Genomic DNA, 57,671 nt, shown 5'->3' with positions numbered 1-57,671 from the left:
CCGGCATTGGCAAAATATTCACCTAAATCATCTTCATTTTTCTTATCTCCACGGAACCAGCCGCCGCCGTGGGCATACACAATGGCCGCACCATTGGCATCCTCTGGCACATAAATATCAGCGGGTAAATTATGGGCCTCATCGTAAATCACATCTTTTTCTACTTGCATATTTGCCTGTTCCTCCTTATTCTTGTACATTAGTTATACTCTAACCATAGTCCCAAAAGCCGTTTGAATGCAAACTTTCCAAAAAATTCGTTCGGTTTTAAGGCGCAGAAATGCTGGTCATGACGAAGGGAAAACCATGCGATATACATTTGATTCAAAAGCGACAGCCACCACCACGGTTAAACGTCTGTTGGCCAAGCAAGGCGTCAGCCATCGCTTATTCAAAAAGATGCTGAGTGATCGGCTTCTGTGGGTGGATGGTCAGGCGGTCGGCAATATTGCGATTAACGCTGGGCAGGTCGTGCGCTTTGCGATTCCAACCACCAAAACGGTCACGCCGGAAAAGGTGCCGCTTCACGTGTTATACGAAGATGATAACTGGCTAATCGTTACCAAGCCAGCCAACGTGACTAGTGTTCCCGGCCCACATGCACCTAATCATAGCTTGTTAAATCGGATCGTGTGGTATTTGCAGCAACAGGGCATCACTGAACCGCAGCCAGCCATTATCACTCGGCTGGATCGCGATACTGTTGGACTTGTCCTGGCAGCCAAGCACCCTTACGCGCAAGGCCGTTTTGATCAGGCACAACACGCAACGTTGGAAAAACAGTATGTCGCCGTTGTTAGTGGTCAGCTCACGAAATCAGAAGGCGAGATTGATGCCCCTATCGGCTTGGGGGCGGATGGGATTCACCGAATCATTACCGATGCTGGGCAACCGGCTCAAACCAGGTATAAGGTGTTGAAAACGGCGACTAATACTCTCGTTGATGTGCAACTGCTAACCGGCCGCACTCATCAAATACGCGTTCATTTTGCCAGTCTCGGTCACCCGCTCATTGGCGATCGACTTTATGGTCAACCAAGCACTTTGATTGACCACCAGGCGTTACAGGCGACAAGTTTAAGCTTTGTCGATCCATTTTCCAAAAAGCAAATTCACGCAGCGCTGCCCATTCCGTCTTTGTTTGAGACACTATTGAACGAAAAATGATGCTAGGCGTCAAAAAAGTACCTCCTTGCCGACAATCTTGGTAAGAAGGTACTTTTTTGACGTTTGACGGCTTATAGCCTATTTCACTTCGGTAAAGACCACACGTTTGCGTAACTTTGGTGAATACTTCTTGAGTTGCAGACGATCAGGCGTGTTCCGCTTGTTCTTAGAAGTTAAATAGATACGTTCGCCGGTTTCATTGTTACCTAAGATGATGTTGTTCCGCATCTTTCAGCACCTCGCTTTTTCATGATTTAACCTGTCAAGCATACAGGATTGACAGGGCAAAATCAAGGCTGAACCGTAAAGGCGGCAAGCGGCGTCACGCCATGGGTTTTAGCAATTTCAGCCACACCATCGGGATCAGCAGCCGTTAACCCAGGTAAATCAATAGCGTCACTTTCACCGGTATCGGCTTGCACAACTTGGAAAAGCGGTTCGGCCGGATAAACCAGCAGCTGAGTGGCCGTTTTGACATCCTGTGTGTCTTGGTGCAATAACGGCACATTCTGCAATGAACTTAGCAATGCCTGGTTGGCTTCGAGAAAATCGGTGAGCGTGTCCCAGCTGTCAAGAATCGCAATTGGCGGTTCCAGCGGCGTTAAATAAGCAGCAAACCGGCGCAAATCATCTTCCCATTTGCGAACGGAACTTTCAGCAAACGTGGTCTGATCCAATTGCTGAACCAAGAGCTGCGGAACCGACTCGGTCTTGACCGAATCCGGCATCGCCGTAATCCGCGCGGTCAGATCGCTAATGCAGCGGTAAGCCTGTTTGACATCCGCCAAAAACTTTAAAATATCCGTCCCGCCGGCATCTTCATAAGCGGTTTGAAATTCATTACCAAGCATGCGGTTATTTGACATGGGAAAATCCTCCTTCAAACATGGTGAGCGTGAGGTGAGCGTGAGCCGGCGCGGTTAGAAGCTGGAGTGTAAGTGGCCTTGAAGCCTAAATGGCTGGGCTTTGGCCATTTAGGCTTCAAGGTCCTTACACTCCAGCTTCTGCGCCGGGGAGCGCGTTATGGTGAACGTAAACTGTCCTGCTTCTGCACCACCGAACGCGTTATGGTGAGCGCGAGCCAGCCCGGTTACCGAGCGCGCAAACAAAACCCGGACAGTTTTGCTAAATATATGGCAATGAAAAGTATTACCGATGCGTTCCTGACGTTACCATGTTTCAATAATGGGCAGTCAATACAACCGGTCTTAAGCAATCGCTAAAACCATGATGCCTTGAGGCCGGTGTCTGTGCGCTACCTTTATCATAAGCCAAAGAAGCGGTAACGGCACGCTTTTCTGCTGATTTTACTTGTGGCGAACAACAGTCCAGCGCCAAATACCCAGAATAATGATGAGCAAGCCCGTTGCGATACCGGCAATAATCCAAGGAAGGGCTAAACTATTTTGCGACGCAGCAGGGGTCTGCGGCCGGGAGACGATGGCATTGCTCGGCAGGTGGCCGTTGTACCGAAAGTTAACCTGCTTGGTCCAAGTATACGAACCGGATTTTGCCGTCCATTTTAGGGTATAAGATCCGGCCGGCAATTGCTTGCCATTTAGTGGCATGCTTTGCGTGAAGCGGGAATGCGGCGCAACCGCCAAGCCGGCAAAGTGTCCTGTCAGCACTGCCTTAGTCCCGCCTGTTGGGAGTAGCGCATAATCAGTGGCGATTTCGCCAAACTGATTGCTTGAAGGATTATAAATGTTGGCGTTCACCACTGGATAATGATTGGCAGTCCCAATACTGGCTTTTGTGAGTTCCAACAGTGGCGGATTAGGGGTTTTCAGATCCTGTCGTAAGATGATTGGGATGCCAATTGCAAACTGATCCGTGAATCGGACGCCGCTAGTTGATGACGTTGCCGCTGTGCCACCTTTTTGCAAAACATAAAAGCCACCAGAAATAATGCCAATAAAATGCGTAGTTGGGGACTGCAAATGGTAGGTGACCACCTGATTGCTTCCCGCGGCAATCGTAGCCGAGGTCGGTCCCTTAATCAACGTATTCAGGCGAATGGCATTTTGATCCAACGACGGCCGGCTCTGATCGAAGGCGATCATGCCACTATTGGTGGTGTAAGCAGGATTTGCGGCAAGCGTATACGTTTGGGTTTCATCAGTTTGATTGGTGATCCGCAATTGTAAGTCTTCTTGCTGACCGGGTTGAACCTCCAAGTCAAAATAGCCAGTAACTGTCTGACGTTGATTAGCCGGTAAGATCGGCGTGACGGTGAATTTTGGCGCAACAGCGGCGTTGATAGCTCGAAGCGGCCAGATAAAAGCCATGAATATAAAAAGTAACAAAATGTTACGTACAAGCTTTTTCATGTGTCCTCACCTTTTGTCTGTAATATGTAGGTGGCAACAGGTGCCACCGAGTGCGATCACATTTATCGCTGCCTGTCAGACGCGGGTGAGGTTTGCTAGTAAATCGAGCATCGTCTTGTCTGATTGTTATATTGAATTATTTTCAGATAACAACTTTATTTTACCGATAAGTAACATTCATCCAGCATAAAATGCTTGTGCATGGTTGCGCGATCGCATGAGCCACAATGAGCGGGGCTTGTCTTCGCGTCACGAATACTCGATAATATGAAAAGATAAATAGTTTGCCGCCGAAGAAAATGCGGGCTTTAATTCAAATGGGAAGGACGTTCATCTCAATAAACGGAAAAAATTTTCCACTAAATGAGACAAGCGTCAGGGGGAGGAACCATGTTACAAGGACCACGGGTGACAGTTCGCCCTTTTGCACTGGCAGATACGGATGATTATTTTGCTTATGCCAAACTGAAGCAGGTGACCATGGCCGCGGGTATGACACCTTTACTGACGCGGGAGGCGGCGGCCAATCATGTTCAACGCTTCGCCCGCGAGCAGCAGGATCTGGCGTTAGTTTACCAAATGCATGTGATTGGCAACATTGGGGTCTATCCCCGCGCCTTGTCGCCGGAAACAGGGGATGACATGACGCGTGAGATCGGGTATATCCTTAATCCGAATTTTTGGCATCAAGGACTTATGCGCGAGGGCCTGCAGCTTGTCATCGCTGATCAATTTGCTCATGGCATCAAGGCCATCTGGGCAGGCGTTTTTCCTGGCAATCAGGCGTCCATTCATTTATTAAAAAGATTAGGCTTTGTTTTCCAGTTTGAGGTGCCATTACCACGAGGGTTAACCGAGCACCAGCCGCGCGATGAACAATACTTTCGACTTTTGCCGAAACAGTTTGAAAAATGAGGATTTTCTTTAATCAGTTTTTGAAAGCCGGGTGAATTCAACGCGGTTTTTTTCTTTTGTGTAGGCATCGGATTGAAAAATGCTATAATGAAAAACGAGTAATAGTCTGGAGGTTTCAAAATGACTGTGCAAACAGAGTACCAGCAGGCCTATAAGAAGCGGCTTGCAGCAATCGAAGCCGATCCGCAGTTCACCGTGTTGTCAAGCATGAATCAGCCGCAGGATCCGGCGCAAAAGAAAGTGAGCCAATATATTGTGTTCACTGACTTTAAATCCGACGAACAAAAGCAAAAAACGAACTCGATTTACGTCTACACACCATTTGAAAATGTTGACAAGTATGGCCATTCGAAAGCGGATTATCAAGCACAGCTCCTGTTTGAAACCAATCGCTGGGATAATGTGATGCACATCACCGTCTTGGAGACACTGGGTTCTGAAAGTCGACTGGCTTTTTACGACTTTGAGAATCTGGGTTTGGCACAGCTGGCGTTAAAAGCATTTCTTAACCTGGCAATGAAAGCCGACATCGGTTTAGTCGACGGCACGATCAGTTCGTTTGACAAAGTTAACTTAGCCAAGTTACGTCACATTTTCACGAAATTCGGTTTTAATATGAAAATGACAGACCCCAAGACCGGCATCGGCAAAATCAGTCGTTCCATGCAGTCTTGAAAGCAGTCGTTATTTGGAAGTTGTATGATTGAGTTGGCATCGCCTATTGTGGCGGTGCTTTTTTGATGAGCGTGAACCGGCGCGGTAAGAAGTCGGAGCATAAGTGGCCTCGAGCCAAAATGGCTGGCCTTTGGCCATTTTGGCTCGAGGTCCTTATGTGCAGGCTTCTGCGCCGGTGAGCGCGTTATAGAAACCAGAGTTTGGCCGTTAATTGCCCTAAAATAGAACACCTGTAAGCAAACAAATAATCTGACCCGTCCCCGCGGCACTTTGTGAGCAGTTTTTAAGCAAAGTTTATGCCACTTCGTTTAAAATCAAGTTAATGCTAAAAACATCAGCTTATTGAATTCCAAACTGACTCGACCAATTTTATAATTGATACAGATTGATGAAAAATATGTAACAGAACATTTCTGTTTAGTCAGTGTTTTTCAAAAAAACTAGGCTTGAAACGGAACACAAAAAGCGTATTATGAAACACATCAATAATTTAGGAAGTGGCGAAATGGCAGAAGAGAAGCGCTATGGCGCAGATTTAATTGTCGAAAGTTTGGCAAATCACGGGATTGATTATGTTTTCGGTATCCCCGGCGCCAAAATCGATCGGGTTTTTGAAACCTTGGATCATCCCAAATCAGAAAAGAGTCCGCAATTAATCGTGGCACGGCATGAACAGAACGCTGCGTTCATGGCTGCCGGGATCGGGCGTTTGACTGGCAAACCCGGCGTTGTCCTGACAACTTCCGGACCAGGTGCTTCAAACCTAGCAACTGGCCTGGTGACCGCAACCGCTGAAGGTGATCCGGTTTTGGCTTTGTCTGGTCAGGTAAAGCGGGCGGATCTGTTGCGTAGTTCCCACCAAAGCATGCGTAATGCCGATCTTTTTGCGCCGATTACCAAATATGCCGCTGAAGTGCAGGATCCGGACAATGTTAGTGAAATCATTGCCAATGCTTATCAAGCCGCGGAATCCGGCAAGCAAGGGGCAAGCTTCGTGTCGATTCCTCAAGACGTCACTGATTCACCGGTGAACTCGGAACCGATTAAGCCGCTGGTGGCGCCAAAGTTAGGGCCGGCGAGTCCTAGTGATATGACTTACCTAGCGCATGCTATTAAAGAAGCTTCGTTGCCAGTTTTGTTGTTAGGTATGCGCGCGTCATCAAGCGACGTAACCGAAGAGATTCGCGAGTTGTTGTCAGTCACCGAGTTGCCGGTTGTTGAAACCTTCCAAGGTGCAGGTATTATCTCTCACCGCCAAATCGACAATTTCTTTGGCCGGGTGGGTTTGTTCCGCAACCAACCGGGGGATATGTTATTGCAACACAGCGATCTTGTCATTGCGATCGGCTATGATCCGGTTGAATATGAACCACGTAACTGGAATGCAGATGGCAAGTCGCGCATCATTGTCATTGACGATGTGCCAGCGGAAATCGATCACAACTTCCAGCCAGAAACAGAGCTGATTGGTGATATTTCCCAGACACTCGATATTTTAGTCCCGTTACTGCGTGGTTATCAGGTTGCGCCTGAAAGCAAGCAGTATCTCACAGAGTTACAGGCCAAATTACAGGAAAGTGATGTTCCGCCAGTCCTCTCAGATCAAAAAGTCTTACACCCGCTCAGTATTGTAGCCGCATTGCAAAAACGTGTGACAGACGACATGACAGTTGCTGTGGACGTCGGCAGCCACTATATCTGGATGGCCCGCCATTTTCGGAGTTACGAACCGCGCCACTTGCTGTTTTCCAATGGGATGCAGACGCTAGGGGTTGCTTTACCTTGGGCGATTGCGGCGACTTTGGTACGTCCGGGTAAAAAAGCAGTTTCAGTATCAGGTGATGGCGGCTTTCTTTTCTCTGGCCAAGAGCTAGAAACAGCCGTTCGTTTGAAGGCTGATTTGGTTCACATTATTTGGAACGATGGCCATTATGATATGGTAAAATTCCAAGAAGAGATGAAATATGGTCGGGCAGCAGGGGTCGACTTTGGTCCGGTTGATTTTGTGAAGTATGCAGAAGCTTTTGGTGCCAAGGGTCTGCGGGTCAATAAACCGAGTGAACTTGGCGAGGTGCTTGATGAAGCGTTTGCGACTAAAGGGCCAGTGCTGGTTGACATTCCGGTCGATTATTCCGACAATGCGGAACTCGGCGCGGCAATGCTGCCTGACCAGATTTATTAATCGTTGGCGGCAGGTTGATTCTGGGCGGCTGCAGGCCCAACCCTGCGCAAAAGGAGGGACTTCTTTTTGGAAACGGATCGATTGTATCAACATGGGACACTGGCAATGTTAGTGCCTGGTTTGTTTGCCGGAACGCAGACAATTGAAGCGTTGTTGCAACATGGTGACACTGGTATTGGCACGTTGACCGGCCTTGATGGCGAGTTGATTATTCAAGCCGGCAAAGTTTATCAGGTTAACGCACAAGGTACCGTTCGCGAAGTTGCAGCGGATGAGAAAGTGCCGTTTGCGAATGTTCATTATCAAGCCGATGTTTCGGCCGGGAAGCTTCAGGGGTTGGATCTGACCGGATTTCAGAAAGCGGTTCTTGATCGGTTACAAACGAGCAATCTTTTTGCGGCAGTTCGGGTCGAAGGTACCTTCACGCAAATGCACACGCGCGCTGTGTTGCCGCAACAGCCTCCTTATCCGACGTTGACAGAAACGGCTTCAGGCCAAAAAGAATTCCATGCCGATAACGTCAAAGGCACGCTGATCGGGTACTTTTCACCGGATCTTTATGCCGGTGCGGTATCGCCGGGTTTCCATTTGCACTTTTTGTCCGCCGATCATCACATGGGCGGGCACATTCTCGGATTTGAGCTCGACAGTGGCGAATTATTTTTACAAAAGTTCAGTGACTTTCAGTTACACCTGCCAACCGATGACGAACCGTTCTTAAAGCAGCACTTTGACACGGCTAGTTTAGTCGATGACATCCGCAAAGCTGAAAATTGAGTTAAAACCGGGTGAGAGCCGGTTGCCGTTAGAAACAAGACATGATAACGTGAACCATAATCAAGATTAGAGGTCGCACCGATCATCAGTCGCAACTGCAATGGCCTGAACGCCAGATGCGCAGTTGTTAAAGGGAAAGGTGCCGAAATGCCGGCTTAGTTCAGTGAGGCGGTGTTGGGCCAGTGGATAACATCTGCTGGACTGTCGCGACTATCGCGGGGCGCTAACAAATCGGATCACGTTTATTCATGACGAAAAGCAGAATAAGCCGATGGGTTAGTTACTGACACCCACCGGTTTTTTTAGTGCTTAAACGCCCTGTAACCGTAACAAACCCAACGTTTAACATCTCTCAACCCATTCAGCAAAGGAGTACTTTTGTGGCACAGTCAGCAACGAATCAGGTAAAACGAGAACTCAAAACCCGGCATCTTTCAATGATTGCCCTCGGCGGCAGTATTGGCACCGGACTTTTTGTCGCCAGCGGCAGCGCGATTGCAACTGCCGGTCCGGGCGGCGCTATCGCGGCATATATTGGTATCGGGTTAATGGTGTTCTTTCTGATGACCAGTTTAGGCGAAATGGCCACCTATGTGCCGGTATCCGGTTCCTTTTCAGAGTACGCCAGCCGGTTTGTTGATCCGGCGTTTGGCTTTGCCTTAGGTTGGAACTACTGGTTTAACTGGGCGATCACCGTTGCCGTCGATGTTTCGACAACGGCCATTGTGATGCACTTTTGGCTGCCGGATGTGCCAGGCTGGTTGTTTTCGCTGGGCTTTTTGGCGCTCATTTTTACGATTAACATTATTTCCGTTAAGTCGTTTGGCGAAACCGAATATTGGCTGTCATTAATCAAAGTGATCACCGTCATGGTCTTTCTGGTCGTAGGTTTGTTGACCATTCTTGGGATCATGGGCGGACACGGTCCCATCGGCTTTAAAAATTATACGACCGGGGCGGCGCCGTTTGTTGGTGGGTTGCCGGCAACATTAGCGGTTTTCGTGGTCGCAGGGTTTTCTTTTCAAGGCACCGAGCTAATCGGGATTACCGCGGGCGAAAGTGCTACCCCGGAAACCAGCATTCCCAAGGCGATTAAGCAGGTGTTTTGGCGGATCTTATTGTTCTATATCCTGTCTATCGCTGTCATTGCCGCCATCATTCCTTATACCAGTCCGAATCTGTTAGGCGCCAGTGTTGATCAAGTGGCGATTTCGCCGTTTACACTGGTTTTTGATCGAATTGGCCTCGCCGGAGCGGCCAGCGTGATGAACGCCGTGATTCTGACATCAGTTTTATCGTCTGCCAATTCCGGCATGTATGCTTCAACCCGAATGTTGTGGGCCATGGGCGGGTCCGGGTTTGCACCGCGCGTTTTTCGAAAAACGAATACGCGCGGTATTCCGATTGCAGCCTTACTACTGACGACGCTGGTCGGTGGTTTGACATTTTTAACCAGCATCATGGGACCCCATGTTTACCAACTGTTGGTCGCCGCATCCGGTCTGACCGGATTCCTGGCATGGCTTGGGATTGCGGTGTCACATTTTCGCTTCCGCCGTGCGTTTGTGAAGCAAGGGCATGATGTTCATGAGCTAAAATATCATGCAAAATGGTTCCCGGTTGGCCCGATTTTGGCGATTATCATGAGCTTAATTGTGATTGTGGGTCAGGATCTGCAAGCGGTGCAACATTTTGCCTGGGGGCGTCTGCTGATTTCCTACATGTCGATTCCGCTATTCATCGTTTTATTTGTCTGGTACAAGGTGAAGCATAAGACCAAACTGATTCCGCTAGAAAAAGTCGACCTTTCACCGCACCGCGAGCATCAGGCAAACAAGTGAGCGTGAGTAACGGGTTACCTGATTGGCTTTCTGACTGCAATGTTTCTCGCCATAGTTATGAATTCTCGCTAAACTAAAACAGCTCTAAAACGCAAATTGCTGCGTTTTAGAGCCGTTTTTTGATGGTTAACTGTCAAAATTTATTCGAACGACGGGAGCCTACGAAGGGGGATCGACATTTTGGGCTGATAACGAGGCGTCGGTTTTCTTTAGGTACAAGCGGCGAATCAACAAATACAGTTGGAAGATGGCGTCATCGCTGTCTTCCGCTGTCCAACTAATGATGTGCCCGTGAAAACCGGCAGGCGCAGCGGCTTTGATGGCCTGCTCATTATCGACGCTGGTAATGACGAGGTCTGCTGTTTTAAAAACGGCACGTTCTGGTAATAAGTGAACCATTGGAAGATCGGATAAGAAGTTGACGAGGCGGCGGTTAAGCAAGTTGTGGTCGAGATAGGCCAATCTGACCCGTACGGTAGGTGTTTCCGCAAAGTAGCGCAGATAAGGCGTCAGCAAATAGTAGAGCGTGCGCAAAAATAGATGCTGCTTACCAAGAAAGTGTCGATATGCCGGCGTATCAGGCAGCGTGGCAATGAATTCCTCAAGGCCTTGATAAAGATTGGTTTTGGTGTAATTCAACGCACGGGGATTGAAAAAGTCGACTAAATGCATGAAGTCGCCGCCCAAAATTTCGTTGTTCAAGGCGATTCGGGTTAAATTGAGGATTAAGCCTTGTTCGTGCTGAAGGTCAAAGACGGTGTGATGCCGAATATGATCACCTAAGAAGGCCAAAAGTCGTTTCACGAAATCCGCAGTAATCGTTTTTTGCTTAAGAACATAATGAATAAAGTCTTGATCGGCCGGTGTATCAGGCAAAAAGGTAATCGTGCGATGTTGCTGAAAATAGAAAAAGTCATTTTCACCCTTCATGAATTGCTGATTAAACGCCGGGAACATTTCTCGCGTATAAACGGCATGCTGGAAGGGCGGATAATCGTTGAAAATCCGGTCAAACGGCTCGTTGCCGGTAACAAAATGGTTGCCACTGATCCGCACCCGACAGATTGCCCAAAAGAGGATCTCTTCAAGAATATCGACCGGATTGGTTTTGGCATTGGGCAAGGCCATGTATTCTTTGACAATTTGCTGCTCATCCAAAACTTTAAATGGCCAGTCCACGCCATGATAGCCCAGCCAGTAAAAATCAAACAGAAACAGCCGGATTCGGCTTTCTTCGCCGATGAAGCATAAGTCACTAAAAGACAGCTTAATTTGGAATCGTTCGAGCAATGCGCGCAAGGCGACGGTTTTCCGCACCAACGTCGAGCGACTAATGAAATGGGCGCGACAAAATTGCTCGGTAGAAGGATGATTTGCCTGAACAATGTAGTCGACAAATTGAAACGCGATCGCATGTTTTAGCAAATAAAGGTGATAATCATCAACCGTCACGTCAATTTCCATGAGAAGGTTGATTTGTTTACGTTTAAGATTTTCCGGGTGGGCAGTTAATTCAGTTAGATCGCGGAAGAGTTCCTGCAAGATGTTGTAACCTTGCTGATAAGAAAGGTCTAGGTGCCGACTGAGGGTATTAATGGTGTAAGTTTGGACATTACTATCCTTGATAGCTGAAAACATTTGGTACTTTTGTAAATCAGCGCGGTCAAGAAAGGTTTGTTCGTAAAGCATCGTGATCCCCCAATCTGAAGACAGTTTAGTTCGCTTCAATATCAATTATAACAAAGAATGAAAAGTATGACGTTTTATTAGTGAACTATTGAACTTTAAACATGCGTAAAACCATCTGTTAAGATAGGAAACTGCTATAAAAATGGTATAGACAAGCTTTGTGCCGAGCTTGAAACCTGACGCTGTATGTTCGATGAAGTATAATCATGGGAAATGGGGTAAATTATCTGAAGTAGGGAGATTTTATGAAAGACAATCATGATATTTTTTTGTCAATGTCTGACGCTGAGAAACTGGGGTTGTTTCGTACCATTATCGAGGTACGGGAAGCGCAGACACCAGTTACGGCAAAATTAGCGGTTTATCGTGGTCATCGGCCCTTGGTAAGTGAGGTTAATCTCAAACAGATAGCAGCGCTTACGAACCGCAATTATGGCAGCGTCTATAATACTTATAACGGCCTGATCAGTTCACTACAGGCAATGCTCGGCCGTCACCACAGTTCGGTGAAAACTTTATTTGCGGTACCACCCGATGAATTTCGCTATCATCTCGTCGCACAATCACATCCATACAAATTTTTAGACGCTGTCTTATATCAACGTTATGAGAATCTTGACGATTTTTTGAAAGCATGCGATAGCTCTAAAGCTACGGTTTTGCGCCATCTAAAAGCGATTCGAGGCTATGCGCGGCAAAGCGGGGTGCAGTTCTCGTATGAAACACTATCATTTACCGGCCCGGAATTAAACATACGGCTGTTTATGACAATTGCTTATTGGCTGGCAACCAATGGCGTGGCGTGGCCTTTTGAAAATTTAACGCACCAGCAAGCTGGCCAGATTCTAGATGGCTTACTGGTCGTTTTCGATGGCGGCAAGGTCAATACCATCACGCGTGAGTTACTAATGTATTATGTGGCGATTTCCCATCAGCGCATTTTAAGCGGCCACATTTTGGTGCACGATGCGCAATCGGAGGTGCTGCATTACCCAGTTCCCAATTTGTTCAGCGACGCGGCCTCGCGACTACTGGATAAATCAAAACAATTTGAGCATTTGACCACACAGCAGCAGCAGAGCGAAAGTGACGCGCTTTATTTTCTATTTAATTTTGCACCGCTATATATTATCACGGATGAACAAGTTGAAAAGCGGATGATCGAGCGCTACAACAACTATAATCCCGAGATTTATCAATTGATCAGCGGATTTTTCGAGCATTTTCCATACAGCTTCAAGCGTGATATTCACCTACCCGATGATACTTACCGTTTGCTATTCGTCAATATGCTAAGTGTGACAGTGAGTGTGCTGGCGTTTAATAAGGATTTTACGACCAGTTTGTTAGCCGAATTCAGTTCAAACATTCAGCAAACCAAGGATGATCCGGCATTTTATCAACAGGTTAAGGTCACGCTTGACGAAGTGATTGGGCGCAAGAAGCTGTCATCGTTTCGAAATTGTCGAGAAGTTTTGACAGAGGCGTTTTATCGCAGTTTGCACCAACTTGTGGTTCAATTTCAGCCACGCAAAAAAGTGTTGGTTGCTCCGATTATCGAACAAACAATGACTGGCTATATCGATCTCTTGGCGTTTTTGCATGCAGTCCCGTTCGTTGAGTTAGCGTCGCCTGATGCTAATCTCAAGGATGTTGATCTGGTCATCACGACTTCGGTAGGGCTCATTCAAGACAATGTCGGTAAGACGCAGATTTTCCCGTGGCACATCAATGTCACCAATGACCACTACGGCCAGCTTTATAGTTTGCTACGTGAACTTTGGGATGAAAAGATGCTCAAAGAAGCCCGGTTTATCTACTAGAACGCGATGCAATCCGTTCAATTGACTGGAGTAGGGTACGTCTTCATCCTAAAAATCCGAAAATTTCTTGTATCCTATGTCGAGATGCGGTATTTTAGCAATGTATAGTTAACACGTCTGAAGCGCCTAAGTGGATGTTTTAGAGAGTCAGCGGTTGGTGCAAGCTGACAATCATCCTTATTCCAGCGCATGAGTGGGCAGTGATGAGCTGCACGGAAGCCGACCGTTATCGGCTAAGAGGGTGGCGTTCTACGCCAAACTTGGGTGGTACCGCGGAAAGAAGCCTTTCGTCCCATTGGAGATGAAGGGCTTTTTGTGTTGAGCGTGAGCCGGCGCGCTTAGGGGTCGGAGTGTAAGCGGCCTTGGTCGGGATGGCCCGGGCTTAGGCCATTGCGACCAAGGTCCTTACACGCAGACCCCTGCGCCGGCGAACGCGTTATGGTTGAGCGTGAACCAGCTCCTGCGCCGGCAAACGCGGCAAGGCAAACTTTGACGTGTCAGATACATCAAAATGATGAGGGAGGAAAAGTATGTTAGATCTGAAATTGATTCGGCAAAAGCCTGAATGGGCGAAGAAAAAATTAGCAGCCCGGGCGATTAAGGGTGAAGAAATCGACGAGCTACTGGCTCTAGATGAAAAACGCAGAAAAGTGACAGTGCAAACCGAGGAACTAAAAGCTCAGCGTAATGAAGTTTCCGGGAAGATTGCCGTCATGAAGCGCAACAAAGAAAATGCGGATGACCAAATTGCAGCGATGCGTGAAGTCGGCCAGAAGATCAGTGCTTTAGACAAAGAACTGGCGACACTTAATGAAAAAGTGACTTATATTCTTGTGCGTTTACCGAATTTTCCGGCAGATGACGTACCAATGTCACTTAATGAAGATGACTCCCGGGAAGAATACAAATGGGGTAAGATCCCAAGTTTTGACTTTAAGCCGAAGCATCACTGGGACATCGGGGAGAGTCTGGGTATTTTGGACTTTGAACGAGCCGCAAAAGTTTCAGGCAGCCGTTTTGTTTACTATAAAGGGGCAGGAGCCCGTTTAGAACGTGCCGTTTACAATTTCTTTTTAGATGAACATCAAAAGGAAGGCTACGAGGAAATCATTCCCCCTTACTTGGTTAACAACGATTCCATGTTTGGGACTGGCCAGTTCCCTAAGTTTACCGATGCTACTTACACCATTACAAATGACGGCGAGCCATTAACCATGATTCCGACAGCCGAAGTGCCATTGGTGAACTATTATCGTGGTGACATTATTGATGCTGATAAACTGCCAATTAATTTTACGGCTTTAACGCCAGCGTTTCGTTCCGAAGCCGGAAGTGCCGGTCGTGATACTCGTGGTTTGATCCGCATGCACCAATTTAATAAGGTTGAAATGGTGAAGTTCTGTAAACCAGAAGATTCATGGAAAGAATTAGCGAATCTGATTCATGACGCTGAGGATCTGTTGCGTAAGCTTGGATTGCCTTACCATGTCATCACGTTAGCCAGCAACGACGCCAGCTTTACCAGTGCAAAGACGAATGACCTTGAAGTCTGGTTGCCAGCGCAAGACCGATACCGAGAAATCTCGAGCTGCAGCAATTGCACAGACTTTCAAGCGCGCCGTGCGCAGATCCGTTATCGCGACGATGAAGGCAAGTTGCAGTTTGTCCACACACTCAACGGTTCAGGACTGGCAGTTGGCCGAACGGTAGCAGCCATTCTTGAAAATTACCAACAAGAAGACGGCACCGTTAAGATTCCGGATGTCTTAGTTCCTTACATGCATGGCAAAACTGTCATCAAACAAGAAGACTAATTGAAAAAGTGCATGTTTATGCAGCGAATTGTTAATAATTTGCTGCATTTTTGATTGAATGTTCGGCCTTCAATTTCTTAGTAAAACCTCATTTAAAAAGTGTTGACGGCGTTCAACAAAGTTGCTATCATATTCTTCGTTGTCAAATTGATAGCACATCAGGGCATTCAACAAATGCATGTTTATTCAAAAAGTTGTTGACATGATTTGCTCGTCATGATAATCTATCAAAGTTGTCTTTTGACAAGGTCGTCCTTTGAAAACTGAACAAAGTTTCGTTTAAATGTGCAGGGTCCTTGATACTTCGGTATCGAGGCAAAAAGTAACATTTGCGAAGTCAATTCGCTAGAACAACAAATCGAGCTATTCGAACAGCTCATATTTATATGAGAGTTTGATCCTGGCTCAGGATGAACGCTGGCGGCGTGCCTAATACATGCAAGTCGAACGAGTTTTGGTCGATGAACGGTGCTTGCACTGTGATTCGACTTAAAACGAGTGGCGGACGGGTGAGTAACACGTGGGTAACCTGCCCTTAAGTGGGGGATAACATTTGGAAACAGATGCTAATACCGCATAAATCCAAGAACCGCATGGTTCTTGGCTGAAAGATGGCGTAAGCTATCGCTTTTGGATGGACCCGCGGCGTATTAGCTAGTTGGTGAGGTAACGGCTCACCAAGGCGATGATACGTAGCCGAACTGAGAGGTTGATCGGCCACATTGGGACTGAGACACGGCCCAAACTCCTACGGGAGGCAGCAGTAGGGAATCTTCCACAATGGACGCAAGTCTGATGGAGCAACGCCGCGTGAGTGAAGAAGGCTTTCGGGTCGTAAAACTCTGTTGTTGGAGAAGAATGGTCGGCAGAGTAACTGTTGTCGGCGTGACGGTATCCAACCAGAAAGCCACGGCTAACTACGTGCCAGCAGCCGCGGTAATACGTAGGTGGCAAGCGTTATCCGGATTTATTGGGCGTAAAGCGAGCGCAGGCGGTTTTTTAAGTCTGATGTGAAAGCCCTCGGCTTAACCGAGGAAGCGCATCGGAAACTGGGAAACTTGAGTGCAGAAGAGGACAGTGGAACTCCATGTGTAGCGGTGAAATGCGTAGATATATGGAAGAACACCAGTGGCGAAGGCGGCTGTCTGGTCTGTAACTGACGCTGAGGCTCGAAAGCATGGGTAGCGAACAGGATTAGATACCCTGGTAGTCCATGCCGTAAACGATGAATGCTAGGTGTTGGAGGGTTTCCGCCCTTCAGTGCCGCAGCTAACGCATTAAGCATTCCGCCTGGGGAGTACGACCGCAAGGTTGAAACTCAAAGGAATTGACGGGGGCCCGCACAAGCGGTGGAGCATGTGGTTTAATTCGAAGCAACGCGAAGAACCTTACCAGGTCTTGACATCTTTTGATCACCTGAGAGATCAGGTTTCCCCTTCGGGGGCAAAATGACAGGTGGTGCATGGTTGTCGTCAGCTCGTGTCGTGAGATGTTGGGTTAAGTCCCGCAACGAGCGCAACCCTTATGACTAGTTGCCAGCATTGAGTTGGGCACTCTAGTAAGACTGCCGGTGACAAACCGGAGGAAGGTGGGGATGACGTCAAATCATCATGCCCCTTATGACCTGGGCTACACACGTGCTACAATGGATGGTACAACGAGTTGCGAGACCGCGAGGTCAAGCTAATCTCTTAAAGCCATTCTCAGTTCGGACTGTAGGCTGCAACTCGCCTACACGAAGTCGGAATCGCTAGTAATCGCGGATCAGCACGCCGCGGTGAATACGTTCCCGGGCCTTGTACACACCGCCCGTCACACCATGAGAGTTTGTAACACCCGAAGCCGGTGGCGTAACCCTTTTAGGGAGCGAGCCGTCTAAGGTGGGACAAATGATTAGGGTGAAGTCGTAACAAGGTAGCCGTAGGAGAACCTGCGGCTGGATCACCTCCTTTCTAAGGAAACAGACTTTAAGTCTGACGGAAACCTGCACACACGAAACTTTGTTTAGTTTTGAGGGGACGACCTCTCTTTTTACGCCTATCGGGCCTATAGCTCAGTTGGTTAGAGCGCACGCTTGATAAGCGTGAGGTCGATGGTTCAAGTCCATCTAGGCCCATCAAGCGTTCGCTTGTTAATTGAACAACCCTTATGGGGGATTAGCTCAGCTGGGAGAGCGCCTGCTTTGCAAGCAGGAGGTCATCGGTTCGATCCCGTTATCCTCCATTGGCCGTCAGGCCAATTCACCGACGCAAGTCGGCGACTTTGTTCTTTGAAAACTGGATATCATTGTTGTAAATGTTTTAAATTGCCGAGAACACAGCGTATTTGTATGAGTTTCTAATATAGAAATTCGCATCGCATAACCGCTGACGCAAGTCAGTACAGGTTAAGTTACAAAGGGCGCACGGTGGATGCCTTGGCACTAGGAGCCGATGAAGGACGGAACTAATACCGATATGCTTCGGGGAGCTATAAGTAAGCTTTGATCCGGAGATTTCCGAATGGGGGAACCCAGTACACATCAGTGTACTGCCTGCAAGTGAATTCATAGCTTGTTGGCGGCAGACGCGGGGAACTGAAACATCTCAGTACCCGCAGGAAGAGAAAGAAAACTCGATTCCCATAGTAGCGGCGAGCGAAGTGGGAAGAGCCCAAACCGAGAAGCTTGCTTCTCGGGGTTGTAGGACTGGACATTGGAGTTACCAAAGTTCGACGTAGTCGAAGTCAGCTGGAAAGCTGCGCCATAGAAGGTGAAAGCCCTGTAAGCGAAACGGCGGACCCTCCGTCCAGGATCCTGAGTACGGCGGAACACGTGAAATTCCGTCGGAATCCGGGAGGACCATCTCCCAAGGCTAAATACTCCCTAGTGACCGATAGTGAACCAGTACCGTGAGGGAAAGGTGAAAAGCACCCCGGAAGGGGAGTGAAACAGTTCCTGAAACCGTGTGCCTACAATTAGTCAAAGCCCGTTAAAGGGTAATGGCGTGCCTTTTGTAGAATGAACCGGCGAGTTACGTTTGCCTGCGAGGTTAAGATGAAAAGTCGGAGCCGGAGCGAAAGCGAGTCTGAACAGGGCGAATGAGTAGGCAGATGTAGACCCGAAACCAAGTGACCTACCCATGACCAGGTTGAAGGTGTGGTGAAACACACTGGAGGACCGAACCCATGTATGTTGAAAAATGCTGGGATGAGTTGTGGGTAGCGGTGAAATTCCAAACGAACTTGGAGATAGCTGGTTCTCTCCGAAATAGCTTTAGGGTTAGCCTCGGAGGATGGATCATGGAGGTAGAGCACTGTTTGAACTAGGGGCCCATCAAGGGTTACTGAATTCAGATAAACTCCGAATACCATCGATCTTACTCCGGGAGTCAGACAGTGAGCGATAAGGTCCATTGTCGAAAGGGGAACAGCCCAGATCACCAGTTAAGGTCCCTAAATTTATGCTAAGTGGAAAAGGATGTGGCGTTGCACAGACAACTAGGATGTTGGCTCAGAAGCAGCCACCATTTAAAGAGTGCGTAATAGCTCACTAGTCGAGTGGCACTGCGCCGAAAATATACCGGGGCTAAGCATAATACCGAAACTGTGGGTGCACCCGTCAGGGTGCGCGGTAGGAGAGCGTTCTAAGGGCGTTGAAGGTCGATCGTGAGGACGGCTGGAGCGCTTAGAAGTGAGAATGCCGGCATGAGTAGCGAAAGATCAGTGAGAATCTGATCCACCGTATGACTAAGGTTTCCTGGGGAAGGCTCGTCCTCCCAGGGTTAGTCGGGATCTAAGGCGAGGCCGCAAGGCGTAGTCGATGACAAGCAGGTTGAGATTCCTGCACTAGTTTATTTTGTTTAAGCGATGGAGGGACGCAGGAGGCTAAGGAAAGCGCACGGCTGGAAAAGTGCGTCCAAGCCGCAAGTCTGGTGGCGAGTGAAATGCTTGCGACCATAAGGACAAGCGGTGATGGGGAGCGAAATTAAAGTAGCGAAGTTCCTGATGTCACACTGCCAAGAAAAGCTTCTAGTGAGAAATAAACTACCCGTACCGCAAACCGACACAGGTAGTCGAGGAGAGTATCCTCAGGTGAGCGAGCGAACTCTCGTTAAGGAACTCGGCAAAATGACCCCGTAACTTCGGAAGAAGGGGTGCTGACCGCAAGGTCAGCCGCAGTGAATAGGCCCAAACAACTGTTTATCAAAAACACAGGTCTCTGCTAAATCGAAAGATGATGTATAGGGGCTGACGCCTGCCCGGTGCTGGAAGGTTAAGAGGATGAGTTAGCGCAAGCGAAGCCCAGAATTGAAGCCCCAGTAAACGGCGGCCGTAACTATAACGGTCCTAAGGTAGCGAAATTCCTTGTCGGGTAAGTTCCGACCCGCACGAAAGGCGTAATGATTTGGGCACTGTCTCAACGAGAGACTCGGTGAAATTATAGTACCCGTGAAGATGCGGGTTACCCGCGACAGGACGGAAAGACCCCATGGAGCTTTACTGTAGCTTGATATTGAGTGTTGGTACCGCTTGTACAGGATAGGTAGGAGCCGTAGAGATCGGAACGCTAGTTTCGATGGAGGCGTTGGTGGGATACTACCCTAGCTGTATGAACACTCTAACCCGCGCCACTAATCGTGGCGGGAGACAGTGTCAGGTAGGCAGTTTGACTGGGGCGGTCGCCTCCTAAAATGTAACGGAGGCGCCCAAAGGTTCCCTCAGAATGGTTGGAAATCATTCGCAGAGTGTAAAGGTAGAAGGGAGCTTGACTGCGAGACTGACAAGTCGAGCAGGGACGAAAGTCGGGCTTAGTGATCCGGTGGTTCCGTATGGAAGGGCCATCGCTCAACGGATAAAAGCTACCCTGGGGATAACAGGCTTATCTCCCCCAAGAGTCCACATCGACGGGGAGGTTTGGCACCTCGATGTCGGCTCATCGCATCCTGGGGCTGTAGTCGGTCCCAAGGGTTGGGCTGTTCGCCCATTAAAGCGGTACGCGAGCTGGGTTCAGAACGTCGTGAGACAGTTCGGTCCCTATCCGTCGCGGGCGCAGGAAATTTGAGAGGAGCTGTCCTTAGTACGAGAGGACCGGGATGGACGTTCCGCTGGTGTACCAGTTGTGCCGCCAGGCGCATCGCTGGGTAGCTATGAACGGAAGGGATAAACGCTGAAAGCATCTAAGTGTGAAGCCCCCCTCGAGATGAGATTTCCCATTCCTATATGGAAGTAAGACCCCTGAGAGATGATCAGGTAGATAGGCTGGAAGTGGAAGTGCAGCGATGCATGGAGCGGACCAGTACTAATCGGTCGAGGACTTAACCAAGTAAGAGCGTGAGCAGGAGCGCTTAGAAACCGGAGCATAAGCGGGTCTGAGTTCGTTGGCCGGGTTTTGGCCAATGGACTCAGGGTCCTTATGTGGAGGTTTCTGCGACTGCGAACGCGTTTCGATGAAATGCACTGGTTCCCGACAACACAAAAGCAACAATGATAGCCAGTTTTGAGAGCGCAAAGTTCTCATAAGTGTGGTGGCGATAGCAAGAAGGATACACCTGTTCCCATGCCGAACACAGAAGTTAAGCTTCTTCACGCCGAGAGTAGTTGGTGGGAAACTGCCTGCGAGGGTAGGAAGCTGCCACGCTGTTTATTCCGGTTTAGCTCAGTTGGTAGAGCACCTGACTGTTAATCAGGTTGTCGTCAGTTCGAGCCTGACAACCGGAGCTCATGAAACACTCGTCGTTGGCGGGTGTTTTTTTCTACAAAGATTTGATGCAACATAAAGTTAGCAATGAGACAAAACTGGCGGTGACACTGTGTCACCTCCCAATGAGAATGACGCGTAATTTAAATACGCCAGAAGATATGCTTAAGGGCATAGTAAGTTGGATTTAGCAAAATCATTGCCAAGGGCGACGTGTCGGTCAAACTTGACCAGGCTTGGCAATATCCGCATAATGTTGATACAGAGTTTTGTCAGTGAAAATGAAAGAGGTATCGTGATGAATAATCGGATTCAACTTCGCCAGCAGAAAAAGCCTCGTCATCGGGGACTTAAAATTTTTGCAATTGTTGCAGGCGTCTTGGTTTTGTTGATCGTCGCTTGCGTTTTCTTTTTTCCGCAAATCAATAATACGATTCGCAATGTGACGGGGAATGATACGCCAGCAGATGCCGCAGTTAAATCTCGCTTGGTGTCGGAAATTACTGCGCAGAAGACGGGCAATGCAACGACTGATGCGGCACTCCAACGCGCAGCTGATACATTGAAAGAGACTAAAATGAGTACGATCATGAAAGCCGCGCAAGATCAGGATCAGGCAGCGGTTCTACTGCAAAAGGCAACTGGTGCCAATCAGGCGCAAGCTAAGCTAGCTGCAGCATTGTTGTTCCAAGAGAAATCGATCACTCCGGTTCGCCAAGCAATCGCTTCAGGTGACTATTATCGAGCGTATCAGGATGTCAAATCGTTGCAACAACAAGGTAACACTAGTACGTTACAGAATTTATTGACCGGTCAGTAAAAACAAAACAGCTCCCGCATGGCAATGAAGCCATAACGGAAGCTGTTTTTGATTGAAACAACAATTTACTTAGGTTCATACATAAATGTCAGTTCATTATGTGGCTGGATAAGGCGACCAGAAACGGTTTTGTCGGACATGATCATGCCGCCGGGTAACATAGCGTGGTGATACCGAAAATTAGGGAAATCCGGTGCTGTTAGTTCATATTGGTGACCGGTTTTGGTATGCAGCACCTGGGCGTCACGCAATGGCCGTTTGTGATTATCAAAGTACTGAATAACCAATGTTGCCGGAACTGGGTGATGAACCAGTGATGACGCCGTTGTGTAAATAAAGGTTAGCTGCGGGTCATCACCCGTCATGGTACCGGTGACAGTTGGATCACCGACATGCTGGCCGTCGGGGAGAACGGCTTTTTGAAAGTCATAACCGATTAAGGTCGGAGCAGTGAGTCGAAAATGATGTTCTGGCGTATTCATTAAGTGATTGTCTGGGCCTAATGTCTTGCCGTTTTCATCGACATAATGAATGGTTAAAGTGACTTGTGCCAAATAATTTCACATCCTTTTCGATGATTTAAAAAAGAACTAGGCGTTACGGGCGGTGAAGCGGGCTTGCTTAATGGTTGGTTTTTCCAGCTCATCCAGCAAGGCAACCGCCAATGTGCCGCTGTTGAGCACGGATTTACCGTTGTCGTCTTTTAGCAGTGTGTTGTCGCCGCGAACGTATTCAGTTGCCGGGCCGTGTTCAAAGTTCATGCTTGGCGAAATACCGATCCAGTTGACATTGTCGGTCCACTGTAACAGTTGATACTCTCTGAGCTGGTTCTTAGGCGTATTGATAAATGCCGGTGCATGCGGGTCATTTTTAAGTAAATCATACAGGAGCTTGCCGTCAGTTTCCAGGCTGCCTGCGCCTAGAATAAAGACTAGCCGTGGGGAGGTGGTCTCCCGTAACTCGTGAATCAGGTGATCGGCTAAATCAATATGGAGATAGGCTTGTTCAACGGTTGTCGCGAAGGCATCAACAACCGCATCGTAGCCTAGCAGCTGATCGCGGGTGAGGGTGAAGGCGTCTTGCTGCACGAGTTCGGCATCAGGCGGAAGAACGCCGATACCTTTGTCTGGATGACGAACGTAACCGGTAACTTCGTGGCCTCGCTTAAGCGCCTCTTTGTAGATCGCCGAGCCTGCATTGCCAGTCGCACCAATAATTGCAATCTTCATCTATAACAACATCCTTTCATAACGAGTCGGTTCAAGGTTTATGATACACTTACTAAAAGTAGATAGACAATTAAATTGGCCCAAAATTAAATCTTCCGCTGTCTTTTCGACGTACTTTTCGGAATCCAAATTGTGTGAGAAAAAAGGCTTTACAGTGCTATATTGCTCCTGTATAATCTTACTTGTTGTTCAGCAATGGCCCGTTGGTCAAGTGGTTAAGACACCGCCCTTTCACGGCGGTAACATGGGTTCAAATCCCGTACGGGTCAGTATGCCGGCTTAGCTCAGTTGGTAGAGCATCGGTATCGTAAACCGAGGGTCACAGGTTCAAGTCCTGCAGCCGGCATTTCATAGGGTATTTAAGCTTTTCTTAGAAAGTGAAATGCCTATATATCAACGATTTAGCCCTCCTAGGTTGTTTTAGGAGGGCTTTGTTTTTGCTTTTGGGGGACAAAAAGGGGACGCAAATGATCTTTGGTGGCAGAAACCTGAGAACATCGATTTTAGCCATCCGTGTCATGTTGGCTCACGTTTGCCAAAATATGATGCTTTAGCTGCGCGTACTCCTCTTGGCTTAGACCTCCGGAGTCGAGCAGCTTTTTAAGTTTCACCAGATCGTCGATTTGTGTTGAAACAGTGTTGTTGCTGTCTGCTAAATAAGCAGTAATAGAGCTTGTGAGAGCGCCGATGAGGCCAATGCCATTGAACATGAGTAGAACTGCCGCAACTCTTCCTAAGAGGGTGTGCGGTGAAATGTCGCCGTAGCCAACGGTGGTGGCGGTGACGATTGCCCACCAGATTGAATCGCTGTATGAGGCACCCTCGGCTAACGAATAGATGGCGGCCGCAATGATGACTAGGATGACTGATAACCACAGATAATAAATGAGACCGCCTTTGTGGAGAAATTTCCTGGTTCGTCCTTGTAAAATGCTGATGATGCCGGCAAGTCGGGTGATACGAAATGCGCGGCTGAGTCGGACGATACGAAAGGCCCGGGCAAACCGGAAAAAGGAAAAAATGGCGTTAAAGGGAATGATCGCCAACAGATCTAGCAAGTGAGTTTTAAAGAATTTAAACTTGTTGTCTGCGGTTAAGAGGCGTGCGAAGTAATCGACGGTAAAGATAGCGAGTATCGCATTGTCCACCACATCGTAAGGAAAAGCTACCAGACTAATGACTGATGAATAGTCCAAAATGACCATGACAATAGAAATGACAGCCAGTAGCGCAATCACAACATTGTAGTAACGAATAAAGCGTGAATCTGATTTCAAGATGCCATCCCCAATTACATAATTGCCCCATACCCAACGCGAACGAAATAACGCAGCGTTTTTAACGATGATTTAATTCTATCTTTAGGATCGCAGGAGTTCAATCATTTATAGAGTGAGCTTATGGAAGCCCAAGAAAAGTGAAAAATTAGAATCTTCTCCGAAATCCCTGTCTCATGCAACTTATCGCCCTTTTTTAAGCGCTTGTATGCTATGATCGTACGGTAAGTGATTGGTTGAAGGGGTGCAGTATGCATAGACAGAGAACAAGTTCAAAAGCAGGATTGATTTGGACGATTGTAATTTTAGCAGTTATTTTAGTGGCGGGCGGCTTGTGGTTTGGCCTTAACCGACAGGCGCAGGCAAGAGCACAAGAAGACTCATCCGTGTCGCGTTCCAAAGCGCGTTCGGTTGCCCAGTCGCGTTTGGCTGTTAAAGCCAGTCAGGCCGTTGAAGCTTCCCAAAAGGCCGCGGATCCAGTCTATAAAGATTTTGCCGCTGACGGACTCAGCTATCATCAAGTTCAAGCCGCCAAGGAATTATCCGTGACGGCGGTCGGTGATTCCGTGATGCTTGGCAGTGAGTATTTGTATAAAGAGTTGTTTCCAAAGATCTATTTTGATGCGACGGTTAGCCGCCAAATCTATCAGGTTCCCGCTTTGTTTAAGTCGCTGGCCGCTTCCGGTAAATTGGCCAATACCGTGATCATTGGTTTGGGCACGAATGGCACGTTTACGAATGAGGCATTTCAGTCCATTATGACAAGTATTGGTGATCAGCGTCAGGTTTATTGGATTAATGTCCGTTCTGATGCGAAATGGACGGATGAGGTCAATCGCGATCTGGGCAAAATGGCCAAGCGTTACAAGAATTTGCATATTGTTGATTGGCATGGTGCTTCTGCCGGGCATGATGATTGGCTGACAGCCGACAAAACCCATCCGTCAACCGATGGCCAGACGCATTATGTTGCGACGGTTGCAAAAGCCGTTTTGGCAAAAGCACAATGACCTCTCTAGACGCTTGATTGGATACTGGGCGGTCGACGCGTCGTAACAAGTGGAAAAATGATCACAGATGTTCTCATGGCAACATTTTAAATGCCAACAATATCGAGACGGATTGAGATGATCCTCATTTGCTGGCGATCATCGTGGAGGTGAGCAGATGCAGGCATTGCTTGATACCAAACAACCGGGAGCTTATTTGTTAATGAGTGTCGGAGGCAGTTCTGCATTGCGCCGGCATTTGGCTGAGATGGGACTGGTCGCCGGCAAGAAGCTAACCGTGGTGCAACCTGCGAGCAAAGTGACCGGTTTGGTGATTTTCTTTCAGGGGCAGCGATTGGCGATCAGTGACGAGATTGCTGCTTTGCTGGTGGTGCGACCGTTTGCCGCAGATGCTGAGAAGCCGGCGATACCTTTAGCCCACTTGCCACTGAGGCAGACTGGGTTGGTGCAGAAGATTCAAGGAGATCCGCCGCTGCGACACCGCCTGATGGACATGGGCTTAACCAAGGGGACGTTGGTGAAAATTCACCAGATTGCCCCGCTTGGTGATCCCATCGAGCTAGAGGTACGTGGTTATAAGTTGAGTATTCGTAAGCAAGACGCGGCGCATGTGCTGGTAACGGAGGTGACCACTGATGACCATGGATGAGACCTTAGCGCTTGTCGGCAACCCTAATAGTGGCAAAACAACCCTGTTTAATGCGCTGACCGGTGCCAAACAACATATTGGCAATTGGCCGGGTGTTACAGTTGAACGAAAATCCAGTCGGCTTAAAGCCAATCCGGCGGTGATCATCGAAGACCTGCCCGGAACCTATTCACTGTCGCCTTATAGCAGTGAAGAAATTGTGACGCGGGATTTTTTGCTTGAAAAGCAACCGGATTTAGTCATCAATGTTGTCGACGCTACAAACCTCGAACGCAATCTATATTTAACATTACAAGTGATGGAAACCGGGCGGCCATTGATGGTGGCGCTCAACATGATGGATGTCCTTGAAAAAGCCCGCCGCCGCACGATCAATTTGAAAAAGTTGAGTTATGCCTTGCAGGTACCAGTCATCGGCACCACTGCCACCAAACCAGCAGCTTTAAAGGAACTTGTTCAGGCCATCCAAGCGCCGTTACCTAAACCATATGCTTTTCCGGAATACGATCCGCGGCTCGAATCGGCTTTAAGCATGCTTGAGGAAGTCATCGGCAAACGCTTACCTGCGGATCGTTTGCGATGGTATGCCATCAAACTTTTTGAAAAAGATCCGCAAATCGCGCAGCAGCTGGCTTTCACACCCGCTGAACAGCAACAGGTCACGGAAATTTTACATACGGCCGAGCATCTTTTTGACGATGCGAGCGATAGCATCATCGTGAATGCAAGGTATGATTTCATCGCCCGCGTCATGGCGATGTGTGTCGTCGATAAAGAGGATTTTGTCATGTCGGTCAGTGATCGGATTGACCGCATCGTGACGGATCGCTATTTGGCCTTGCCGATTTTTGTACTGGTGATGTGGGTGGTGTATTACCTTTCGATTCAGACAGTCGGAACCATTGGCAGTGACTATCTCAATGATACGGTCTTTGGCGGCTGGTTGCCGGCGGTGGTCGGCGGGGCGTTGAAGAGCTGGGCGGTTGCGCCGTGGTTGTCGGGCCTGATCGTGAACGGGTTGATCGGTGGGATTGGTTCCGTGTTGGGGTTCCTGCCGCAGATCATGATGTTGTTTCTATGTCTGGGTATCCTTGAAGATTGCGGGTATATGGCGCGAATCGCGTTTGTCATGGATCGGCTGTTTCACCGGTTCAATCTTAGCGGCAAAAGTTTTATCCCGATTTTGATTGCTACCGGCTGCGGGGTTCCTGGTATTATGGCCACACGAACCATCGAAAGCGAAAAAGATCGACGAATGAGCATTATGCTGACAACCTTTATGCCGTGTTCCGCTAAATTGACTGTTATTGCGCTGGTTAGCGGAACCTTCTTTCCGAATAACAGCTGGGTTGCGCCGTCAGCTTATTTCATGGGCATTATTGCCGTTGTCTGCTCCGGCATTTTTCTGAAAAAGACCGCTTTGTTTGCCGGACCACCAGCTCCATTTGTCATGGAGTTGCCAGCGTACCATTTGCCGCGCGTCACCAACCTTTATCGCAGTGTCATGTCGCGGGCACGAGCCTTTGTGCATAAGGCTGGAACGATTATTTTCTTGTCATGTGTTTTGTTATGGTTCCTTTCGAACTTTGACTTTACGTTACACATGGTCCAGCAAAATAAGAGTATGTTACGAGGAATTGGTGGGGTCATTGCCCCGATTTTTGCGCCGCTGGGGTTTGGCGATTGGCACACCACAGTGGCTACATTAGCCGGTTTGATCGCCAAGGAAAACTGTGTCAGCACGCTGCACATTAGCTTCGGTGGGACTGGCAGCTTTGGTCAGGCATTGCAGGCGACTTACCCGGCCATGGCAGGGTATGCGTTTTTGATGTTCAATCTTTTATGTGCCCCGTGCTTTGCGGCCATTGGCACCATGTACAAGGAGTTTGGCAATGCGCGCTGGACCTGGCGTGCCGTTGGCTATCAAACAGGCGTGGCGTATTTGCTGACGATGTTGATTTATCAAGGCAGTCTCAGTGTGAGTGGTCAGGCCAATGTGCTTAGTTTCGGACTGGTCGCACTGGCAGTGACACTCATTATTTACGGCCTGTGGCTCAAACGCCCGCATCCCGTGGTTGCGTCGGGTTATAGCACGGATATTTAAAGAAGGAGATCTTTTATCATGGCAACGTGGCTAATTGGCAGTGTCGTCGTTTTGACGATCGTTTTCGTCTTATATCGCACCTTTTTTCGAAAAAACAAAGCAGGCGGTTGCAGCCAATGTGAAGATGTTGGCTGTCCGCTGATTGATCAGGCCAAAATGGTTCAGGCCAACAAACGGCGTAAAGCATAACGAGATTCAATACCGCTTGATTGGTAAGTGAATGTGGTTTGTGATTGAAATAGCCTTTGTGATCCGGTGAATTTTTAAAACTCGCGTTGCTAAAGTGAACTATGTATAATTGAGTTGTGAAAGCCTTTACAAAAAACGACTGAACGTACATTGTTTGCGCTCCGGCGACCGTTGCACAAAACGGAGGAGATAGTGGCGCAGGGGTAAGTACCATTGCGGTGTACCGGATGTACAAGGGGGATGCAACCATGACAACAAAACAACAATTTCCGATCCGTGATGTGACCACAGCGAGTGGCTATTTTTCACCACTCAAAGCGACCGTCGAGACGGCATTTTATGGCACGAATGTCCGGCCGGTGACCACATTGACAGAAGCATACGAATTGGCCAAAGCCGCGCCAGGTGTCATTATCACGGATTTGCCGATTCAGCATGCCAGTGATCTCGGGCTGCCAGAAGACGCCCGCATCTTGGTTGCAAATGACGGTCGGGTTGTCGGCCGAACCGCTGCTGCTCGCCGGATTATCGGACATCCCGGCGTTGAGGCAGACACAATGGTAAAGGTTGCGCGTGAAGCGGTCTTTCAAGGCGGTCGCAAGCGGTTTTTGAGTGGCCGGGTTGTGGTTGGTCTGTCGCCCGATTTTTCTGTTGAAGCGCATATGATGTTGCCTGAAGCATACGCGAATAACCTTTACAGCTATTTATTGAATTTTCAAATCATGACGGCTGAAGCCGAAAAACACTACGCTCAGTCGCGCCCGCTTCCGGAAGATGACCTTTATCTTTATGCCGATCCTGATTGGCACGATCCGGCGTATCCGGATGGCCTGGCGATTTTTGATCCGCTACACAATGCGGCGATCATCTTAGGCTTACGCTATTTTGGCGAATTGAAAAAGGGCACCTTGACGTTGGCGTGGGCGACGGCACATCGAAATGGCTTTGTTGCCTGTCATGGCGGGATGAAACAGTATCAGCGGCAAGACGGCACGTTTACCATGGCAGCGTTTGGCTTGTCTGGCTCGGGTAAATCAACGATCACACTGACGAGTCACGGCGATCGCTACCCAGTGAAAGTGCTGCACGATGACGCATTCGTGATTGATCGGCAAACCGGTGCCACGACTGCGCTGGAACCGGCGTATTTTGACAAGACTCAGGATTATCCGTTAAGCGATCCAGGAATTCGGTATTTTCTGACAGTGCAAAATGTGGGCGTTACTTTGGATGATCATGGCCGGAAAACGCTGGTCACCGAAGACATTCGTAATGGGAACGGGCGAACGGTTAAGTCGCGGTTCGTGACGCCTAATCGTGTCGATCATTTGACCCAGAGTATTGATGCCGTTTTTTGGATCATGAAAGACGACACGTTGCCACCGGTGGTTCGGATCGAGAATCCTGATTTGGCGGCGGCATTTGGGGCAACGTTAGCAACTAAGCGATCAACTGCCGAAAACGTCGGGGCTCATGTGGATCGCGATCAGTTGGTCATTGAACCGTTTGCCAATCCGTTTCGTTGTTATCCGCTAGCCGAAGACTACCAGGATTTTTATGAACTCTTTCAGGAACGTGGCACGACTTGCTACATTCTTAATACCGGTTTTTACCGCGGCCAAAAAGTGAAACCGGCTGACACGTTGGATGCGATTGCGGCGATTGTAGATGGCACCGCACAATTTCAACCATTTGGGCCGTTACCAGATATGAGTTATCTGGTATTACCAACTTTTAAAGTAGACTTTACGACACCTGATTATCGGGCTTTGTTGCGTAAGCGTTTGGAAGCTCGCTTGGCATTTTTGACCACCAAAGAGACAGCCGATGGTGGCTATGATAAGTTGCCGGAAGCTGCCACTCACGCACTGGAAAAGGTTCTTACCGCGCTTTCGGAGTCGAACTGAATTCTTGGCGTTCGGGTGCGACATCACAAAAGGTCAACTCAATTTCCATCATTGCACGCTCGCTTAAAATAGGGGATAGTATAAACGACAGGACATACGCCTCGTATCAAATGCATGACAGCGGCACTAGGCCATTTATGGAGGATATGCGTATGGCAATTCATTTTGTAGTTTACGAAAAGCCCCATTGCGAAGCTTGCCGGTTGACGCGGCGGTGGTTGTTGACGCATCATCAGCGTTTTCGAACAACCAATCGCCGTGGTGAAACGAATTTGGTGGATCCCAATTCGGACGATCCACTCAAGCGTGCTTGGAGTGCGCAAAAAGTCGTGAAATTTCGGCAGGATGGTTATGATCGTTTTCCGATTGTGCGCGTGCGCGATGATGAAACCGGGGATGTTTTGGCCACCTGGAATGGCTTTCATCCCGAAGCACTTGCCAGCTGGGCAGCGATTAATCGGCTAGGATAATCAACATGCCGGCGATGTACACGGGCGAATAATGCGGGAGAGTTAATCCACAAATAAAACAAAGACGCTAGCGACAAATCCACTTGATCGCTAGCGTCTTTTAGATGGCGTTTTAAAATACAGCCGACAACCGCTCGAACCAGCTTTGGCTCAAGACTGAGCGGCTTTCTTTTGAGCTGCAGCAGTTTTGGCTGCGAGTTCGGCATACATTTTGGTACGGGCTTCGCCTTGCAGCGGATATTGCTTGGTCAACAGATAGGCGACAAACGAGAAAATGGCTGGCAAGCCAAACAAGACGACGCCTAAACTCTGAAGGAGGCTATCAGGCACCTGGGCTGCTTTTTCAAGGGTTTGCGCGTTGTACCCGACGAGTAGTAGTGCTGCGCCAACGCCAATCGTAGCCAGCCCGGACTGAAGCTTCTGTAAGAACATGTTGACCGCGTTGATAGTGGCTTCCATCCCTGAATTGAGCTTGAGACGATTGTAATCCATCGTCTCCATGATGATCAGGTTAGCCGGAACAAACTGCGCGCCAGCAAGCGTCATGACAATCCCAATCAGGATGTAGAACAGCCAAGGATTGTGGATCACCTGAAACTCATTGATGGCGAACATTAAGAGCAAGAACGGTGCCATGCCTAGATAGCAAAGCTGAATGCCGCGAAGTGCCGACATATATTTCATGGCTTTTTGCGAGATGAACGTCCCGCCAACCAACGTGACCAAGGTTAACAAGCCAAAATACATAGACTGAATCCCTAGATTAGCCACGCCAAACGCGTATTTAATGTAGTACAGGGATGTCGCGGTGAGCAAGGCCCAGACAAAGCCGCCGACAAAGGTAAAGTACAGGTTGACCCGAAAAGGCTTGTTGATCTTCACCATCCGGCCGATATCGCGAAGCTTGGGCGGTTTGGTGCCTTCAGCAACCGGCCCTTCTTTGACCATGAAGCCGCCGATCAGGGCAATGATCAAAAAGGGGATAACGATCACGTCCACCGTCAGCGGGATATTGGGACTCTTCTTAGTTCCAAGAAAGGTGGCAATGGCCATGAAGAAGGCAAATACGACACCGACAACATTACTGGTAATGCGGGGCCATGAAATAAGTTTGGAGCGAATTTCCTGGTCTGCCGACATCGTACTGGTCAACGGCACTGTGACGATGATCGTATAAGCAAGCATAAACAGAAAGTAGACAATATAAAGGTAAACTTCCTTGCCAAAATCACTGATGCCTTGGGGAATGTGAAACAGCATCATGCCCAAGATACCTGCAAAAAAAGTGCCAGCCAGTACATAAGGCTTGAACTTGCCCCAGCGGGTTCGCGGGGAAATATCGATTACATAACCTGTCCACAAGTCATTCACCGCATCCCAAAGCCGACCCACAAATAATAAGGTCGTTGCAACAGCTGCCGCTTTACCGGGGATGCCTGTATAAATCCCGGAATAATCGGTAATAAACATCATTAAGACAGCCGTATAAAGATAGTACGCCGTTGTGCTAATGAGCCCCATGGTATTGATTCCAAAAAAAGTACGCGGATCAAGGGGGTAGTTCTTTGGATAGTCTTTCAATGTTTGCACCCTCCAAAAAGGAATGACGGTCATGCCGCGTCACAATCACGGGTTGCACTTCACCCAACCGATGAAGCGTTTAACCTCAAGCGGTGCACGCGTCATGCTCTTGCTTTGATTATAGGTGATGTCCTGAGAACTTGCTATTAACTCCCTCCGCTAAAATAAAATAAGTTATAACCACGTTGAAATAAGAATCTTTATAGGCAGTATTTGCACGATTGTTGAGAAATATTGAAATATAAGTTCAAAATATCTAAAAAATATTTTCGTTATCTTATTTTTGATGGAAGCGCTTAGCAAATAAAATACGTGGCAAAGACGAGATGTCAAGACAGGGGGCGCAGGCGTTGATAAGTTCAGTTTTCACAAAAAGATACATTGCGTACAATTCCAAAGAAAACGGTTTTCACAGACTGGTGTAATGTATGCAAATCCCACTAATAATGGCCTTTAAACGGGTTATATAACGTTAGGTATTTAAATATTAGTCAATAATTATATTGATTATAAGCCATTAACACGTATAATTAAGTGTGTAAGTTGATGAACGCACAAGATTAGGAGGGACTTTTAAATGTACGCGACGAGCAATGCACCTAGTTATGTTGAAGTAATTAATCAGAATCTGGAACGGCTACTTGTTTTTGAGACGGTTTTCAAAGAATACGTCCACACATGCAAGAACATCGAGAAGGGCAATTGCTATGCCAGCGAAAGTCTCGATCGGTTGCGTGTGTACTTCACCAAAAATGTGATTAAGTTCTGCAGTTTTGTCGACAGTGTTGATGCCGAAGCCGCACCTTGCAATTACGCGGCCTTTCATCGCGTGTTGGTCAGCGGCCTGCGCGGCATTCGCAGTGGCGTGTTAGACATTCTTCAGGCGATTGGCCCGGATCAAATCGATCACGAACGCTTCGATGCAGGTTTGGCTGAACAGCAAGCAGCTCGGGCGCAGATTGATTCGGCTTTCTCCAAAATTCTTGATCCGATTTTTTAGTCCGCTTCCCTGCTTCAATGTGGCATAATTGAAGCAGAGGGGGTGAGTGCTTGGCAGTTTGGCGCATGATGTTTGCCCGCCCGCAGTTTAAACATCGCCAGATTAAGCAAATGGTCGATGAACTCAACCAAGAAGGCAACTTCGGGGGGATGCCGATTCACCATATCAGGCTGACGCGGCAAACCAAAGAACTTATTTATGTGGATCTGGATTTTGAGCTAACATCTGGTTTGACGCAACCGTTGTTTGAACAAATGGCCAAGTATATTCTCGTTTCTGTTGCGGGATTGGCTCACGCACCGCAACGGATCTATTTAATGGCAATGGCGAATCCTTTTTCCAAATTGAACATTACTTATTACATTTATCCGGATCATAGTTTGGACTTGATTTATTGGCGACCGTTGCTCAGTGTGCCATCCTAAATTGATCGGCACGGATCTATCGGAGGACCTCCTTTTTTAAGGCAGGTTCTTTTTATTTACGCAGGCGCCGCATTCTAAAAGCTGACTTTTTTGACAAATCGGCAACGTCTTAGGCTTTAGACCGATTATCAAGTAGCCGGTAAGTATGCTAAGATATGGCAAGTTATTTCATTTCAACGCCTTGCCATAGACAGCAAGAGGAGGAGCGAACGTTGCTAGAGCTAAAGCACATTAAAAAATATTACCAAACCGGTGACTACACCACGAAGGCCCTCGATGATGTTTCGGTTCAGTTTCGTGAACAGGAATTCGTAGCCATTCTTGGCCCCAGCGGCTCCGGGAAAACAACGCTGCTGAACGTGATTGGCGGCCTTGATCGCTATGATTCAGGCGATCTATTATTGCATGGTCGGTCCACCCAAAACTTCAAGGAATCTGATTGGGATGCTTATCGGAATAATTCTGTCGGGTTTATTTTTCAGAGTTATAACCTGATCATGCACCTGAGCATTTTGGAAAACGTCGAACTCGGCTTAACGTTGAGCGGCGTTTCTGCCAAGGAGCGGCGCAAAAAGGCGGAGGCCGCGCTGGTTAAAGTTGGCCTAAAAGAGCACATGAGCAAGCAGCCTAATCAGCTTTCCGGTGGGCAGATGCAGCGGGTGGCCATTGCTCGGGCGATTGTCTCGGAACCGTCGATTTTGTTGGCGGATGAGCCGACTGGTGCCTTGGACACCGAAACCAGTCAGGAAATCATGAAGTTGATTGCCGACTTGTCGCGGGAGCGTTTGGTCATCATGGTGACGCACAATCCGCAACTGGCGCACGATTATGCCCAGCGGATTATCGAGTTCAAGGACGGTAAAATTCTGTCCGATTCGCGTCCGTATGATGCGGAGGAACGGGGCAGTCATTTTGATCTGCGCCGGACGAAAATGAGCTATTTGACGGCGCTGAAGCTGTCCTTTACGAACATTATGACCAAAAAAGGCCGCACTTTTCTAACGGCGTTTGCCTCCAGCATCGGGATCATTGGCATTGCGGTCGTCCTGGCGCTTTCATCCGGGTTTCAAAAGCAAATTGATAATACCCAAGCAGAAACATTGGCCCAGTTTCCCATCACAATTTCAACGAACGCGACCAATCTAACGGCCGGGGCACAAGATAATACCAAGACGTCAACATTTAAGACGACCAAAACTGTGCTGGCAAAGCAAAGTGCCAGTGACAAAGCGCAGCACACGAACAAATTAAATCAAAAGTATATTGATTATGTGAATGGCATCAGCAAACGCCTGACCGACAACATTGGCTATACGTATGGCACCGGCATGAACTTACTGCGTGACGTCAACGGGAAGGTGAAGCCAGTCCAATTTTCAACAGCCAAACCGACAAATAACCAATCACAACGCGGCTTTTCCAGTGTCAGTTCATCGGTTTATCCCGTCGATCGCGAAGGCGGCACCAGTTATCTGAAGAAAAATTATGAAGTCGTTGCCGGAAGTTATCCCAAGAAAGACAGCGATGTCATTTTGATTGTTGATCGGGACAATTCAACGAATATTAACGCGTTGAAGAACCTTGGCTTTTCAGTTAAAAATGGTCAGAAGCTTAAGTTTAGCGATATTGTAGGGACAAAACTAAAGGCCATTGCCAATGATCACTACTATCAAAATGTTGGTGGCAGTGTTTATGTGCCGACCAAGAACTATGCGGATGCGTACCAACAAAGTGGCAATCGGGAGTTAACCGTGACAGGGGTATTGCGGACGCGTTCCAAGACCAGTGACGGACTTTTGAGCCAAGGATTTGCTTACTCTGATCGGTTAACCAAAGATCTGGTCGCGATGAATAAAGATTCTGCAGTTGTCAAAGCACAACGCAATAGTGATGTGAATATTTTCACCAATCAGGAAATTGACGATGCAACTAAAGATCAGCTGATCACCAGTTTAGGCGGCTCAGAAACGCCAACGCAAATCACGATTTATCCGACGAGTTTCAAAGATAAGGATAAGATTCTCAGCTACCTGGATAAATTCAACCACGGCAAGAAAAAAGCCGATCAAGTCATTTACACGGATTTGGCGGGTACGATTTCGAGTATGACCGGCGGGATTATGTCGGCGATCACCATTGTCTTGGTTGCTTTTGCGGGAATCTCATTGGTAACTTCGATGATCATGATTGCGATTCTGACGTATACGTCGGTTCTGGAACGAACCAAGGAAATCGGGGTGCTCAAGGCGTTGGGTGCGCGGCGCAAGGATGTGACGCGGGTCTTTGATGCCGAAACCATCATTCTCGGGGTGAGTTCCGGGGTACTGGGCATTATCATTGCCTGGCTCCTGACCTTCCCGATCAACGTCATCTTATATAACATGACCCAGTTGCCGAACGTGGCGCAGCTGAACCCTATCCACGCGGTGATTTTGATCTTAATCAGTACGATTCTAACGGTTCTCGGCGGCCATATTCCAGCGCGCATGGCGGCCAACAAGGATGCAGCGATCGCGTTGCGTGCTGATTAATCTGTTCATCATTTACGACTTCAATGTCAAAGCAAACAAACCTATGAATAACGATGGGTGCGTTTGCTTTTTGTTTTCCAATTGGGCCTATGTCCGGAAAGCTGACATTTGCATAAGACGTAAAGTTGCATAAATTTGTTTTGGGCGAGCGTAACTATTATAATGAAGATTCATTGATTGACATTTTGAGGGAAGTGTCATGAGAGCAGCTAGGAAGATTATTTTTCTAGCGAGAGGATGTATTTCAATTGAATAATTCAGAGGACCGCACGTTTATGGGTCATCCCCGGGGGTTATTAACCCTGTCAATGACAGAATTCTGGGAGCGGTTCAGTTACTATGGCATGCGGGCTATCCTGATCTACTACATGTACTATTCAGTGGAAAAGGGTGGCTTAGGATTTGATCAACCGACTGCATTGTCGATTATGTCGATTTATGGGTCGTTGGTTTATTTGAGCGCCACAATCGGAGGCTTCATTAGTGACCGGTTGCTCGGCTCGCGACGTACTGTCTTTTGGGGCGGTGTGCTGATTATGTTAGGGCATATCGTCTTATCCATACCGATTGGCGCAGTGGGGCTTTTTGGCTCGATTGTTTTGATTGTTTTGGGCACTGGGTTGCTTAAACCCAACGTTTCCGAAATGGTCGGCAGCCTTTACCCTGAAGAGGATTTACGGCGGGATTCCGGTTTCAGCATTTTCGTCATGGGGATTAACTTCGGCTCACTGATTGCGCCGATTTTTGTTCCGTGGATGGCTGATAAGGTCAATTTCCATGCCGGCTTTTCGTTAGCCGCCATTGGGATGTTCATCGGCTTGATCTTTTACGTTGTTGATGGGCGCAAGTATATCAATCCGGCTGACAATACGGCGCCGGATCCATTAAAGCCGGAAGATGTCCGCCCACTGGTCATGCGGATTGTCGGCGCGGTGGTTGTGGTTGGCGTCATTTTGGCCATTATGGCAGCCTTCAAGGCATTGACGATCGCCAATGTCATCAGTCTGATCACGGTCATTGCGATCGGCTTGCCGGTTTGGTACTTTATTTTGATGATTCGCAGCAAAAAGGTGACCAAAACCGAACGCTCACGGGTCATTGCCTATATCCCGCTATTTTTGGCGGCGATGATTTTCTGGGCCATCGAGGAACAGGGATCGGTTGTGTTGGCCTTGTTTGCGGCACAGCAGACGAAACTGGATTTCGGTTTCTTCAAAATCCTTCCGGGAAATTTTCAGACGCTGAATCCATTGTTCATTTTGCTTTACGGTCCGTTGTTTGCCTGGTTGTGGATGAAGCTTGGCAAACGCCAACCGACATCACCGAAGAAGTTTTATTTAGGTTTGATTTTTGCCGGAGCCTCTTATCTGTGGATGGTTATCCCGGTCATGCTTTTTGGCAGTAGTGCGAAGGTATCACCTTTGTGGCTGGTGATGAGTTGGGCCATTGTCGAAATCGGCGAAATGTTGATTTCCCCGGTCGGACTGTCGGTGACGACCAAGCTGGCACCAAAAGCCTATTCATCCCAAATGATGAGTATGTGGTTCTTGGCTGATGCGTCGGCGCAGGCGGTCAATGCGCAAATTGTGCGCTTCTACACGCCGAGTCACGAAGTAGCTTACTTCGCGATTGTCGGGCTGGTTTCAGTGGCATTTGCGATCATCTTAGCTTTTTACACGCCACGCATCGAGAAGCTCATGCAAGGGGTCAATTAATGGCGGCTGACTCACTTTTGCGTTAGTCGCTAGCAGGAAGTGTCCTCATGATAAAAGTTGCAATCAGCGTCGATAATCATTTTGATGTGAATCACGTCGATGGCTTTGAAATGCTAAAATACCAGGCAGACTATCTGGTTGAAAACGGGTATCAGATTTATGTCAACGCCGGTGATACGTACAATGATTTCACCAAAACGCTGGCCTACTACCGGACATTGCAACAGGAAGTAGGTCAGCAGGTCACGGTACGCTTTTTGGCCGGCAATCACGACATGGTCAAGGGCGCTACCTATGATGAAATTCAGTCAGATGTTGATCCGCTATATTTGCACGAAAAGGTATTGCCGATTCCGTCCACCAATGCCGTGATCATTGGCAACAATGGCTGGTATGATTATTCGCTTGGCCAGTTGGGAAAGACTAAAACGGATGCAGCTTATGCACAGTGGAAACGCGCTTTTTGGATTGATAGCGCAATTGATTCGCCGTTGAGCGATGGTGAGCGAATGCAACGGGTTTTACAGACAACCCAAGCAGCAATCGATGCCAACCAAGGACGGCAAATGATTTATGTGACGCATTTCGTGCCGATTCGCGGCGCCATGGTCTATGCGGTGGACCGGCCGTCGTGGCAAATGGCGACGGCGCTCATGGGATCAGCGAAACTTGGCGCACTGTTGACAGGCCAGGTTGACGCGGTGGCATTTGGTCATGAGCATTTTCGGGATGCACCTAAATTAATCGGTAAAACTGCCTACTACCACCAGCCGCTGGGCTATGGCCTGAAGCGCTTATTTGAATGGGAAAGTCATGATTGGTTGACGGAGTGGCGGAACACGCTGGTCACGTTGCATGTACCGTCATTGGCTAAATCCTGAAATCGTCAATGACTTGCAAAACGGGTTATAAAAACTGCCTGAAAATGGTTGCTTTTTATAACCTGTTTTTGTACACTATTTGAGTTGGCTACTTGCAAACGTATGGAGGAGTAGCGAAGAGGCTAAACGCGGCGGACTGTAAATCCGCTCCTTCGGGTTCATAGGTTCGAATCCTATCTCCTCCATTTTTAATGGCAGTGCGTAGTTGCGTTGCCAACACGACGAAAATCCGCTTAACGCGATCATTGCGTTAGGCGGATTTTTTATGCGATTGCGGGCACTTATACCTTAATATTTGTGGTTGAAAATACAGAAGCATTTCAGCTTTTAAAAAAGAATGATGCCTGATTGAACTGACATTGATTTGTTTACTTTTAAGAGGCCGGCATTTTAACCGTTTTTGCGCTAATAATCTTGTTGTATACAGCTAGAATATTGTCAAAGTCTTCAGGTGTGGGATGAGGCTGAATGGAGACGATGTGGCATTTCGGCAGGTTCAGGAGCGGCAAATTGGTGATAATCATATCAAAATGAGGGGCGGCGGCTTTTAATTTGGCAAGCGTATTGACGTGCATCAATTCGGGCTTCAAGCTTGACCGCATGTGATAGCTTAATTCCTGCAATAAAAATTGGCTGTGCTCAAAACTTGTGTTGAAGAAGAGGCCGGTTCTGACTTTTGGCGCTCTTTCTTCTAATTGAAGGGTCAGGTTTTCCCAAGAAGTGACCAAGATGAAAAGCAGGCGGGTGATCAACGCCTCGTCAATTTGCTTCCAGATTTTTTCGGCGCGCAAAATGGCGATTAACGTTTCTTTGGTTTGTTTAATGAACGTCTGCTCAAATTTGTTCATGTTCATGAAGAACGCCTCATCCGGATTATACAGAATCTTGGTCGGTCCCCAAGTGTACTCAATGGCATTATACAGACGCAGCAGCACCAAATCACGATTAGCTAGTTTCAGTTTTTGCGATGCCGCCGTCACATCAAGAAAGTGTGACAGTGCTTGATAAATCGAATGAATCACCGGATTATGGCGGGCTTTAACCAGGAGATCCTGGTAAGTCAGGGCGTTGCGTGAGTTAAAGAAGAGATAAAACAAATGTGAAAAGACAAACGAGGAACAATTAATCCTATAAATTCGAGTAATCTTTTGCCGTAACTCAGGCGAAAACGTGTCATTTTCCTTCACCAAACTTGCATCTTTGAAAGTGTGGCCGCGACTATTGCGGGTAAGACAGATAAAGACGGTCGTTCGCAGTTTGTTTAAAAACGAAAACGACTGATATCTCGGCGATTTCAAAACCGGAAAATGGGCTGAAAAATCAGCAATGATCTCATCAATGAGCTGTAATTCATCTTGAGACAAAAAGGCGTCAATGAACCAGTATCTTTCCAGAAAATAGCAGTAATAGAAAAAATGAATTTTCTTTTCGTTGCCGACAATATCCAGAGTTTGCGTATCAATTCTAAAGCCTTCATGTTCCAACACTTGATTAATCGCCAGTATGTGCCGTTTTAAGGTTGACTCACTGATGAAGAGTTCTTCGGCTAATTGGGTCATCGATGAAAAGCGGTGTAGAAAAAGTTCTTCAAGAATCAAGAAGCGGGTCGATTGGCGATAAATAGCCGCATAAATGTAAAGCGGATTGTGTGACGCATCGTAAGTGAGTCGAATACCGAAACGTTGACTGCTTTCGATTTTGGCTGGGGCAATGTATTGATTAATATTCCCGATATCTTGTCTGATGGTCCGCGCAGGAATTTTGATTTCTTGGGCTAAACGGTCAATGGTCGTCCAGTCTTTGTTCAACAAAAAACTAATAATGTAATAGTGCTTCAGCAAACTATTCTCTAGCAGTTCCTCCATAACCCTTACCCCCTTGATGTTTGTTAATTTCTCAAATGTTGCCTAACGTTAGGCAACATTTGACCTGATACCACCCAACGATTTACTTATACTAATTTGCGTGTTGCATTAACGACATTTAAATCGTTATGAATTATAGCAACACGGAGAGATTTATTTCAACAGTAACGCATTGACAATTGAAAGGTGATAAATAATATTAATATTTTAATAATGGGCAACCATTTTAAATGCGTGCTGTTTTGGGGGTTAGCAAGAGGGGGAGCGACAATAAATTGAAAAAAGGAACATTAACATTCTTTTTGGCAACTGGCATTGTCACAATTGGCCTTTGGGATTCCACAATTGTGGTGCAAGCGGCCGTAAAGCCACAAGCTGGCAATGTTTTTATCGGTGGTGACAGTATTGCGTATAAAAGAGTTGTTGATAGCATTACGTTTAGCTATAGCAACGATACCATCACGTACGATCAAAAAACGGACACCTTTAAGATCCCGATTCGTTTTGGGTCGGCGAACATTGCCGGTGGACTGGATCGTTATCTGAAATTTTCGTATTCCTTTAATGATGAACTGGAGGGCAAGGTTAAGCGGGTGGTGATCTCGCCCGACGGTTTAGATACTGCAGTTATTAACCACATGGATCCCACGACCCACCAGTTTACTCACCAATGGGATGTTAGCACTCGAGTCGGCGGGACTGCGGATGCCGTGATTTATATGCAGGCGCATAAAATCACGCCTAATGACTGGATTGCCGTCCAAATGGAAAGTAGTCGGTTGAAGAATTTAACGCCGATTCGGCCTGCCTGGAATTCAGCGAGGGTTCTTGAGTACAAAGACTTCGGTCCAGCACTCAACGCAAAGCTGCTTGAAGCGATGAAGAAAAAAGCTGTCGCCGACGTGGCTACTGACTCCAAGGCCGTTCAAGCCGAGGCCAAGAAAAAAATCGATCAAGTCAAAGTTGACGACGATTTTGCCAAGGTTTTACCACAAGTGGTGACAGGCGCGCACAAGGAACAGGCAAAAGACGATCTTGACGGCGAGGCTGCTACCGTTAATGCCAAGATTGACAGTGATCCGACATTAACTGCCAGCGAAAAGGCGAAGCAAAAAGATGCCGTGACTGCAGAAACAGCAAAAGCCAAGACTGTTGTTGATCAAGCACAAGACGATACTGGCGTTCAGCAAGCAAAGGCTGCCGGGATTACGACCATTGACGCGCAACACAAGCCAGGTACCGCCTTGGATGTGCGCAGAAGCGACGCAAAAAAGGACATTGATGCCGAGGCTGCGAAAGTCACTGCCGCCATTGACCAGGATCATACTCTGACGACGACGGAAAAAACTGCGCAAAAGCAAGCAACGGCCGATGAAGCAACGAAAGCTAAATCCGCGATTGATCAAGCCCAAACCATTGAGGCCATTAATCAGGCTAAAACGGATGGAATCAAGGCTATCGACGTTCAACATCAATCAGGCGCTGATTTTGATAAGCAAAAAGAGCAGGCTAAGCAGGCACTTGATGCTGAAGCTAAGAAAGTCACCGCTGCCATTGATCAGGATGCCACGTTGACGGCTGCGGAAAAGCAAAGCCAAAAACAAGCAGTTGCGAAGGCGGCAGACAGTGCTAAAGCTGCCATTGACAAAGTGCAGGATATGGATCATCTGAATCAGGAAAAAGCAGATGGGATTAAGGCAATCGACGACCAGCACCAAGCTGGCGATGCGCTGCCGACTCGGCAAGATACCGCCAAAAAGGCAATTGATGACGAAGCAGCCAAAATCACCACTGCGATTGACCAGGATCCGACGTTAACGACAGCCGAAAAGAAGACCCAAAAACAGGCTGTCGTTGATGCGACTGCCAAAGCCAAAACAGCCATTGATCAGGCGCAAAATGCCGATGACGTGAATCAGAAACAGGCTGATGGGATCAAAGCTATTGACGACCAGCATCAATTAGGGGTGGCGTTAAACAAGCAAAAAGCAACCGCGAAACAGGCCATCGATGATGAGGCTGCTAAAGTGACCGGTGATATTGACCAAGATGTTACCTTGACGGCCGCAGACAAACAGGCGCAAAAACAAGCAGTTGCCGATGAAGCTGCCAAGGTCAAGGCGGCGATTGACGCGGCTCAAAATGCTGACAGTGTGATTAAGACGCAAACTGATGGCATTCGAGCCGTTGATGACCAGCACCAAGCCGGTACGGATTTGGCTGTTCGCAAGGCGGAAGCTCAAAAAGCCATTGATGCTGAAGCGGTGCTAGAAGCAGATGCGATTGATCAAGATGTTACTCTGACCACCAGCGAAAAAGCTGTTCAAAAGCAGGCTATAACTGACAAAGCAGCGGCAGCCAAAGACACGATTCTCAAAGCGCAGGATGTCGATGGCGTCAATCAAGCTGAAGCAGCTGGCATCAAAGGCGTTGATGACGTTCATCAATCCGGCACACTTTTAGACACGCGCAAAGCCGAAGCGAAAAAGGCGATTGATGCTGAAGTGACCCAAGTTCAGCAGGCGATTGACCAGGATGCCACATTAACCGCCGCGGAAAAACCAATGCAAAAACAAGCCGCTGCCGATGAGGCGACGAAAGCCAAGGCTGCCATTGATGCGGCTAATGACGCCGATGCGGTTGACCAGGCTAAGGCTGATGGGGCTAAAGCAGTTGCTGCGGCTCACCAGCCTGGTGCACTTTTGGATACCCGTAAAGCAACGGCCAAACAGGTGATTGATACTGCAGCTGCTAAAGTAGTTGCGGCGATTGATCGAGATGCCACATTGACGAACGCCGAAAAGACGACTCAAAAACAGGCAGTTACCGATGAAGCGACCAAAGCTAAGGCTGTCATTGACGCGGCTAAGGACGCTGATGCGGTTGATCAGAGTCAAAACGACGGCGCTCAGCACATTAACGCGCAATACCAACCAGGAATCGCTTTAGACGTCCGTAAATCCGATGCTAAGCAAGTCATTGATGCGCAAGCCGTTAAAATCAGTCATGATATTGATAACGATACGACGTTAACGGCTGCCGTGAAGAAAGCACAAAAGCAGGCGGTCGTTGACGAAGCAGCCAAAGCCAAAACAGCGATTGACGCTACTCAGAGTGCGGATGCGGTTGATCAAGCGAAGGCAGACGGCACCAACGCTATCGCAAATCAACATCGTTCCGGTCTGGCCCTCGCAAATCGGCGCCTCGACGCGAAAAAAGCGATCGCCAGTGAAGCCGGTAAGATTGTGGATGCGATTGACCACGATGTGACGTTGACGAAGGCTGAAAAGTATACGCAAAAGCAGGCAGTCGCGGCAGCACTGGATAAGGCTAAGCAGGCCATTGACGGTGCGCAAAGTGCTGATGCAGTTGACCAAGCGATTGCAGACGGAAACAAAGCCATCGCCGGACAGCATCAAGCCCGTACTGCGCTCGCAACGCGCAAGGATGGTGCCAAGCGGGCCATTGATACCGAAGCTGCTAAAGTTGCCGGCGATATTGATCAAGACAACACTTTGACTGCCGCCGAAAAACAAGCGCAAAAACAAGGTGTTGCTGATGAGGCTGCTAAAGCCAAGGCGATCGTTGATGGCGCTCAAGACGCCGACGAGGTTGAGCAAGCCCAAGTCGACGGTATCCGCGCAGTTGATGATCAGCATCAGTCCGGTACCGATTTAGCAACCCGCCAAGCTGAAGCCCAAAAGGCCATTGATGCTGAAGCTGCTTTGGAAACGGATGCGATTGATCAAGATGTGACGTTAACCAGTGGCGAAAAAGCGACGCAAAAACAAGCTGTGGCTGATAAAGCTGCTGCGGGTAAAGCTGCGATCGCCCAGGTGCAAGATATTGATGGTGTTAACCAAGCGACATTCGATGGTGTGAAGGCTATCGATGCCGTTCACCAATCCGGCACCCTTTTGGACACCCGAAAGGACGCCGCTAAACAAGCCATTGATGCTGAAGCTGGCAAGGTTGAGCAGGCCATTGACCAGGATGTCACCTTGACGACTGACCAAAAGGCGACACAAAAACAAGCAGTTGTGGATGAAGCAGCCAAGGCGAAAAACAATATCGACAGCGCCTTAAATGCGGATGCGGTTGATCAGGCAGAAGTCGACGGAATCAAGGCCATTGATGACCAGCACCACGCCGGTACCGATTTGGCCACACGCAAAACCGCCGCCGAAAAAGCGATTGATGCCGAAGCAATTAAAGTTATCAACGCGATTGAGCGCGATGTGACTCTTACTAGCACTAAAAAGGCGATGCAAAAACGCGCTGTTAAAGACAAGGAGGCAAAAGAGAAGAAGGCGATTGGCGCCGCAACCGATGCGGATAAGGTCAATAATGCCAAAACCCACGGCATTAAGCACATTGATGAACAACATCAAGCTGACGCGACGTTAAAGTCACACAAGCAAGTTGCCGAAAAGGCGATTGATGCGGAAGCTGCAAAGGTCATCCAAACCATCGATCAGGATGTGACGTTAACTGGCGCGGAAAAAGCTTCACAAAAACAGTCCGTTGCTGAAGAGGTCATTAAGGCCAAGAAGAAGATTCAGCAAGCCAAGGATGTTGATCAGATCAATCAAGCGATTGCTCAAGGTATTCAAGCAATTGATGACCAGCACCGCTCCGGAAAGGATTTAACGACCCGCAAAGAAGCACACAAAACCACCATTGATGCGGAAGCTGCCAAGGTGACGACAAGCATTGATCAAGACGCAACGCTGACTGGTACCCAAAAAGCTGTTCAGAAACAGGCAGTGGCGGCCGAAGCAGCCAAGGCCAAGCAAAACATCGACGCCGCAACTGACGCCGATGCGGTCGATCAAGCCAAAACAGCCGGGATTCAAGCAATCGATGGTCAACATCAACCAGGAACAGCGCTTGCAACGCGCAAAGATGAAGCGAAAAAGACGATTGATGACCATGTTGCACAAATCATTGACAGCATTAATCGTGATGTGACGCTCACCGCTGCCGAAAAAGCTAAGCAAAAACAGGCGGCGACTACTGCGGCTGCTAAAGTTAAAGTTGTGATTGATCAAGCGCAAGATGCCGATGGTGTTGATCAAGCGGTAAACCAGAACCTCAAGACGATCGATGTTACTCATCAAGCTGGCAACGCGTTGGCAACCCGCAAAGATGACGCTAAAGCCGTCGTCGATGCTGAAGCTGTCAAAGTGACGCAAGCGATTGATCAGGATGTAACACTAACAACTGCTGAAAAAACGGCACAACGTCAAGCGGTTGCAGATGAAGCTGCCAAAACTAAAGCAGCCATTGACGCAGCGCAGGATGCCGACAGCGTCGATCAGACGAAGGATGCCGGTATTCAGACAATTGGTGCGCAACATGTATCCGGTCAGGCAATGGATCGTAGCAAAGCGGACAACAAAAAGGCGATCGATGCCGAAGCCGTGAAAGTTCAGCATGAAATTGATCAAGATGCAACGTTGACTGCAGCTGCCAAAAAGCAACAGAAGGCAGCGGCTGTTGCTGAAGCGGTCAAGGCTAAACAGGCGATTGACGATGCCCTAAACATCGAAGCTGTTACAAACGCCAAAACTGAAGGTATCAAGACCATTGATGCGCAACACCAGTCAGGCGCGGCGATCACGCTTCGCAAGGCCGAGGCTAAAAAAGCAATTGATGTGGAGGCTGCGAATGTCACTACAGCTATCGATCAGGATGCCACATTGACGGGTGCACAAAAGACTGCCCAGAAACAAGCAGTCGCAGCGCAAGCGGTCAAGGCCAAGCAGGCGATCGATGCAGCTGGGCATGCTGATGGCATTGATCAAGCTAAAGTAGACGGAATTAAAGCGATTGATGACCAACATCAGTCAGGCGCAGCCATTGTGACCCGCCAAACTGAAGCCAAGCAAGCAATTGACGCCGAAGCCGCTAAAGTGATGGCTCAGATTGATCGCGATAACTTGTTGAGCGATGCCCAAAAAGCCGCGCAAAAACAGGCCATCACAACGCAAGCAACGAAAGCCAAACAGGCAATCGATGCAGCCGGCAGTGCAGATCTCATTGAGCAGGCGAAAGACAATGGTATTAAAGCCATTGACGCACAATATCAAGCCGGTAAAGCTGCACCTACCGTTAAAGCCGAATCCAAGGCTAAACCTACCACCAATCAGGATCATTTCCCTAAAACTGGTGAGCAGCAGTCGCTGTTGATGGTAATTTTAGGTGGCTTGTTAAGCTTAGGATCCAGTTTGTTCTTTACCCGGAAGAAGCGTTCGCACTAAACGTTTGGGCCAACTAAGCGGGTGTCGTGTGATGTCTAACGATTACCAGTTTTTATCACTCGCAGCCGAGATGCCAACACATCTCGGCTGTTTTTTTGATTTCACCGGTCCAGTAGTTTGACACGGTATAGCCCAACCGCTACGCTTAAAGCAAGACAATGAAGGGTGTGATTGCATGGCAATAAAAGCGACGGATCTTTTCAAATTGGTATCGTTATCGTATCCAATTGCGACAAATCGGGGCTATTTTTTTCAAGAAAACCGGATTTCGGAGGCGGACAATACCTATTACCAGCGGCTTTGTTTCGTGAATCCGCGTGGCCAGATGACCGTTTATGGGACTGACCAAAAGCACGACCGGCATCCTAAACTAAGCCCGGATCAGCAATGGTTGGCGTTCCTGAGCCAAGCTGCAGACAAAACAACGCAGGTCTTCCTGCAAGCAGTTGACGGCGGCGTGGCCCACCAGTTGACGGCTGAAGAAGAGGACGTGACGGATTTCGCTTGGCGATCTGATAGCAAGGCTGTTTTTCTTCAAACAACGATTGGTGCCAAAAAGAAGTTATCACAGGAAGATGCCAAAAAACCGCAGCCGGTGACGGTCACGCGCGCGCAGTATAAGCTCAATGGTGTCGGCTTGTTGCCGGAAAACGTGACTTACGAATTGCGGGTGCAGCAACGACGCCAAAAAACTAGCCACATCGTGATGCAGCGCCAGCATGACTTCCAAATTGGTGCAATCGCGCCGGACGGCAAAAAAATTGCGTTTGCGGCGGAACGGTTACCGGATGATCCCAACGACTTTAGCCAAGCTGCCTATTTGCTCGATTTAACCACGCAGCAGGTGACGATGGTGAATGAGCATTTGCCGCAAGCAGAATTAACCCCAGCAGCCTTTTCAGCGGATTCTCAACAATTGCTGCTGCATGGTTCTGACAATCATTTACCTAATGTGTCGCAAGGCCACTTATGGCATTACGATTTAGAGAGTCAGAAACTGCAGGACGTTGCTGATGACGTTGATTTTGACATTCCGGGCTATGTTAATGGTGACTTTCAGCAGGATCTATCAGGCAAAGTGGCCGATTTTGTCACAGCCGATTATTATCTGACGATTGGTTTTGACCACGGGAAGACGAGCCTATACGCTGGCGGACCGGATGAGCGCTTGACGCCGTTGATTGACGGTCGGCGTCACGTGACGGATTTTGCCTTGACACCTGATCACCGTGGCGTCGTGTTCACTGAAAGCACGATGACCATTCCGAGTCGATTAGTGTACTTTGATCTGGCCTCCGAAGAGGAAACGGTTTTATATGACCCAAATCGGCGGGTTACGCGCACGCTTGGGTTGGTTACGCCACAGACTTTTAATTTCAATCGTGCTGGGTTTGAAATTGAAGGCTGGTACTTCCCGCCGCAAAAAGCAGCCGCATCGCATCCGGCCATTTTATATGTGCATGGCGGCCCAGCAGTTGGTTATGGGTATACCTTCTTTCATGAAATGCAATATCTGGCTGCCAAGGGATATGGCGTCATCTGTCCCAACCCGCGGGGCGGATTAGGTTATGGTGAAGCGTTCACGGCAGCGGTTATTAAACATTACGGCCAGGATGACTATCAAGATTGCTTGGCCGCGGTTGATGAGGCCTTGAAATTGGATACGACCATTGATCCTGAGCGCTTATTTGTTGCCGGCGGTTCTTATGGCGGCTTCATGACGAATTGGATCGTGACCCACACACATCGCTTTAAAGCGGCCGTTACCCAGCGCTCGATTGCCAACTGGTTAAGTATGTATGGCACCAGCGACATCGGGTATTACTTTACGCCTTGGGAGCTGGAAGGCAAGTGGAGCGGCGATTTGTCAGACGTGCAAGGTCTTTGGGACTTCTCCCCCTTGGCACATATCGATTTTGCCAAAACACCGACGCTGGTGATGCATAGCGAAAACGATCAACGGTGTCCGATCGGCCAGGGTGAAGAATTTTATATCGGGTTGAAACTACATGGGGTTGAAACCAAATTCATGCGGTTCCCGAAATCAAATCATGACTTGTCTCGCAGTGGCTTACCCAACTTGCGGATCGCACGTCTAACCGCGATTACGGACTGGTTTGATGCCCACCAATCAAAACAAGAAGCTAAAGGAGAATAAGGATGACAATTGGATTTATCGGTGCCGGCAATATGGCGCAAGCGATCATTAACGGATTGTTAGCCAAAAAGGCCATCAATCCAGCGGACATTGTCGTTCACGGTGGTCACCCGCTGCATTATGAACCCTATGCAGCCAAAGTCGGCGTCAAAGCTTTAGACAGCAATCAGGCGGTTGCCGAAGCGGCCGATGTTGTTTTTCTGGCTGTTGCGCCGAAACTGGGTGCACCGATTTTAAGTGACATTGGAGAAACTTTGAAGAAACGCCACGTACCCGTGATTTCAATGTTAACTGGCGTTTCGTTGACGGCTTTAGAAGAAGCAGTGAACGATCATGATCAACCGATTTTACGGATCATGCCGAACGTGAATGTCGCGATTAATGCCGGCATGATTGCTTACGCCGCTAATGATGCGGTGGCCGGCCAACTGGATGGCCTTTTGGATTTGCTGAATGTTTTAGGCAAAACCATGTCGTTACCGGAAGACCAATTTTCAACGTTTGTGGCATTGGCAGGTTCCTCTCCGGCGTTTGTGTATTTGTTCATCGACAGTCTTGCCCGCGCCGGCGTCAAGTACGGCCTAGAAAAAAGTGAAGCAACTGCCATTGCTGCTCAAGCCGTCATGGGCAGTGCTAAAAATGTTCTGGCAAGTACCCAATCACCGTTTGACTTGATCGATCAGGTATCCAGCCCGGGCGGTACCACTGTTGCCGGATTGTTGGCCATGGAAGAAGCCGGGCTGATGTCCGCTGTGGTCAAAGGTGTCGATGCGACGATTGCCAAAGATCGACAGGAATGAAAAATAATTAAACTTCCTGTAAATACGAGGTAGGCCACCTTGCAACTCTGGTCTATACCGGTTATACTGGTTAGTGATAGTCAGGACATTAAATGATTAGGAGTGGTATTGTGACGGTTACGGTATTGAAACACGCAACAATTTATACAGGATTGGAACGCATTGAAGATGGGTATATCCGCTTTGACGACAAGATTCTGGCGGTTGGCGATATGTTTGATTACAAGGCTCAGGCTGGTGAACAGGTCGTTGACGTTCAAGGTAAAACATTGATACCGGGATTCATTGATGTCCATGCTCACGGCGGTTATGGTTTTGATGCTATGGATGGTGATGCCGATCAGATTGATGAAATGGCCACCAAAATGATGACGCACGAAGGGGTTACCACCCTTTTTGCCACCACGATGACACAATCAACCGAAAATATTGATAAGGCCATGCGCGGCGTGAAACAGGCAGCCGAACGCAATCGCATTATCCAGGGTGTCCACCTCGAAGGTCCCTTCATCAGCAAGGTCTTCAAGGGTGCTCAACCAGAAGAATATATCAAGAATCCTAATATCGATTTAGTTAAGCAATGGCAGGAATTATCCGGCGGTCTGGTTAAGCTGATCACTTACGCACCGGAAGATGAAGGTTCTCGCGAATTTGAAGATTATCTTTTAGCACACAACATTGTGCCATCAGTTGGCCACAGTAATGCGACGCGCGAACAGATGCTGCAAAGTAAAGCGACCCATGTGACTCATCTATACAATGCACAGCGTGGGTTACGTCACCGTGAGCCAGGCGTCACCGGCCACGCGATGCTTGAAGACAATATGTACTGCGAATTGATCTGCGACGGCTTCCATATTGTGCCTGACATGTTACGCTTGGCCTTTGATCAAAAAGGCCCGGAACGGATTGAATTGGTTACCGATTCAATGCGCAGCAAAGGGATGCCGGAAGGAAAAAGTGAATTAGGCGGCCAGACGGTGTATGTTAAAGACAAACAGGCGCGGCTAGCCGATGGTACGCTTGCCGGTTCCGTTTTAATGTACAAGGATGCCTTTAAAAATGCGATGAGCTTCATGGATGCTTCCCTGTTTGATGCGGTTGAAATGTCGTCAGTCAATCAGGCTCGCGAATTCAATCTGACGTCCAAAGGAACGCTTGAAGTTGGTAAGGATGCCGACATTAACATGTTGGATCGCAACCATGATCTCATTGCCACTTATAGTTATGGCGTCAAACATGACACTGAAGACTGAACCACGTATTGGAGATGATGATTGATGGAGGTACCGGTTTATATTCAAATTCATAACGCGATTCGGGCTGATATCGAAGCCGGAAAATGGCAGGTCGGCGATCGTATTCCTTCCGAACGCGATCTCGCGGTGACCTTTAATGTTTCCCGAATGACGTTGCGGCAGGCCATTCAAACTTTAGTCGACGAAGGTATTTTAGAACGGCGCGTGGGTTCCGGAACGTATGTCGCGAATCAAAAAGTTCAGGAAAAAATGTCCGGCGTAACCAGTTTCACGGATTTGATGCAGGCCCAAGGTAAGGTACCGTCCAGCAAAACGGTATCTTATCACGTGGCTCAGCCAACCAGCTCGGAAGTTGAGAAGCTGAAACTAGCCCCGGCTGAACAAGTGCTGCGAATGGAACGAATCCGCTATGCCGACAAGGTGCCGATCAGCTTTGAAACAGCTGCCGTGCCGTATGATTTGGTCAAGAACTTTACCAAAAAAGAAATGACGGCTAGTTTCTATCACACCTTGGAGAAAAAAGGCGGCTACGTTCTCGGCGGGGCACAACAAACCGTCAGCGCAATGTTAGCCAGCGAGCGGATTTCCGAATACTTGGCGATCAAGCGCGGCGATGCAATTCTACGGCTGCGGCAGGTTTCGTTCTTAAACGACGGCACACCGTTTGAATACGTCCGCACGCAGTATGTTGGCGAGCGATTTGAGTTTTATCTAGAACGGTAACGAACCAGTATTAGCGTGACCAAAGGGCCAGAAAACAGAATTTATTGTTTTCTGGCCTTTTGCGATGATGAGAAAAAAGGTACAGCATGCTTTCTGCAAAGCGGTCCGCAGTGGTATATAATCATTACCTATATGACTGAATTAAATGCTCAAAAGTTAACGTACGTTGTTTTTGTATGTTGCTGGAAGGGGAAAGATGATGGCTACGCAATTGGGTGAAGGACTGACACTCCACACCGATTTTTATGAATTGAATATGATGAACACCTTTTTTGAACGAGGTATTAGTGAACGTCACGCCGTATTTGAGGTTTTCTTTCGGGAATTACCATTTGGTTCTGGGTTTGCCGTATTTGCCGGTCTGGAGCATGTGATTGATTATCTCAATCACCTCAGCTTTTCCGAAGACGACTTGGCTTATCTTAAGGCGCAGACAAATTATTCGGATGCGTTTATCGATTACTTGCGAAAGTTTAAATTTAGCTGCACAGTGCGATCAGCTTTAGAAGGCGATCTGGTTTTCAATAATGAACCGATTTGGCAAATCGAAGGGCCACTGGCGCAGGCGCAGTTGGTTGAAACCGCTGTTTTGAACATGATCAATTATCAAACGCTTGTTGCCACCAAAGCGGCGCGAATTCGCAGTGTTGCCGGCGCTGACCCCTTGATGGAATTCGGTACGCGCCGGGCACAGGAAACCGCGGCTGCATTGTGGGGCACCCGGGCGGCATACATTGGCGGTTTTAACGCGACGAGTAATGTTTTGGCCGGTAAAGAGTTTGGTATCCCGATTAGCGGTACTCACGCGCATTCGCTGGTTCAAGCCTATGGTAACGACTACGATGCCTTTAAAGCGTATGCGCAGAGCAACAAGGACGTGGTTTTCTTAGTTGATACTTATGACACCTTGCGTTCCGGTGTTCCCGCGGCAATTAAAGTGGCTAATGAGTTTAAAGGCCGGATCAATTTCCTTGGCGTTCGGATTGACAGTGGCGATATGGCGTTTATTTCCAAGCGTGTGCGTCAGCAATTAGACGATGCCGGGTATACTTCAGCAAAAATTTATGCATCGAATGATCTCGATGAAAACACGATTCAAAACCTGAAAATGCAAGGTGCCAAAATTGACATCTGGGGTGTTGGTACGCGACTGATCACCGCGTACGACCAGCCAGCGTTGGGAGCTGTATTCAAACTTGTCTCGATTGAAGACGCCAGCGGTAAGATGCATGACACGATTAAGTTATCCAATAATGCCGAAAAGGTGTCGACGCCAGGCAAGAAACAGGTCTGGCGGATTACACGTCGGGATGACGGTAAGTCGGAAGGCGATTACGTAGCATTAGCTAATGAGCAAATTGACACAGATCGTAGCCTGTACATGTTCCACCCCAACTTCCCGTACATCAATAAAACAGTTAAAAACTTTGAAGCTAAGCCATTGCTGCAGCTGATTTATGATCGAGGAAAACAGGTTTATCAAACGCCGCCGCTTGCCGAGGTCCAGGCCTATGCCACCCGCAGCACCAATGCCTTGTGGGATGAATATCGGCGCATTTTGAATCCGCAAGACTATCCGGTCGACTTATCGCAGCGGGTGTGGGATAACAAGATGGACTTAATTAAAAAAGTGAAATCGGCGGTTGCTGACCGCGAGGAATAATATGAAACACGCAAAAAAATGGGGTTGGAAGCGCTGGCTGATTTTGGGACTCCTTGCTGGCCTCGTCATCGGCATCGCGGTTTATGGCAGTTATGATTACTTTTATCTCCGCCCGCAAACCGAAGCCAAAGAAGAACGCGCCCGGCGCAAGTATGAAACCGAGCTGAATCGGCATCGCGCGATCGAGCAACGCCTGCAAAATGCCACGCGTCAGGCAACGAGCACCACTGATCGGCTGATGCAACAGGTTATCCCTTCAGAAGCGCAACCTTTTTTAAAAAAACTGGAAGCCGATCATTTTAGCGGTACTGTTTTAATGATGCGCAAGGGAAAAGTGATCCTGAACACGGGGTTGGGTTATGCCGACGCTGAATCTGGTCGTTTGAACGGGCCTGAGAGTCTGTATCAAATTGGCTCGATTCAAAAAGGGCTCACTGCGGTCTTGCTCATGAAACTTGTGGAACAAGGCAAGGTACACCTGACGGATCCGATTAGTCGTTATTTGCCAGGCATTCGCACGGGCAAACAGGTAACGTTGCGGATGATGTTGGATATGCGAAGCGGTTTTTCATTGAAGCGGAATCAACCGACCCAACTATCAGATGCCGGAATTGTCCGGTGGTCGATCGCCAATTTGAATTATGGTGCGAAACAGTACGCGTATGAACCGGTTAATTTTGTTTTATTAGCCGGCGTGATTGAAAAAGTGACCGGTCATCTATATGCCGACTTAATTCAACAGGAAATATTTAAAAAGTTAAAGTTGACGCATTCAGGATTTATGCCTGAATTGTATCGTGAACCGAATCAATCATTTGGGTATAATGGTCCCAAGGCGAATCCTTATTCGCGCCGTTACGTCGAGCCGTCTTTGAATTATAATCGGGAATTGGGGACAGGTAATATTTACACGAGTGCCGGTGATTTATATCAGATTATGGCGGCCATCAATCAAGGCAAGATTATCAGGCGCTCATCGGTCGCCACATTACGTGATCTGAATCAAGGCCAATACACGGCGGGTGTGTATAATTTTGGCAACTACACGCTGACGCATGGCGTTGTGGCCGCACAATCAGCGGCAACTGTCATGGATAGCAGCGGTCAAAATGCGGTCGTGCTGTTGGCAAATACGGATCAGGTGACGCGGGATCTAGCCCAAGTACTTTATCATGACATGATTAAGGGAGTGAAGTAATGCGTCCATTACAAGCAAAGATTATTAAAGCATTAGGCGTACAGCCAACAATTGATCCTGAAACCGAGATTCGGCGGAGTATTGATTTTTTAAAAGACTATCTTAAGAAAAATACGTTTTTGAAAACATATGTGTTGGGAATCTCAGGTGGCCAAGACTCGACGCTTGCCGGGACGTTGACGGAAAAAGCCATGCAGGAGATGCGCGCCGAAACCGGCGATCAGGCGTATCAATTTGTGGCCGTTCGTCTACCTTATGGCGAACAAGCCGATGAGGCGGATGCCATGGCAGCCATTGACTTCATGCAGGCAGACGTGGTTAAACGGGTCAATATCAAACCTAGTGTCGATGCCATGGTCGCGGCAGTGGAAGCCAACGGATCAGCCATTTCCGATTTTAACAAGGGCAATATTAAAGCCCGAATGCGCATGATTGCCCAATACGCGATCGCCGGTAATATGTCCGGCGCCGTCATTGGCACGGATCATGCCGCGGAGGCGGTCACCGGTTTTTATACCAAATTTGGTGACGGCGGTGCTGATTTGACGCCGCTTTATCGCTTGGACAAACGCCAAGGTGCGGCTTTGCTGAAGACGCTGGGCGCACCAGCACATCTTTATCAAAAGGCGCCGACTGCCGATCTTGAAGACAATCGGCCGGCTTTGCCAGATGAAGTTGCGCTTGGCGTCAAATACAAGGACATCGATGATTATCTAGAAGGTAAGCAAGTGAGTGACCATGCTGCCGAGACGATCGAGCGTTGGTACCAGAAAACCGCACACAAGCGTCATCTGCCGATTACGGTTTTTGATACTTTTTGGAAATAAGCATGGCAAACAGCCAACATCAGAATTTTTCTCAAAGGTGTTATGGCTGTTTTTTTGCGCTGGTTTAAGGTATCTTTGGGACACATGACAAGGGGAGGTTGAAACGTGGTGCGTCATCGTTGGGTTCTTTGGTTAGGCATTTTGCTGTTGGGCGCAGTTTTAACGGGTGTTGTGACCTATGCGTGGCAGCATCATGTTGCCATGCCCGCAAAGCAGGCCAAGGTGTTGTCCTCGCAGCACCGTGAGCAGGCTGTCGACCGTAAAGCCGTGAAAACGGCAGCAACGCATTTTGATGAGCGTCTGGATCGGCCGATCGACACATCGGCGGGCAAATCGTTCAAAGAAACCTTAACGAACGATAAATTTATCGGCAGTGCTTTGATCATCAAACAAGGCGAAATTATCTTTAATGGCGGCGTGGGTTACGCCGATGCCGCAGCGAAACGGGTCAATGGGCCAACGACTTTATTTCAGATCGGTTCGATCCAGAAAGCAGTCACTGCGGTCGCCGTGATGCAGCTGGCTGAAGAAGGTAAGTTGCATTTGGATGATCCGGTGGGTAAGTATTTATCTGGCATCAAAACCGGTGATCAGGTGACATTGCGCATGATGATCGATATGCGCAGCGGTTTTGCCCTCAAAAAGTATCAGCCTTCCGTCATGGACGATGTTGGTATTATTCGCTGGGCAATCGGCAATATCACTTATCTGCCACAACGAAATTACGCATATCAGGCAGTTAATTACCTTTTGCTTGCCGGGGTAGTTGAAAAAGTCGCCGGTCGCTCTTACGAACAGCAAGTGAGAAGTACGATTATTGATCGGCTGGGACTCAAACACACCGGATTTTTGCCGGGAATGTTGACAGATGCCAACCGTTCGTTAACCTACACTGGGCCGGTGACGGATCCTTATCAAACATTCATTGGCGAACCCGAACTGTGGTACAACCGCGAGCTTGGTACTGGCAATATGTATACGACGGTTGCTGATCTGTATCGATTGCTGCGGGGCATCGATGATGGAAAAGTTTTGCCGTTATCAGCGCTAAAGACCTTGCGCAATCGCGATGACGGGGTTTATACGGCAGGTATTTATAATCATAGCGACTTTTACTCAACGAATGGCACCGTGGCCGGGCAAATGGCATCAACTGCTATTAGCCATGATGGCAAAGACGCCGTGATTTTGTTGAGTAATTATAATTCACATGCGCTCAATCTTCATGATGAAGCCGTTCGCTTGTTCCAAACGTTGCGGCAAAAGGGATAAGTTCGTTCTGTTTGTGAATTAGTTCGGCTTGCTGAAAAACGCGCTCACTGGCGCAGGAGTCTGCGAGTAAGGACCTTGATCGCAATGGCCAAGCCCGGGCCATAACGCCTGAGGACACTTACACTCCGACTTCTAAGCGCGCCAGTTCACGCTCTTGGGCTTGCGCAAGGCTGCTTTGACCTGATATACTTGAACCAACATAGGGGAGTAACTAGCAGAGCTTTTCTGCGACAACATCACCAACAAGGCTATGTCTGGTGTTGTCTTAAATAGTGAGACTTATGGATCTACTGCTGGTAGGCCATAAGTCTCTTTTTGGCTACCGGCCCAAACAAAGAAGGAGGCACTATTTTGGCAAAGAAACCGCCATATGCATTAAGCAGTCAAGAAGTTTTGCAAGAGGAACAAACCCAATTGACTGGACTATCTAAAGAAACGGCACAAACCCGGTTGGGTGAAAACGGGCCGAATGAACTGGCTCAAGCCGAGAAAAAGAGCATGTTGGCGCGCTTTTTGGATCAGTTCAAGGATTTCATGATCATTGTCTTGCTTGCCGCTGCTTTGATTGCCGGGTTCTTGTTGAGTGAATGGGCAGATGCCGGGATTATTTTGGCTGTTGTGTTACTGAATGCCGTTTTCGGCGTTTTCCAGGAAAGCAAGGCCGAAGAAGCGATTGACGCGCTCAAGGAGATGTCGACGCCGAATGCACACGTTCGGCGTGGCGATCAGGTTTTGACGATTCCAAGCAGTCAGCTGGTTCTGGGCGATATCGTGTTGCTGGAAGCTGGTGACGTGGTTCCTGCCGATTTACGGTTGGTGGAGAGCGCCAATCTAAAAATCGAAGAAAGTGCCTTAACAGGTGAAAGTGTGCCGGTTGATAAAACCACGGCACCGCTGGACGCTGATGACGTTGGCATCGGTGACCGAACCAATATGGCCTTCATGAACAGTAATATCACTTACGG

General features: G+C 48.3%; 41 protein-coding genes, 6 tRNA genes, 3 rRNA genes and 1 riboswitch (2 of these 51 only partly in view). Of the genes, 40 read left to right on the top strand and 10 right to left on the bottom strand.

Features of this window, described 5'->3' with window-relative positions; genetic code table 11:
• Positions 1-170, bottom strand: partial view of an alpha/beta hydrolase gene (locus LACPH_RS08645; RefSeq protein WP_025013108.1) — the 5' end (the start) only. 640 nt of this gene lie to the left of the window's left edge; only the first 170 of its 810 coding nucleotides appear in the window; its start codon is at positions 168-170; its stop codon lies beyond the left edge, outside the window.
• A 136-nt stretch (positions 171-306) separates the two neighbouring features.
• On the opposite strand from LACPH_RS08645, the gene LACPH_RS08640 reads away from it, so the two are divergent.
• Positions 307-1,167 (top strand): RluA family pseudouridine synthase, encoded by an 861-nt coding sequence (locus LACPH_RS08640; protein WP_306386659.1) that lies wholly within the window; start codon positions 307-309, stop codon positions 1,165-1,167.
• Positions 1,168-1,245: 78 nt separating this feature from the next.
• Here LACPH_RS08640 and rpmG read toward each other — a convergent pair whose 3' ends face one another.
• Positions 1,246-1,395 carry a 50S ribosomal protein L33 gene (rpmG, locus tag LACPH_RS08635; protein ID WP_003566154.1) on the bottom strand — a complete coding sequence of 50 codons (150 nt, stop codon included), beginning with the start codon at positions 1,393-1,395 and terminating at the stop codon, positions 1,246-1,248.
• 62 nt (positions 1,396-1,457) lie between these two features.
• Entirely contained in the window at positions 1,458-2,033 is a 576-nt protein-coding gene (locus LACPH_RS08630; RefSeq protein ID WP_025013110.1) for a hypothetical protein, read from the bottom strand.
• 78 nt (positions 2,034-2,111) lie between these two features.
• Between LACPH_RS08630 and LACPH_RS08625 the strand changes: the two genes are divergently transcribed.
• Positions 2,112-2,390, top strand: a complete 279-nt coding sequence (locus LACPH_RS08625) for a hypothetical protein (RefSeq protein WP_306386658.1) — start codon at positions 2,112-2,114, stop codon at positions 2,388-2,390.
• 84 nt (positions 2,391-2,474) lie between these two features.
• Here LACPH_RS08625 and LACPH_RS08620 read toward each other — a convergent pair whose 3' ends face one another.
• Entirely contained in the window at positions 2,475-3,497 is a 1,023-nt protein-coding gene (locus LACPH_RS08620; protein ID WP_370531175.1) for a DUF916 domain-containing protein, read from the bottom strand.
• Positions 3,498-3,887: 390 nt separating this feature from the next.
• Here LACPH_RS08620 and LACPH_RS08615 point away from each other — a divergent pair, with 390 nt between their 5' ends.
• The 5 genes from LACPH_RS08615 (at position 3,888) to LACPH_RS08595 (ending at position 9,887) form a co-directional block, all read left to right on the top strand.
• Complete coding sequence (locus tag LACPH_RS08615; RefSeq protein ID WP_306386657.1) at positions 3,888-4,412, top strand: GNAT family N-acetyltransferase; 525 nt, start codon at positions 3,888-3,890, stop codon at positions 4,410-4,412.
• A gap of 120 nt (positions 4,413-4,532) precedes the next feature.
• Positions 4,533-5,087, top strand: a complete 555-nt coding sequence (locus tag LACPH_RS08610; RefSeq protein WP_010491332.1) for a hypothetical protein — start codon at positions 4,533-4,535, stop codon at positions 5,085-5,087.
• 505 nt (positions 5,088-5,592) lie between these two features.
• The gene (gene alsS, locus LACPH_RS08605) at positions 5,593-7,269 is read left to right on the top strand and encodes an acetolactate synthase AlsS (protein ID WP_306386656.1); all 1,677 of its coding nucleotides are present in this window, start codon (positions 5,593-5,595) and stop codon (positions 7,267-7,269) included.
• 66 nt (positions 7,270-7,335) lie between these two features.
• Positions 7,336-8,046, top strand: coding sequence for an acetolactate decarboxylase (gene budA / locus LACPH_RS08600; protein ID WP_306386655.1), 711 nt, complete (start codon positions 7,336-7,338; stop codon positions 8,044-8,046).
• Positions 8,047-8,105: 59 nt separating this feature from the next.
• A riboswitch (Lysine riboswitch) is annotated at positions 8,106-8,280 on the top strand.
• A gap of 146 nt (positions 8,281-8,426) precedes the next feature.
• Positions 8,427-9,887 carry an amino acid permease gene (locus LACPH_RS08595; protein WP_306386654.1) on the top strand — a complete coding sequence of 487 codons (1,461 nt, stop codon included), beginning with the start codon at positions 8,427-8,429 and terminating at the stop codon, positions 9,885-9,887.
• Between the two features lie 159 nt (positions 9,888-10,046).
• On the opposite strand, the gene LACPH_RS08590 is transcribed toward LACPH_RS08595, so the two are convergent.
• A complete protein-coding gene (locus tag LACPH_RS08590; RefSeq protein ID WP_306386653.1) occupies positions 10,047-11,576 on the bottom strand; it encodes a helix-turn-helix domain-containing protein in 1,530 nt (509 codons plus the stop codon).
• Positions 11,577-11,821: 245 nt separating this feature from the next.
• On the opposite strand from LACPH_RS08590, the gene LACPH_RS08585 reads away from it, so the two are divergent.
• The 9 genes from LACPH_RS08585 to LACPH_RS08545 all read left to right on the top strand — a co-directional run bounded on the left by LACPH_RS08585 (position 11,822) and on the right by LACPH_RS08545 (position 21,710).
• Positions 11,822-13,399, top strand: coding sequence for a helix-turn-helix domain-containing protein (locus tag LACPH_RS08585; RefSeq protein ID WP_306386652.1), 1,578 nt, complete (start codon positions 11,822-11,824; stop codon positions 13,397-13,399).
• A gap of 530 nt (positions 13,400-13,929) precedes the next feature.
• Positions 13,930-15,213, top strand: coding sequence for a serine--tRNA ligase (gene serS, locus LACPH_RS08580; RefSeq protein ID WP_306386651.1), 1,284 nt, complete (start codon positions 13,930-13,932; stop codon positions 15,211-15,213).
• Positions 15,214-15,595: 382 nt separating this feature from the next.
• Positions 15,596-17,165: ribosomal RNA gene (locus LACPH_RS08575) — 16S ribosomal RNA — on the top strand.
• A gap of 90 nt (positions 17,166-17,255) precedes the next feature.
• A tRNA-Ile gene (locus tag LACPH_RS08570) sits at positions 17,256-17,329 on the top strand.
• Positions 17,330-17,363: 34 nt separating this feature from the next.
• A tRNA-Ala gene (locus LACPH_RS08565) sits at positions 17,364-17,436 on the top strand.
• Positions 17,437-17,597: 161 nt separating this feature from the next.
• Positions 17,598-20,515 (top strand): 23S ribosomal RNA (locus LACPH_RS08560).
• A 198-nt stretch (positions 20,516-20,713) separates the two neighbouring features.
• A 5S ribosomal RNA gene (rrf, locus tag LACPH_RS08555) occupies positions 20,714-20,830 on the top strand.
• Together the 16S, 23S and 5S rRNA genes with 3 tRNA genes alongside form the textbook arrangement of a ribosomal RNA operon.
• Before the next feature lie 7 nt (positions 20,831-20,837).
• Positions 20,838-20,910 (top strand) — tRNA-Asn (locus tag LACPH_RS08550).
• 278 nt (positions 20,911-21,188) lie between these two features.
• A complete protein-coding gene (locus LACPH_RS08545) occupies positions 21,189-21,710 on the top strand; it encodes a hypothetical protein (protein WP_087912383.1) in 522 nt (173 codons plus the stop codon).
• 65 nt (positions 21,711-21,775) lie between these two features.
• On the opposite strand, the gene LACPH_RS08540 is transcribed toward LACPH_RS08545, so the two are convergent.
• Both LACPH_RS08540 and LACPH_RS08535 read right to left on the bottom strand, forming a co-directional pair.
• Positions 21,776-22,264, bottom strand: a complete 489-nt coding sequence (locus LACPH_RS08540) for a MucBP domain-containing protein (protein ID WP_087912382.1) — start codon at positions 22,262-22,264, stop codon at positions 21,776-21,778.
• A gap of 36 nt (positions 22,265-22,300) precedes the next feature.
• Complete coding sequence (locus LACPH_RS08535) at positions 22,301-22,939, bottom strand: NAD(P)-dependent oxidoreductase (protein WP_306386650.1); 639 nt, start codon at positions 22,937-22,939, stop codon at positions 22,301-22,303.
• Between the two features lie 197 nt (positions 22,940-23,136).
• Here LACPH_RS08535 and LACPH_RS08530 point away from each other — a divergent pair.
• Both LACPH_RS08530 and LACPH_RS08525 read left to right on the top strand, forming a co-directional pair.
• Positions 23,137-23,208: transfer RNA gene (locus LACPH_RS08530), tRNA-Glu, on the top strand.
• Between the two features lie 4 nt (positions 23,209-23,212).
• Positions 23,213-23,285: transfer RNA gene (locus LACPH_RS08525), tRNA-Thr, on the top strand.
• A 157-nt stretch (positions 23,286-23,442) separates the two neighbouring features.
• Here LACPH_RS08525 and LACPH_RS08520 read toward each other — a convergent pair.
• Positions 23,443-24,216 (bottom strand): ion channel, encoded by a 774-nt coding sequence (locus tag LACPH_RS08520; RefSeq protein ID WP_306386649.1) that lies wholly within the window; start codon positions 24,214-24,216, stop codon positions 23,443-23,445.
• A 251-nt stretch (positions 24,217-24,467) separates the two neighbouring features.
• On the opposite strand from LACPH_RS08520, the gene LACPH_RS08515 reads away from it, so the two are divergent.
• The 6 genes from LACPH_RS08515 (at position 24,468) to LACPH_RS08490 (ending at position 30,545) form a co-directional block, all read left to right on the top strand.
• Positions 24,468-25,226, top strand: a complete 759-nt coding sequence (locus tag LACPH_RS08515; RefSeq protein ID WP_306386648.1) for an SGNH/GDSL hydrolase family protein — start codon at positions 24,468-24,470, stop codon at positions 25,224-25,226.
• 157 nt (positions 25,227-25,383) lie between these two features.
• Positions 25,384-25,875 (top strand): FeoA family protein, encoded by a 492-nt coding sequence (locus LACPH_RS08510; RefSeq protein ID WP_306386647.1) that lies wholly within the window; start codon positions 25,384-25,386, stop codon positions 25,873-25,875.
• The gene (feoB, locus tag LACPH_RS08505; RefSeq protein ID WP_306386646.1) at positions 25,862-27,979 is read left to right on the top strand and encodes a ferrous iron transport protein B; all 2,118 of its coding nucleotides are present in this window, start codon (positions 25,862-25,864) and stop codon (positions 27,977-27,979) included. Before LACPH_RS08510 ends, feoB begins: the two co-directional genes overlap by 14 nt.
• Before the next feature lie 18 nt (positions 27,980-27,997).
• On the top strand, positions 27,998-28,168 hold the full coding sequence (locus LACPH_RS08500) for a FeoB-associated Cys-rich membrane protein (protein WP_306386645.1): 171 nt from the start codon (positions 27,998-28,000) through the stop codon (positions 28,166-28,168).
• A gap of 248 nt (positions 28,169-28,416) precedes the next feature.
• The gene (locus tag LACPH_RS08495) at positions 28,417-30,075 is read left to right on the top strand and encodes a phosphoenolpyruvate carboxykinase (ATP) (protein ID WP_306386644.1); all 1,659 of its coding nucleotides are present in this window, start codon (positions 28,417-28,419) and stop codon (positions 30,073-30,075) included.
• Between the two features lie 152 nt (positions 30,076-30,227).
• Positions 30,228-30,545 carry a thioredoxin domain-containing protein gene (locus LACPH_RS08490; protein ID WP_010487581.1) on the top strand — a complete coding sequence of 106 codons (318 nt, stop codon included), beginning with the start codon at positions 30,228-30,230 and terminating at the stop codon, positions 30,543-30,545.
• 150 nt (positions 30,546-30,695) lie between these two features.
• Here the strand turns inward: LACPH_RS08490 and LACPH_RS08485 are convergent, their stop codons facing one another.
• On the bottom strand, positions 30,696-32,126 hold the full coding sequence (locus tag LACPH_RS08485; protein ID WP_306386643.1) for an MFS transporter: 1,431 nt from the start codon (positions 32,124-32,126) through the stop codon (positions 30,696-30,698).
• Between the two features lie 577 nt (positions 32,127-32,703).
• On the opposite strand from LACPH_RS08485, the gene LACPH_RS08480 reads away from it, so the two are divergent.
• The 6 genes from LACPH_RS08480 to LACPH_RS08455 all read left to right on the top strand — a co-directional run bounded on the left by LACPH_RS08480 (position 32,704) and on the right by LACPH_RS08455 (position 38,863).
• Positions 32,704-33,126 carry a hypothetical protein gene (locus LACPH_RS08480; RefSeq protein ID WP_087912373.1) on the top strand — a complete coding sequence of 141 codons (423 nt, stop codon included), beginning with the start codon at positions 32,704-32,706 and terminating at the stop codon, positions 33,124-33,126.
• 50 nt (positions 33,127-33,176) lie between these two features.
• On the top strand, positions 33,177-33,551 hold the full coding sequence (locus LACPH_RS08475; protein ID WP_151466864.1) for a hypothetical protein: 375 nt from the start codon (positions 33,177-33,179) through the stop codon (positions 33,549-33,551).
• Between the two features lie 212 nt (positions 33,552-33,763).
• A complete protein-coding gene (locus LACPH_RS08470; RefSeq protein WP_306386642.1) occupies positions 33,764-36,082 on the top strand; it encodes an ABC transporter ATP-binding protein/permease in 2,319 nt (772 codons plus the stop codon).
• A 248-nt stretch (positions 36,083-36,330) separates the two neighbouring features.
• Positions 36,331-37,797: a peptide MFS transporter gene (locus tag LACPH_RS08465; RefSeq protein WP_306386641.1), complete on the top strand. Its 1,467-nt coding sequence runs from the start codon at positions 36,331-36,333 to the stop codon at positions 37,795-37,797.
• A gap of 47 nt (positions 37,798-37,844) precedes the next feature.
• On the top strand, positions 37,845-38,678 hold the full coding sequence (locus LACPH_RS08460) for a metallophosphoesterase (protein WP_306386640.1): 834 nt from the start codon (positions 37,845-37,847) through the stop codon (positions 38,676-38,678).
• A gap of 104 nt (positions 38,679-38,782) precedes the next feature.
• Positions 38,783-38,863, top strand: a tRNA-Tyr gene (locus LACPH_RS08455).
• Between the two features lie 189 nt (positions 38,864-39,052).
• Here the strand turns inward: LACPH_RS08455 and LACPH_RS08450 are convergent.
• Positions 39,053-40,543 carry an AcpB/EbpR/MafR family transcriptional regulator gene (locus LACPH_RS08450; protein WP_087912369.1) on the bottom strand — a complete coding sequence of 497 codons (1,491 nt, stop codon included), beginning with the start codon at positions 40,541-40,543 and terminating at the stop codon, positions 39,053-39,055.
• A gap of 275 nt (positions 40,544-40,818) precedes the next feature.
• Between LACPH_RS08450 and LACPH_RS08445 the strand changes: the two genes are divergently transcribed.
• The 10 genes from LACPH_RS08445 to LACPH_RS08400 all read left to right on the top strand — a co-directional run.
• Complete coding sequence (locus LACPH_RS08445; RefSeq protein ID WP_306386639.1) at positions 40,819-46,806, top strand: DUF1542 domain-containing protein; 5,988 nt, start codon at positions 40,819-40,821, stop codon at positions 46,804-46,806.
• A 175-nt stretch (positions 46,807-46,981) separates the two neighbouring features.
• Positions 46,982-48,964 carry a S9 family peptidase gene (locus LACPH_RS08440; protein ID WP_306386638.1) on the top strand — a complete coding sequence of 661 codons (1,983 nt, stop codon included), beginning with the start codon at positions 46,982-46,984 and terminating at the stop codon, positions 48,962-48,964.
• Positions 48,965-48,966: 2 nt separating this feature from the next.
• Positions 48,967-49,764, top strand: a complete 798-nt coding sequence (gene proC, locus LACPH_RS08435) for a pyrroline-5-carboxylate reductase (RefSeq protein ID WP_306386637.1) — start codon at positions 48,967-48,969, stop codon at positions 49,762-49,764.
• Positions 49,765-49,874: 110 nt separating this feature from the next.
• Positions 49,875-51,020 carry an N-acetylglucosamine-6-phosphate deacetylase gene (gene nagA, locus LACPH_RS08430; RefSeq protein ID WP_049170065.1) on the top strand — a complete coding sequence of 382 codons (1,146 nt, stop codon included), beginning with the start codon at positions 49,875-49,877 and terminating at the stop codon, positions 51,018-51,020.
• Positions 51,021-51,044: 24 nt separating this feature from the next.
• A complete protein-coding gene (locus LACPH_RS08425) occupies positions 51,045-51,746 on the top strand; it encodes a GntR family transcriptional regulator (RefSeq protein ID WP_010487601.1) in 702 nt (233 codons plus the stop codon).
• A 199-nt stretch (positions 51,747-51,945) separates the two neighbouring features.
• Positions 51,946-53,409 (top strand): nicotinate phosphoribosyltransferase, encoded by a 1,464-nt coding sequence (locus LACPH_RS08420; protein ID WP_306387693.1) that lies wholly within the window; start codon positions 51,946-51,948, stop codon positions 53,407-53,409.
• Position 53,410: 1 nt separating this feature from the next.
• Positions 53,411-54,607, top strand: a complete 1,197-nt coding sequence (locus LACPH_RS08415) for a serine hydrolase domain-containing protein (protein ID WP_306386636.1) — start codon at positions 53,411-53,413, stop codon at positions 54,605-54,607.
• Positions 54,607-55,434 carry an NAD(+) synthase gene (nadE, locus tag LACPH_RS08410; RefSeq protein WP_025012659.1) on the top strand — a complete coding sequence of 276 codons (828 nt, stop codon included), beginning with the start codon at positions 54,607-54,609 and terminating at the stop codon, positions 55,432-55,434. The genes LACPH_RS08415 and nadE overlap by 1 nt, the downstream gene beginning before the upstream one ends.
• 108 nt (positions 55,435-55,542) lie before the next feature.
• On the top strand, positions 55,543-56,706 hold the full coding sequence (locus tag LACPH_RS08405) for a serine hydrolase domain-containing protein (RefSeq protein ID WP_370531174.1): 1,164 nt from the start codon (positions 55,543-55,545) through the stop codon (positions 56,704-56,706).
• A gap of 351 nt (positions 56,707-57,057) precedes the next feature.
• Positions 57,058-57,671 carry the beginning of a cation-translocating P-type ATPase gene (locus LACPH_RS08400; protein WP_306386634.1) on the top strand. It continues 2,050 nt past the right edge of the window, so only the first 614 of its 2,664 coding nucleotides appear in the window; its start codon is at positions 57,058-57,060; its stop codon lies beyond the right edge, outside the window.

The organism is Lacticaseibacillus parahuelsenbergensis, from assembly GCF_030770265.1.
Taxonomy (GTDB): Bacteria; Bacillota; Bacilli; order Lactobacillales; family Lactobacillaceae; genus Lacticaseibacillus; species Lacticaseibacillus casei.
Note: the sequence above shows the minus strand (reverse complement) of the source record. Positions and strands in the feature narration are given on the sequence as shown.

Excerpts from the sequence above, each read along its gene's own strand:
- LACPH_RS08640 (WP_306386659.1), top strand. The coding sequence starts at position 307 with ATGCGATATACATTTGATTCAAAAGCGACAGCCACCACCACGGTTAAA.
- rpmG (WP_003566154.1), bottom strand. The coding sequence starts at position 1,395 with ATGCGGAACAACATCATCTTAGGTAACAATGAAACCGGCGAACGTATC.
- LACPH_RS08630 (WP_025013110.1), bottom strand. The coding sequence starts at position 2,033 with ATGTCAAATAACCGCATGCTTGGTAATGAATTTCAAACCGCTTATGAA.
- LACPH_RS08620 (WP_370531175.1), bottom strand. The coding sequence starts at position 3,497 with ATGAAAAAGCTTGTACGTAACATTTTGTTACTTTTTATATTCATGGCT.
- LACPH_RS08615 (WP_306386657.1), top strand. The coding sequence starts at position 3,888 with ATGTTACAAGGACCACGGGTGACAGTTCGCCCTTTTGCACTGGCAGAT.
- LACPH_RS08610 (WP_010491332.1), top strand. The coding sequence starts at position 4,533 with ATGACTGTGCAAACAGAGTACCAGCAGGCCTATAAGAAGCGGCTTGCA.
- alsS (WP_306386656.1), top strand. The coding sequence starts at position 5,593 with ATGGCAGAAGAGAAGCGCTATGGCGCAGATTTAATTGTCGAAAGTTTG.
- LACPH_RS08590 (WP_306386653.1), bottom strand. The coding sequence starts at position 11,576 with ATGCTTTACGAACAAACCTTTCTTGACCGCGCTGATTTACAAAAGTAC.
- LACPH_RS08585 (WP_306386652.1), top strand. The coding sequence starts at position 11,822 with ATGAAAGACAATCATGATATTTTTTTGTCAATGTCTGACGCTGAGAAA.
- serS (WP_306386651.1), top strand. The coding sequence starts at position 13,930 with ATGTTAGATCTGAAATTGATTCGGCAAAAGCCTGAATGGGCGAAGAAA.
- LACPH_RS08545 (WP_087912383.1), top strand. The coding sequence starts at position 21,189 with ATGAATAATCGGATTCAACTTCGCCAGCAGAAAAAGCCTCGTCATCGG.
- LACPH_RS08535 (WP_306386650.1), bottom strand. The coding sequence starts at position 22,939 with ATGAAGATTGCAATTATTGGTGCGACTGGCAATGCAGGCTCGGCGATC.
- LACPH_RS08515 (WP_306386648.1), top strand. The coding sequence starts at position 24,468 with ATGCATAGACAGAGAACAAGTTCAAAAGCAGGATTGATTTGGACGATT.
- LACPH_RS08510 (WP_306386647.1), top strand. The coding sequence starts at position 25,384 with ATGCAGGCATTGCTTGATACCAAACAACCGGGAGCTTATTTGTTAATG.
- feoB (WP_306386646.1), top strand. The coding sequence starts at position 25,862 with ATGACCATGGATGAGACCTTAGCGCTTGTCGGCAACCCTAATAGTGGC.
- LACPH_RS08500 (WP_306386645.1), top strand. The coding sequence starts at position 27,998 with ATGGCAACGTGGCTAATTGGCAGTGTCGTCGTTTTGACGATCGTTTTC.
- LACPH_RS08495 (WP_306386644.1), top strand. The coding sequence starts at position 28,417 with ATGACAACAAAACAACAATTTCCGATCCGTGATGTGACCACAGCGAGT.
- LACPH_RS08490 (WP_010487581.1), top strand. The coding sequence starts at position 30,228 with ATGGCAATTCATTTTGTAGTTTACGAAAAGCCCCATTGCGAAGCTTGC.
- LACPH_RS08480 (WP_087912373.1), top strand. The coding sequence starts at position 32,704 with ATGTACGCGACGAGCAATGCACCTAGTTATGTTGAAGTAATTAATCAG.
- LACPH_RS08460 (WP_306386640.1), top strand. The coding sequence starts at position 37,845 with ATGATAAAAGTTGCAATCAGCGTCGATAATCATTTTGATGTGAATCAC.
- LACPH_RS08450 (WP_087912369.1), bottom strand. The coding sequence starts at position 40,543 with ATGGAGGAACTGCTAGAGAATAGTTTGCTGAAGCACTATTACATTATT.
- LACPH_RS08440 (WP_306386638.1), top strand. The coding sequence starts at position 46,982 with ATGGCAATAAAAGCGACGGATCTTTTCAAATTGGTATCGTTATCGTAT.
- proC (WP_306386637.1), top strand. The coding sequence starts at position 48,967 with ATGACAATTGGATTTATCGGTGCCGGCAATATGGCGCAAGCGATCATT.
- LACPH_RS08425 (WP_010487601.1), top strand. The coding sequence starts at position 51,045 with ATGGAGGTACCGGTTTATATTCAAATTCATAACGCGATTCGGGCTGAT.
- LACPH_RS08420 (WP_306387693.1), top strand. The coding sequence starts at position 51,946 with ATGGCTACGCAATTGGGTGAAGGACTGACACTCCACACCGATTTTTAT.
- LACPH_RS08415 (WP_306386636.1), top strand. The coding sequence starts at position 53,411 with ATGAAACACGCAAAAAAATGGGGTTGGAAGCGCTGGCTGATTTTGGGA.
- nadE (WP_025012659.1), top strand. The coding sequence starts at position 54,607 with ATGCGTCCATTACAAGCAAAGATTATTAAAGCATTAGGCGTACAGCCA.